Raw genomic sequence first — 50,419 nt, 5'->3', positions numbered from 1 at the left:
CCGCCCTCGCGCCACGGGCGGTGGGGACGACGGCGTCGTCGTCGCCGCATCGGGGTGACGTCGCCGGGTGGGGCATCGCGGACGCTCATGAGCGTCACCGTAGAGGTGTGATCCCACGGCATCCCGGGGGCGTCCGACGGTGACGGGGCGTCACGCGTGGCGCCCGTCTATCGCTTCACCCGACCGAACCGCGGGACTCACCCGCGCGGCCGGGCTCGCACCCGGCCGCGCGAGGATCAGCGCTGCAGAAAGTCCAGGAGAACCCGGTTGAACTCTTCGACGTGGCTGACATTGACGCCGTGCGGAGCGCCGGCCACGACGTGGAGCTCACTACCCGGGATGGCCGCGTGCGTACGCGCACCCGAGCCCTCGAAGGGCACGGTGGCATCGCTGTCGCCATGGATGACGAGCGTGGGCACGGTGACGTTGGGCAGGTCATCGCGGAAGTCCGTGGTGGCGAACGCCTCCATCGCCTTGAGCGCTGCGTGGTGGTCGGCCTGATTCGCGAGCCGCTCCGCCTCGGCGCGGTCCGCCTCGGACACGGCGAGCGTGCCGTCGACAGAGAAGAAGTCGGTGGTGAACTGGTGGTAGAACGCCTTCTCGTCGTCCTTCAGCCCCTGCTTCATGCCGTCGGCGGTCTCCTCGTCGAGCGGGCCCTCCGGGTTGTCGTCGGTCTTCGCGAGATACGGCGGTACCGCCGCGGCGAAGACGACGCTGTGCACGCGGTCGGAACCGTGCCGGGTGAGATAGCGGGCGACCTCGCCGCCTCCCATCGAGAACCCGACGAGAGTCGCGTCGCGGAGATCCAGCGCGGCCAGAACCGCCTCGAGGTCGTCCGAGAAGGTGTCGTAGTCGTACCCCGTGCGGGGCTTGTCGCTGCGGCCGAAGCCGCGACGGTCGTAGGACACGACGCGGTAGCCGGCCTCCTCGAGCGCCGGAACCTGGTGCGCCCAGGACTCCCCCGACAGGGGCCAGCCGTGGATGAGGACGACGGGGCGACCCGCGCCACCGGTGTCGTCGACGTGAAGGTCGATATCGGTCAAGAGTCCGTGGTGTGCAGTGATCTCGCTCATGACCACATCGTTCGATCCGAATCTGGACGGAAGGGGACGGTTGACGTGATGCCGACGAGTTGGTACCTCCGCACATGAACACGAAGCACACGAACACGAACTTGCCCGCGAGCGCAACGGCGAACGTGTGCGGAGAGTCCGTCACTAACCTCCCGGCATGGCATCTCTTCGTCTCCCGTTCGCGATCCTCGCGGCCGCGCCTCTCGCTCTCGGCCTGACGAGCTGCACCTCCCCCGCGACGAGCTCCGGCAGCTCGGAGACGGTCGTCTCGGCCGTCGTCCGCGCCGAATCCGACGCGGGCGGACGCGCCTTCGATCTCGACCGCGAGGACGACGGCACGTGGGAGGTCCAGGTCGTCACGAACGGTCGAGCCGCGGATCTGCGGATCAGCGCCGACGGAGGCGAGGTCCTTTCGCGGAGGGACGCGGACACCGTCGACACCGAGGATCGGGACGCGCTCGAGAACGCGGGGACGACGATGGCGGATGCCGTACGAACCGCCGTGGCGGCCCATCGCGGCGGCGGCATCGACGAGGTCGAGATCGACCGCACCAGCGGCGAGCCGGTGTGGAAGGTGTCCTTCGACGCGGGTGCGGACATCACCATCTCGCTCGCGGACGGGAGCGTCGTGCCTTCGACCGAGTGAGGGTCGAGGGGTTTGGTTGTGCACAACTCAATTGTGTGCAATCCTTTTCTCATGCCCGCTGTTGATGCCCTCGTCTGCTTCGCGCTGTACGCCGCGAACCGCACGACGACCCAGGCCTACCGGGCTTTGCTCGAGCCCTGGAACCTGACGTACCCGCAGTACATCGCGCTCGTAACGCTCTGGAACGACGGCGACCAGACCGTCGGCAGCCTGGGCGAGGCGCTTCAGCTCGACTCGGGAACGCTGTCGCCGATGCTCGCGCGCCTGCAGGCGGCCGGGTACGTGACAAGAACCCGTGACGGACGCGACGAGCGCGTGGTCACCGTCTCCCTCACGCCGAGAGGTCACGAGCTGCGCACCGAACTCGCGCACGTGCCGCGGTGCATCGCGCAGGGCTCGGGACTTCCCGACGCCGACAGCGCACGAGACCTCATCGATGCGCTCCACCAGCTGACGGCCGCGATGCGTGAGCTGCGCGACCACCCGGATGACGCTGTCGCCGCCGAACGCGCGACGCGCGCCGCCTCCTGATCCGCTCGACATCCCCCTCGTCCCCAGAAAGGAACACATTCATGGACGTTCTCTACACCGCGGAAGCGCTGTCCACCGGTCAGGGCCGCCTCGGCCACGTCTCGGCCGGCGAGTACATCGACCTCGAGGTCGCGCCACCCAAGGAGCTCGGCGGATCCGGCCAGGGCACCAACCCCGAGCAGCTCTTCGCCGCGGGATACGCGGCCTGCTTCCACAGCGCCCTGCACTCCGTCGCGCGCGCACAGAAGGTCAAGATCGAGGACTCCTCGGTCGGCGGCCGCGTGCAGATCGGACCCAACGGTCAGGGCGGCTACCAGCTCGCCGTCCTCCTCGAGGTCGTGCTCCCGGGCATCGAGCACGAGCTCGCCCAGCAGCTCGCCGACGCGGCACACCAGGTGTGCCCCTACTCCAACGCCACGCGCGGCAACATCGACGTCACCGTCACCGTCTCGGACGACTGATGACCAGGGGCGGGGGCGCGTCACCGCCACCCCCGCCCTTCCCGCGCCCTTCGCGTCGCCCTGCGGGCGTCGTAGGGTGTGAGTCGTGATCCGGGTCGTAGTCGTCGATGATGAAGCCCTCGTCCGCTCCGGTTTCGAGCTGATCCTGGGCGCCGCACCCGACATCCAGGTCGTCGCCGCCGTGGACGGAGGAGTCGCGGTCGACACCATCCGCCGCGAACGCCCGGACGTCGTCCTGCTGGACATCCGGATGCCGGAGCGCAGCGGCCTCGACATCCTCGGCGACCTGCGACACGACACCCACCGCCCGGTCATCGGCATCCTCACCACCTTCGACACGGACGAGTACATCGCTCGCGCGCTGCACGACGGCGCTGCGGGATTCCTCGTCAAAGACACCGCGCCGGAGAACCTCGCGGCCATGGTGCGCACGCTCGCCGCCGGCGGAGTGGTGCTGTCGCCGCAGGTCTCGCGCACCCTGGTCGACGGCTACACCGGCGCGCCCGACCACGACGCCGTGCGGCGGATCGCCCTCCTGACGGATCGCGAGCGCGACGTCCTGGCCTGCCTCCCCACGGGCGAATCCAACGCCGAGATCGGCCGAAGACTGCACCTCAGCGGCGCGACCGTGAAGGACCACGTCAGCGCGATCCTGTCGAAGTTGTCCGTGTCGACGCGGCTCGAAGCGGCTCTCATCTCGGAGCGGGCACGCCCCCGTCGGCGCCGCGCATGACGCGCCTCGTCCCGCGGGCCGTCGAACGACTCAGCGGAACGCGCGGCTTCGCCGTCGTCGTCGACCTCACGCTCGCTGCGGCGGCCTTCGTCGATGTCGCCGTCTCGATCCCCTCGTGGTCGACGATCGAGACCGCTCTCGCTCTCATCGCGGTGGCCGGGCTCCTCGTGCGCCGCCGCCTGCCCTGGGTGTCGTTCGCACTCGTGCTTCCGGGCCTCGTCGTGGATTCCATGACGATCGCCGCCCCGATCGCCCTGTACTCGGTCGCGGTGCGGACCCGTTGCATCCCTCTGCTGGTCGTTGCGGGAGCGGTGACCTTCGGCTGCTTCCTTCTGCCCGACTGGCAGCTGCCCGCGATGGACTTCCTCGCACCGGCGTTGCTCTACGCCCTGATGTATGCCGCGACGCCCATCGCCCTCGGCGCACTCGTCCGCACGCACCGCGAGCTCTCCGACCGCGTCGCGGAGTTGTCGCTCGCGCGCGAAACGGAGCGCGCGCGGGAGAGACAGGACGTCCTGCGGCGCGAGCGCGTCCGCATCTCACGCGAGATGCACGACGTCGTCTCTCATCAGGCCAGCCTCGTCGCCGTCCAGGCCGGAGCCCTTCAGGTCTCTTCTCCCGACCCCGAGTCACGACGGATCGCCGGGGTCATCCGCTCCCTCGCGGTGCGGACGCTCGATGAGCTCCGGCAGATGGTGGGAGTACTCCGCGCCGACGGGGCGCACACCGACTCCGCCGAACCGCAGCCCACGGTCGACGATCTCCCCCGACTCGTGCGCGAGAGCGGTCTCGAGGCGGAGCTGGACATCTCCCTCCCCACCGATCTCGCGCCTCCCCTCCAACGCGCGGTCTACCGCACTGTCCAGGAAGGCCTGACGAACGCCCGCAAGCACGCGCCCGGAGCGCGCGTCCAGGTCACGGCGACCGCCGACACCGCCGCGATCGACATCGTCATCGAGAACGACGCCGCGACCGAGCGCGGCATACACCTCCCCTCGAGCGGGACGGGCCTGCTCGGTCTCCGCGAGCGCGCCGAGCTGCTCGGCGGCCACCTCGACGCCGCGGCGCGCAGCGGCGGAGGCTACCGACTGCGCGTCACGATTCCGCGGCGCGACAGCGAGCACTGACGCCGCTGCCGCCGCCGACGGCCGTGCCCTCAGCTCAAGCGGAGCTCGGACTCGCCCTTCGGGTACGACCGGCGCAACCACGCCCCGAACCCCGGCTGAGAGAGGCACGCGGCAGCATCGGCGCAGGTCACGACAGGGTCGTCCGCGGCGTACGTCTCGTAGATCCGCACCTTCGTGTCGAGAACCGCGCCGTCGACGTTGGTGGGCTCGTTCTGCGAGGGGTACCCCACGTAGTACGACATCGCTTCCGGCCCGATGCCCGCTTCCGGAGCGAGGGCTCGCACGAGCGAGCCCACGGCCGAGTGGTCGGGGTGATCGCCGCGCGCGAACGCGCTCTCGTGCGGGATGTTCGTGGTCACGTGGCTCGGCTGGGCAGCCCCGAGGAGCTCGACGATCGTCGCCGACAGGCGCGCACGGTCGTAGACGGTCGAGCCGTCAACCGATGTCAGCGTCGCCGCCGACCCGTTGATGAGCCGCGTCAGGCACACGTTGCCCGTCGCGACGAAGCCCTCGGCATCCAGACCTCCATCCGGAAGCCGCATCATCGTGAGCGAAAGACGCGGCTCGTCCGAGGGGGTGAACCGCGTGACCTGTGCGCCCGAGAGGAGCGTCAGCTTCTCCTCCTGCCAGGGCGCTGTGCTGCCGCGCATCTCGTCGTATGCGGCACGGATGCCGGCTTCTCGCTGCTCCGCGTACTCGAGGCCCTTGCCCGCGTCGCCCGCCGTGACGAACACGGCACGAACCGTACGTCCCGCGGCGATCTCCTCCGACAGCGCCGGATTGGCGAAGATGATGTCGTCGTCGGCGTGGGCCCAGATCGCCATCGCGGTGTCGGTGCCGGCAGCCTGCACAGCCGGAGAGGGCGGCAACGGGGAGGGAAGGGATGCCGGCAGGATCGGCGCGAGCGAGACCCAGGTGCCGACGGGGCCGGAGCTCCGGCGGACGTTGCGGTAGACCAGCGCACCCGCCCCGAGTCCGACGACGGCCAGCCCGCCGATGAGCAGTCCGCGCCGGGTCAGTCGAGCGCGGCGCGCGCGATCGACAGCGGGGGCGTCGGGTGCCGTGTCGGGCGAGGGATCGTCGTCAGTGCGCACGGCGGTTCCATCCTCTTCTGCTGCACCGCGCCGGTCGGGTCGTGAGACCTCCGGTTCGGTTCTTCGTCTTCCGTCTCGACGCTATCGCGGCGACCCCGGGTATCCCTGTCACTGCCCGAGAGTCCCCCCGGTCGGCGGGGTCCGGCATCCACGGCGACTCATCCGGTCCATCGACAACGCTCAGCGCACACCGAGGGAGCGCGGCCACACTCGCCTCCATGCAGACGTCCTCACCGCCGCGGTCGCTGTCGCCCGCTGCTCTGCGCGTACGCGCCGTCCTCTGGGAGTGGGATCCGATCGGAGTCCGCGATATCGGCGACGGGTGGCCCGACGACGAATACGACGACCTCATCGTGCCGATCCTCGAGGCCCTGGCATCCGACCCCGCTGCCGACGAGCTCGCGGCCGATCTGCGTTCGGTGATCGAGATCGACTACGGCCTGCCCACGCCGGACGGATGCCACGAGGTCGCGGTGTCTCTGCTCCGCCTCCGGGACTGAGCCGTACCCACGGGCTCAGGGCATCTGCAGTTCAGCCTCGGTCTTGGGGTAGGACCGCCGGAGCCACTCGCCGAACTTGCGCGTCTTGAGACACCCATCGCGGTCGGCGCAACGGATGACGTCGTCCTGTTGGGTGTAGACCCGGTAGATCTCCACCTTGGTGTCGAGGGCCGCCCCCTCGATGTTGCGGGGCAGATTCTCGGACGGATAACCCACGAAGTAGCGCAGCCCCGGGCCGGCGTCCGCGGTCGGTCCGATCGCGTCACGCACGAGGGTGCCGACGACCGAGTGGTCAGGATGATCGCCGGGCGCGAACGCGCTCCCCCGCGGAATGTGGGTCAGCGTCTGGGAGGGGTGGAACGCCTCGGCGAGCTCCGCGAGACTCGCGGTGAGCTGAGCGCTGCTCAGCGCGGGGCCGCCGTCGATGGGAGCGAGCGAGGCGATCGACCCGTCGAGCAGTTTGCTCAGCGTCGCGTACCCGGTCGCCGCGAAGCCTCCGTCGGTGATGTTGCCGTCGGGGAGACGGACGAAGAGGACGGACACCCGGGGGTCTCCCTGCGGCGTCAGACGATCGACGCGCATCCCCGCGTCCAACGTGATCTCGGTCTCGTCCCAGAGCCCCTCTTCTCCTCGCATGACGTTGTAGGCGCGCAGGATGCCGAGCTCTCGCGCTCGGGTGTAATCCATGCCGCGGCCGGCGTCGCCCGCGGTGACGAAGACGGTGCGGACGCAGTCACCCGCCGCGATCGCCTCCGAGATCGTCGGGTTGGCGAAGATGATGTCGTCATCCGGGTGCGCCCAGATCGTGAGAAGGGTGTCACCACCGGCACAGGGCTGAGCGACCGGCGACGTCGGAGTCGGTGTCGGAGTCGCAGTCGGTGTCGGTGTCGGGGAATCAGCCGGGCCCGGCGACTCGGCCCGCGAGGACGGCGTCGAGACCGCGGTGGGGGCGGAAGCGGCGAGGCGATCGAGCACGATCGGCACGGCGATGGCGGCGGCCGCGACGGCGACGACCGCGGCGACCGCGACGAGAAGGGCGGCGCGGCGGCGTTTTCTCGCGCGTGCGGAGCGCGTTCGCGTACGCGTCATCGATGGTCCTTTCGGCCGCGGCGCATCGGTCGAGGGCCTGCGATCATCCGTTGCCCGAGTGTAACGACACCGCTTTCCGGTACCCCGAGACGCCTTCCGGACGGGAGCAAGGTGACCGGATCGCGCGTGTTCCCGAAACATCGCATTCACCCGAGGGTGATTCACTGGGTGAGATCCGCCTGTTATCGTTCAGCGGGGAGAAAGTGAATTTTCAGGCACCCTGGGGGAAAGGCCTAAGCACTGTGACGTCTGACCTGAGAGTCGACGCGACATCGGCGTCGCAGGACAGCTACGGCGGCATCGCCGACGCCGATGAGCAGATCCCTGTTACCCCGGCGCCGACGACCGTGGCCGCACACCCGCGAGATCGCTGGCGCCTGCGCTATCGCCGCAATCTCTTCCTCACCGACCTCGCCGCGCTGGTCTGGGTCGTCTACGGCACCCAGCTGATCTGGTTCGGTACCGGCAACGTCGCCGTCGCCGCCAACAAGGACGGTCGCATCACCGACCTGTCGTACTGGATCTTCTCCGCGATCCTGATCGTCGCCTGGATGTGGGCGTTGTCGTTCGTCGACTCGCGCAGCGACCGCGTCATCGGCACCGGCTCCCAGGAATACGTGCGGATCATCGACTCGAGCTTCCGTGTGTTCGGCGCCGTCGCGATCCTCGCCTTCCTGACGCAGATCGACGTCGCTCGCGGTTACCTGCTCATCTCGCTCCCCGCAGGGATCGCCGTCCTCATCTTCACGCGGTGGCTCTGGCGCCAGTGGCTCATCGTCCAGCGGTCGCAGGGCAAGTACTCCGCCAACGTGCTCCTGGTCGGATCGTTGACGTCCGTCACCCAGCTGGCGCGCGAGTTCGCGCGCACCCCGAGTGCCGGTTACCGCGTCGTCGGGGCGTGCGTGCCCAACGGGAAGATCGCCGACGTGATCCCCGGGACGACCATCCCCGTCATGGGTCACGTCGGTGACATCGGACGGGCTCTGTCCGTCACGGGCGCCGATACCGTCGCCGTCACGAGCGCCGACGAGCTCCCCGCCGACAAGGTGAAGCAGATCTCGTGGAGTCTGGAAGCCGGGCGTCAGCACCTCGTGCTGGCCCCCAGCATCATCGACATCGCCGGTCCGCGCCTGCACACCCGACCGGTCGCGGGTCTCCCCCTCATCCACGTGGAGACCCCGCGCTTCTCGCGGGGGCAGGTGTTCCTCAAGCGGACCGTCGACCTCGTCGCGAGCGTGACGGGCGTCATCCTGCTCAGCCCGGTCCTCGCCTTCCTCGCCATCGCCGTGCGCCTCTCCAGCACAGGGCCGGTGTTCTTCCGCCAGACGCGCGTCGGGTATCACGGCAACGAGTTCACGATGATCAAGTTCCGCTCGATGGTCGTCAACGCCGAGGACCTTCTGCACGATCTCGCCGCGCAACAACGCGACTCCGGCAACGAGGTCCTGTTCAAGATGAAGAACGACCCGCGCGTGACGCCGATCGGCCGGGTGATGCGCAAGTTCAGCCTCGACGAGCTGCCCCAGCTCTTCAACGTGATCGGCGGTTCGATGTCGTTGGTGGGTCCCCGACCTCCGCTGCCGTCCGAGGTGGCCCAGTACGCGGATCACGTCCACCGCCGGTTCCTCGCCAAGCCCGGAATCACCGGGCTCTGGCAGGTCAGCGGCCGCTCGTCGCTCTCGTGGGAGGAATCCGTCCGACTCGACCTGTCCTACGTTGAGAACTGGACGCTCCTCGGCGACTTCGTCATTCTCGGCAAAACCGCTCGCGCCGCCCTGGCGCCGGGCGACACCGCCGCGTGAAATCCCCGCGTGTCCGCGGGTCCGCGACAGGATGCATCCGCGTCGCGTCGACAAGAATCTGAAAGGCTTTCATCGTGCGTTTGTCTGTAGTGGGGTGCGGTTACCTGGGTGCGGTGCACGCGGCGGCGATGGCATCCATCGGCCATGAGGTCGTGGGCATCGACGTCGACGAGCGCAAGATCACCGCGCTGAGCAAGGGCGAGGCGCCCTTCTTCGAGCCCGGGCTGCAGGAGATCCTGACCGAAGGCATCGCTTCCGGCCGGCTCTCCTTCACGACCGACATGTCCGCCGCGCAGGGGGCCAAGGTCCACTTCATCGGCGTGGGTACCCCGCAGCAGGCGGGTGGGTACGCGGCCGACCTCACCTACGTGAACGCCGCCGTCGACGGACTGCTCCCGTACCTGTCCGAGGGCGATCTCGTGGCCGGGAAGTCGACCGTTCCGGTCGGCACCGCCGCGACGCTCGCCCCGCGGGTGAGTGAGACGGGGGCGACCCTGGTGTGGAACCCGGAGTTCCTCCGGGAGGGATGGGCCGTCCAGGACACGATCGACCCCGACCGACTGGTGGCCGGCGTCCCGTTCTCGGAGGGCGTCGCGACCGCCGAGGGTGAGCGTGCCGCTCAGATCCTCCGCGAGGTCTACCACCCCTCGATCGCGAAGGGTACGCCGTTCATCGTCACGGACTACGCCACCGCCGAGCTCGTGAAAGTCTCGGCCAACGCCTTCCTGGCGACGAAGATCAGCTTCATCAACGCGATCGCCGAGATCGCCGAGGTCACCGGGGCCGACGTGACGACCCTGGCCGACGCGATCGGGCACGACGCCCGTATCGGTCGTCGCTTCCTCGGGGCCGGTATCGGTTTCGGTGGCGGGTGCCTGCCGAAGGACATCCGCGCCTTCTCGGCGCGCGCCGAAGAACTCGGGCGCGGCGAATCCGTCGCCTTCCTCCGCGAGATCGACGCAATCAACCTCCGTCGACGCGACCGTGCGGTCGACCTGACGAGCGAGGCCTTGGGCGGCTCGGTCTACCAGAAGAAGGTCACCGTGCTCGGCGCCGCGTTCAAGCCGCACAGCGACGACATCCGCGACTCCCCCGCCCTCGACGTCGCGGTTCGCCTGCACGGTCTGGGCGCCGATGTCACTCTGACGGACCCCGCGGCGATCGAGAACGCGCAGCGCATCCACCCGCAGCTGACCTACGTGCACGACCGCGACGAGGCGCTCCAGGACGCGGATGCCGTCATCGTCGTCACCGAATGGGACGAGTACCGTCATCAGCTCGATCCGGCGCACGCGGCCACGCTCACCCGAGGACACATCGTGATCGACGGCCGCAACTGCCTCGACGCGTCCGCGTGGCGCGCCGCCGGCTGGACATACCACGGCATGGGTCGCCCCTGATCTCAGCGCTCCCGTCGGACGCCTCGGCATGGGCCGAGGCGTCCGGCGTTTCACCGCGTGTCCTGTGGCGCGGCACGGATGGCCCGTGTGGACAACACCGCCTCCTTCGCATGCGCATGTAAGAATGCATACCCACCCGAAGGACACGCATGCTCTCGACACTTCACCTCTCCGTACCGCAGACATCGTCAGACGACGACAGTGACCGGGGATTCGCTCCTCGATGCCCGTCGTGCCTCACCATGCTGGTCGAGAACTCTTCCCGCAGCTTCGCCCACTGGTCCTGCGCAAGCTGCGGGCATATCCGCATCTCCTGACGCTGCCGCTACGCTGACCCCGTGGTCGTCAGCCTCCTCATCTCCGTCGCCGCCATCGTTTCGGCGGTGCTCGTGGGGTTCGTCGCCCGCCGCATCCTCGGGACCGCAGTCGGCTGGCCGCGCAGCATCGTCGTCGGGCTGCTGGTCTTCTTCGTCGGCGTGCCCGTCGCGGAGTGGACCCTCCGACAGACGGGCACCTCCCCCGACGCCGCGGGAAACGTGGGACTCTGGCTCGCCCTGATCGCCCTCGCCATCGCATGGGCCTTCGCGATCGGCGTGGCAGCGCTGGTGGCGAGCGAGGCGATCTTCCCCACACGCCCCCTTCCCAACCCCGTCGACCTCGTTCGGGCCGCACTGCGGCAACGCAAGCGCACCCGCCGCTACCTCGAGATCCTCGCGATCGCCTCCCGACACGGCGTGGGGTGGCTGTTCCACGGCGGTCACGCACGGGTCGAACAAGAGCTGAGCACCGCGGAGGAGCGCGCCAACGCGATCGTCGCGACAATCAACGACGCCGGCGTCAGCTTCGTCAAGCTCGGCCAGGTGCTCTCGACCCGTCGCGACCTGATCCCCGAGCCATACCTCAGCGCTCTGTCGACCCTGCAGACCAAGGCGACGACCCTGCCCTGGGAGACGGTGCGCGAGGTGATCGAGACTGACCTCGGCGCCTCGATCGACGAGGTCTACGCCGAAGTCGATCGTGCGCCGCTCGCGGCCGCCTCCGTGGCTCAGGTCCACCGAGCACGGCTGCTCGACGGGACCGAAGTGGTGGTGAAAGTCCAACGTCCCGCCGCCCGTGCGCAGGTGGAAGCGGATGCCGACATCATCGGGAGACTCGCTCATCGCGCCGAGGCCCGCACGCGGGTGGGGAAAGACCTTCACATCGCGTCGGTCGCGCGGGGCTTCACCGCGACGCTCCTGGAGGAGCTCGACTATCGCATCGAGGCCCGCAACACCGACATGATCCGCTCCACCCTCGAGCGGATCGACAGGGCGGAGCCCGATCGCCGAGGCCTCGTCTCCGTTCCACGGGTCTTTCCCGACGCGAGCGGACCGCGGGTTCTGACGATGGACCTGGTCGACGGCGCCGCACTGAGCGATTCCGCCGAGCTCCTCGCGGCGCTCGGACCCGAGCAACGGGATCGGCTCGCTCAGGTGCTCATGTCCACGGTCATCGAGCAGATCCTCGTGTACGGCGTCTTCCACGCCGACCTCCACCCGGGCAACGTCCTTCTGAAGGGCGACGGCACCCTGGGACTCATCGACTTCGGAGCGGTGGGGATCATCGAGCGCAGCCGACGCGAGCACATGACGGCCCTGCTGCTGGCCGCCCTGAGCGAGAACGACGTGGCGGCCACCGACGCGCTTCTCCTCATCGTCGACGCCCCCGACGACGTCGATCTGGAAGCATTCCGGCACGATGTCGGAATCGTCCTCACGACCGAGCACTTGCGGACCGGCGGCCAGGGGTCGATCTTCACACGCATGGTCGACGTCATCCGTCAGCACCGCATCGCCCTTCCCGGTGAGCTCGCGTCTGCATTCCGCAGCTTCGCGACCCTCGAGGGGTGCCTGCGCGTGATCGTCGATGACTTCGACATGGTGGGGCGCGCACTGCCGTTGATGCCGACACTGCTGCGGCGAGCCCTGTCCGTGACGCGTCTGGCGACGGACCTCCAAGCTGCGACCGTGATCTCAATGGCGCGCATCCAGCGGATGCCGCGGCGCCTCGAGGCTCTTCTGACGGGAATCGAGAAGGGCTCGATCGGTGTCACCCTTCGCTCCGAGGACGGGAAGGATGCCGGCGGCATCCTCAACCGGGTCACGGCCGAGGCTGCATCGACTCTCGTCTCCATCGCGGCGGTGGTGATCGCCGTCGTCCTCATCATCTCCGGCGGGGGTCCCGTCCTCGGCGGATCCGTCACCCTCTTCGCGGTACTCGGTGCGGTGATCGGGTTGTTCGGCTTCCTCGGACTGCTTCGCATCGTGCGACGGACATTCGGCGGTCGCGGCTGAAGAATCGTCGATCTTTCGTCGCGCCGATGCGCCTGCTCGACGCCCGGCGCCACTACTGTGAGCAGCAGTAGTCACCTCGTCGTTGCACCACCCGGACTCCAAAGGAGAAGTCCCATGGTCGTCATTTTCCTGGTCGCCCTGCTCGCGTGGATCGTCATCTCGCTCGGCGCCGGCATCGGCCTCGGCCGCATGATGGCGCGCGCCGAGACGGAGGATGGCCGCGTGCCGTCCCTGGCCGGCGGACCGACCCGAACCCCCGCCGCGCGACTCTGACTTCACCCGCCTCTCCGCGAGGGAGAAGCTCGGGCGTCGGGCCCGACGTGGGGCATGCCCGTTGGCCGTGCGGCCACTCGTTGCCGGCGGACAGCCATGACGACCTCCGCCGGCTGGCTCGTCGCCGCCGATGACACCGGAGCAGCGAGCACAAGCCCTGCAGCGTGAAGGTCTCTCAGATCCGCGGGCGTTCAGCGTGGGGTTCGGGTCGACTCACGGTACTCTCTGCGCGTCATCGGTCCAACGGGAACGTGGCCGGTCCCGCTCGGGATGAACAGGTCGGACGTGGCCTCGACGATCGCATCAACGGCACTCGTGGCGCTTCTCTCGAAGTCGGCCCACACCGCATGCCCCTGTCCGATCGGGTCGACGATATCGTCTTCGCTTCGATCGACGTGACGATCCAGAACACGAGCGCGGGAGACGGCGGAGAGCAGAGCCGGCCACGTAGCCACCGCGCTCGTCGAGCGTGCGGCGCCGGCGAGTCGCGCGAACTCGCGAACGGTGAAGACCGTCGCCACGAGGTCGGGGCGCATCCCCAGAACCACCCGTCGGTGCACCCGCTCAGCACACAGCACGACGGTCCCCGAGCGGAGCATCCGGTCGCCCAAGGGCCGCGTCCGATGCTCCTCAAGCGAGAAACCCATCGCGAGCGCGAGGCTGCGTGCACCCGGCTCAGCGCGGAGCCCCGTTCGGGCCGCGGTTCCCGCGCTCTCGAGCTCGACCCTCTCGACCCCCTTCTCCGCGAGCCGCTGGCGTAGGAGGTTCTCGACGAACGGCGAGCGGATCGCGTTCGCCGTGCAGACGACGATCACGTGGGCCGCGGGCAAGGAACGGGGCGGGGACATCGAGGGGCTCCTTCCGCGTGGCAGCTCCACGCTCCCCCAGTCAAACGCAGGTCGCTTGCGACGCGCGGCCGCCGTCGCCCTCCTGAGGAAGGACGAATTCTCGGGTGAAATCAGCACGCAGCAGTGCACGGCCATCCCGACGTCGAACGATCTGCGCGCGCGTCGCGGAAGAGCGACGCCGCGCGCTTCCAGGCGTTACGCAACCGCCCCGTGCCCCGCTCACCCAGCCTCGTTCCGAAGCGCCGCGGCGATATCAGGATCTTCACACAGAAGCCTGCCGAGAACGCGCGCGGCCTCGGTGTCGATCGCGACCATGCGTCCAGCACCGAACTCGAGGGCGACCCAGGTTTCACGGTCGTCGGGGCCACGGACCAGACCCACTTCGACGTCTGTCGCCATGCCACCGCCGGCGATGACCCCCTCCCGAACCCGTGCCGGAAAGCCCGCACCGGCACTTCGATGTGTCTCATCGTCCGGGTGGACGGTCCGACCGTGCTCCGTCGTGCACCACACGAAAGCACACCTCTCCGGTTTCGGAGAGTGCTCCGCGGGGATTGAGTTCATGCCTGACACCTCTCTCGCTGAGTCGTCGCCGCGCGACGACCCGATCATCGGTGGGCACACGGAGAGTGAACCACGACCCTCCGACATCGAGGTCAACGCCCGGGCGCCACCCCTCCTGGCCTCTCGGGAATCAACTCGTCCAGGGACAGGTCGAGCACTTCCGCCAGCACGACGAGCGTCTTCAGACGTGGGTTGGCGGGCGTCCCCGGGTTGGACTCGCCTTTCTCGAGCTTTCGATAGGTGAAGGTCGCAAGACCTGCCGCGTGGGCGACGTGCTCTTGGGAGAGTCCGCGCGTCGCGCGGGCGCGAAGAAGTCGCTTTCCCAGCTCCTGGGCGAAGTCGTTCCACGGGTCCGGCGCATCGTTCATCTCCCCAGCTTGATCTGCGGTTTACGCGAACATGAACATGTTTACATGCCGGGGCGCATCATCGACCTTCGCAGGTCTGCCGACGAGGCGCTGGTGAAGGATCCCCAGAACCGGGTGAGTGTTCAGGGGATCAGCGTCGACATCCTCCGCGGTGCCGCCAGGCCGCGAGGGTTCGCACGGCCGGTCATGCTCGTTCCTCGACACCAGCGACTTCACCCGGCCTCGAGTTCGATCGGCCGGGTCGAGAGCGCCCCCGGCGAATGGCACAGTTCCGAGGCCCGCCGCATTCCTCCCGACCCCGCGGCGGTCGCCTTCCCGGCCGTCGCCACCGTCAGTGGAGCATTCATGAACTTCGCCGCCTCAACCTTGACTTCACCTTCTTCCGCGCCACTCACGCTCCCCCGGAGTGCTCCGGGAACGCCGTGGGAGCGCCGTTACGCTCGGCTCCTCGTCCTCGTCGACACGGTCGTCGTGCTGGCCGCGGTCTTCGGGGCACAGCTGCTCTGGTTGGGACCTCATCCGATCGAGGTCAGCGCACTGCCCGTGAGCTACACGGCTGTCTCCGTTCTGCTCTCCGCAGCGTGGCTCGTGGCTCTCGCACTGAGCGGGAGCAGGCATCGTCGAGTCATCGGACACGGTATCGCCGAGCATCGACTGATCATCGGGGCATCGCTACAGCTGTTCGGCCTCATCGCGATCGGGGTCTACTTGGGAGGCGTCGACCTGTCGCGCGGCTATTTCCTCCTGAGCCTGCCGGTCGGCACCGCCGTCCTGCTCGGCATGCGGACGGCGTGCCGATCATGGCTCGTGCGCCGACGGCGACATGGCGCGATGACAACACGCGTGGTCCTGGTGGGCGGGCAACAGGAGAACTCCCGCGTCGCCGCCGAACTCCGACGTCGACCAGAGGTCGGCTTCGTCGTCGTCGGCGTACACGCCCTCAGCGACGACGCCCTCCGCAGCGGGTGGGACGGGCATCAGGCGCGCCTCCTCCGCGAGCGGCTCGAGGACCTCGACGCCGACAGCGTCCTGATCACCGGCAGCGCACATCTCGAACCGCAGGACATCCGGCGCATCGGATGGGGCCTGGAGCCGGGACGCGAGCACCTCATCGTCGCCCTCAATCTGGTCGACGTGGCGGGACCGCGCATCCACACGCGACCGGTCGCCGGTCTTCCTCTCGTGCACATCGAGACACCGCAGTACTCCGCCGCGCAACGAGTCCTGAAACGTGCGTTCGACATCGTCGGCTCGGCGACGCTGATCCTGCTCCTCTCGCCCGTCCTGCTCACCGTCGCCGCCCTCGTGCGGATGTCCGGCCCCGGGCGCATCCTCTTCCATCAACAGCGGGTCGGCCAAGGCGGAGCGCACTTCGGAATGCTCAAGTTCCGCTCGATGGTCGACGGTGCCGACGCGCGCCTACGTGAGCTGCTGGTCGAACAGGGAAGAGATGGGACGCCCCTGTTCAAGGTCGAGAACGACCCGCGTGTGACACCGATCGGAAGGTGGCTGCGCAAGTACTCCCTCGACGAACTGCCGCAGCTGTTCAACGTCCTTCGCGGCCACATGAGCCTGGTCGGGCCCCGCCCACAGCGTGATGCGGAAGTCGCGTTCTACGACGACGATGCGCGCCGGCGCCTCATCGTCCGACCGGGAATGAGCGGACTGTGGCAAGTCAGCGGTCGATCGGCACTCGCGTGGGACGACGCCATCCGACTCGATCTGTTCTACGTCGAGAACTGGTCGCTGGTGGGCGACATCGTCATCCTGGCGCGAACTCTCAAGGCAGTGGTCGCTCCCGGGGCGACGGCGCACTGACGACGGCATGAAGGAGGGCGCCGATCCGATACGGGATCGGCGCCCTCCTTCATGCCGGTGAGGAGATCACGAGCGACGACGGCGACGATTGTCAGCCGCGCCCTCCGGTGTGGCTCCGGACGCCGCGGCGACAGCCGCGCCCTGTTCACCCGCCAGTTCACCTGACTGCGCGGGAGCGGTCCTCTTCTGCGACAGAGTCCGCAGACCGCTGACGTTGTCGGGCGGGAGGTCCGAGCGGCGCCGCGGGCCGGGATCGCCCTCGATCTCGATGTCGCCATCGCGCGCTCGCCGCGAGCCGCTGAACCCTCCCCGCCGCCACCACGCGCGTTGCGGATCCGCGGGCACGTCATAGCCGTAGTACCCCCCGTATTGCGCTCCGTAATAGCTCGAATCCGCGCCTCGGAGTGGCATGCGGTTCAAGACGACGCCGAGCAGTCGACCCCGCGTCTTCTCGATGTTCTCCGAAGCGCGAACGAGCATGTCGTCCGTGGTGCGTCCGGCGGTGACGACGAGAACGGCACCGTCCGCCCAGCTCGCGATCACCGCGGCATCCGCGACGGCGAGCGTGGGAGGAGAGTCGATGACGACGATCATGTCGTCCGCGAGCCTCCGGGTGAGCTGCTGCATGCGCTGAGAGCCGACCATCTCCGTGGGGTTGGGAGGCGTACGACCGGCCGCGACGACGAAGAGGCGACCATGCTCATCGACCTGATGAGCCACCTGCTCGATGCGTGCGCGTCCGGCCAGCACATCCGAGAGGCCGACGTCATCCGAGAAGCCGAAGATCCCGCCCAGCACGGGGCGGCGCATGTCCGCGTCGATGAGGATCACGGACTGGCCGGTCGCCGCGATGCTCACCGCGAGATTCGCCGCGGTGGTCGACTTCCCATCGCCCGGGAGCGGGCTCGTGATCACGATGACCCGCGCGGGGTGGTCGACGTCGACGTACTGGAGGTTGGTGCGGAGCTCGCGCATCGCCTCCTTGTGTGCGAAGGAGCCCCGCCCGTCCCGGATGTCGTCGAACGAGAACACGGCGCGTCCGGATGCCAGTTCCTTCTCGACCGGCAGCACGCCGATCACGGAGGCGTCGACCGCCTCCGTGATATCGCGGACCGAGCGCAGGCGCCGGTCGAACGCGCGCCGCACGAGCGCGAAGACGATGCCCAGAACCGCTCCGCCGATGGCTCCGAGAGCCACGGCGAGTCGAACGTTCGGAGACGACGGCGACGTCGGGAGACGGGCGGAATCCCCCGCGATCAACTGGACCGCCCCCTCACCCGAGCCAGGGGATTGCAGGCCACTCACCTCCTTGGTCATGCCGCGGATCCACGCCTCCGCCAGGTCCCGCGCAGACTCCGGTGTCGGCCCGCTGGCCTGGACCTTCACGTTGACCGTGTCGACCGGGTTGGACACCTGGATGCGCTGCACCAGCGATTCCGGACTGTCCGTCAGGCCCAGATCCTCCCGGGCGGACTCTGCGACACTGCGCCAGTACCCCATGTCGATGAACGACTTGACCTTCGACAGCGCCAACTGGTCGCCGGCGAGAGCCGCCCCGGTGGAATTGTCGGAGGTCACCGCGGCCACGTAGCCGCTGGCATCCGCCGTATACACACGGGGCTGCAGCGCGCTCCAGCCCAGACCGACCAGGCCGCCGGCGACGGTCAGGGCGACGATCGCCTTCCAGTAGGCCCGCAGAACGCGAACCACCCGCTGCATATCCACTCGATCCCGCCTTTCGCACGCCCGGCGACGGGCCGCCGAGCCGGACGCAGCATAGGCAGACGCGAGGTCCACCCCTCGACGCCCCTCACCGGAAGCGCCCCGGGCGAGGAACCGACAAACACCGCCGCGCCACGCCCGACGGGGCGGAGAGTGTGATGCGGAGAGGGTGACGAGGGGATGACGCGGGGGATGAAAGACCCCCTCGCGTGAGGGGAGTCGAACGGATCACCCCCAATGATCAGCAGTGCGCGCCATCACGCGAAACACCGGACCGCCACTCCCTCAAGGCCGGAGGGAAGAGGGCGACGGTCACTGAGTTGGAGATACCCGATGCTGATCGACCTGGACACCTCACCCTCTCTCACGCGCGCCTCCCGCCGCGCGAGCCGATTCTGGACTCCTCGTTGCGACACGGTGACGACGTTGAAGGACGCCGTGACCAGCGATGTGGTGCTTCTTCGCGGCCCCGCCAGGGTCGGAAAGACATCGCTGCTCCGGCAGTTCGCCACCGCTCTCGTCGACGACCCCGAAATCGGAGTCCAGCTGATCGACGCCGCACAGATCACACCCGACAGGTTCGAAAGGGTCTCGGTGGCGTTCCAGGAGGGGCCTGCGCAGCACGTCCTCCTGGTCGACAACCTCACAGACAAGGACGGGGTGACGTCTGAACAGATCCTCGATCTCCTCCGCGCCGACGGTGATCTCCGCGTCGTCGCCGCCACCCGGCACGTCACCCGTCTCGAGAGCCCCCTGGTCACCCTCGAGTTCGATGTCCACGTGCTCCCGCCCGCTGATCTCTTGATGTCGCGCACCGAGCTCGGGCTTGTCTTCGAGCTCAACGGCGTCGAGATCTCGGATGCGGCTCTCGACGTCGTCATGACACGCACACACGGGTGGCCGGCCCTCGCTCAGCTCGTGAGCTCGCGGCTCCGCCTGGAGGGGCTTTCGCTCCGTAGCCGGGACGAGGCAGAAGCCGTCGCGGAGTATGCGAGTCGATCGCTGACCGGTGACATGGAACAGCATCTGACGACGCCGATCACCGACGACCTGCGCCTGCTCGCCGTCGCACCGTTCATCAACGTCGAGCTCGCGGAGGCGATCGGGATCGACTCCACCACCGCGACGACCCAGCAGCTGCTGTCGGAGTTGCAGGACGCGGGCTTCGTCTGGCCGAGTTCGACCCGCCTCGTCCTCGCGGAGCCCGTGAGAGCGCAGTGGCTGCGCGAGATCGAGGCCCGGCGCCCCGCCGAGGTCGAACAAGCGCGCGTGCGACTGCTGGAGCATCTCGTCGCGACGGGTGAGCCCCTGCGGGCGGCCCAGCTGGCCGCCGACGCCGGTCAATGGTCGACCCTCGCCTCCGTGCTGCGCTCATCCGGGCCCGAGGTGTGGGCTCGCGATGCCGAGAGCTTCCGGACACTGATCTCTGCCCTGCGCTCGCATGGCGGCTCCGACCCGATCGTCGTCGACACCCTTCTGACGCTCGACCCCGAGACTGTGACGTCATCCGAGACGCCGGTCGCCGTGATCAGCGCCCTCAGCAAGCTCCCCGAAGCCAAGGCTGCGGCGCACGGGCGGATCGAGGCACTCCTTCTCCGGGTGAGCCTGCTGCGGGCCGCCGGCCGCTTCGCGCTCGCCACCGAATCGGCCGCCCTGCTCGTCGACGCGCTTCGTCGTCGCCAGGACCTCGGAGCGGACATCGTGACGGAGGGCTGGTACCAGGTCGGCATGACGCACTTCGCGATGGGCAAGCTTCGCGATGCTTCCTTGGCGATCGGTCAGGTCGAGCGAACGGCACCGCCTGCCCAGAGGGCGCGCGCGCGTGGGGTCCTCGCGGTCATCGCGCTGCTGGAAGGCGATGTGCGTGCGGCGGAGTCCCGCATCGAGACCGCTCGAGCGGACGGATGGTTCGACACGCCGTGGGGGGAGACCCTTCGCTTGGCCTCCGCCTGGTTGTCGCTGGAACGCGGCGACGCACTCGGCGCTCGGACCATTCTCGAGTCCGTTCCGGCCACCGCATCGGCGCGCGAGCTGTGGCCCTACGCCGCCGCCACTCAAGCCCTCGCGTTGCTGCTCTCCGGGGCGGCGCCCGACGCGCTCGGGATGCTGCGGTCATGGGGCGTCCGTGCCCGCAGCACCCCGCCCTCGCACTTCCAATCCACGCAGATGCTCACGGCTCGCGCGAAGGTGCTCATCGCTCTCCGCCAGGCGCGGAAAGCGCTCGCGCTGTTCGAGGGTCCGTTCGGCCTGTCTTCGGCGACGGCTCCGGCCATCGCCCTGTCGCAGCTGTACGCGGGTCGCGCCCACGAGGCGTATGTCATGAGCGTGAAGTGGGGCATCCATCAGGAGTCCTCGCCGCGGGCTTCGCTCGAGAGCCTGGTGGTCAGCATCGTGGCCGACATCCGGTTGAACGGGTCTGCCGCGCAACGGAGCACGGTGCAACGCGCGGAGGCGATCAGCATCAGGAACGACCTCTGGACACCGTGGAGTGCGGTCGCTCCGGAAGACCGCGCGATGGTTCTCAGCGCTCTGTCCAGCGGCGCTCGCGAGAAGGTCCTGACTCGCGATTCATTCTTTGCATCCTCCGTCAGCGTCCCTCATCTCACCAAGAGAGAGCAGGTAGTCCTGGCCCAGTTGACGCCCGAGGCGACCATCGTCGACATCGCGCGCATCCTCGTCGTGTCGCCGAACACCGTGAAGACGCAGCTGCAGAGCCTTTACCGCAAGCTGGGAGTCTCCGACCGGGCCAGCGCCATCCGGGCCGCCCATGCCTGGGGCCTCATCGAGAGCGAGAACGAGGGGTGACGGCGTTCGCTGATCGCCGCCGACGCCCGTGCGTCAGCGGCGATCAGTGCGACGGCGATCAGCGCGACGACGGGCGCGTACGACGACGACGCGAACGAGCACGAGAAACAGGAGCGTGAGGACGACACCGGGAAAGGTGAGCGGCACACCCGCGCCGCGGAGCACGGCGAGCACGACGAGGAGTGCAGCGGCGGGGGCGACCCATCCGAGGATTCGCCAAGCCAGTCGTCGATTCACACGTCAACGCTAACGGTCCGCCGGTAGCGGCTCGCGTCCCGCCGTCGCGCCCCGTCACTCTCGAGGATGACGTTCCGACCACGAACTCCTCCGTCGAGCCGACGCGCTCCGACACGGGGATTTCTAGCGTGGGAGCCATGAACATTTCCCCGAGCGACGCCGGCTTCGCCGCCCGCGTCGAAAACCTCACGAAAACCTTCGGAGACGGCGCCAACACCGTTCGCGCGCTCGACGGAGTCTCGCTCACCGTTCGCCGCGGCGAGTTCGTCGCCGTCATGGGACCGTCCGGTTCGGGCAAGTCCACCCTCATGCACGTGATGGCGGGCCTCGATGCGCCCTCGAGCGGTCGGGCGTGGCTCGGCGAGCAGGAGATCACGGGCCTGTCCGACGCTGAGCTGACGGTCCTGCGGCGACGGCGCGTCGGCTTCGTGTTCCAGGCCTTCAATCTCGTTCCCACACTGACCGCGGCCGAGAACATCCGGCTGCCCTTCGACCTCGACGCTCGGCGCCCCTCGGCGACCGAGGAGGCACGGATCGCGAGTCTCGTCGACTCGCTCGGACTGTCGGCGCGGATGAACCATCGCCCGCACCAGTTGAGCGGCGGGCAGCAGCAGCGCGTGGCCATCGCCCGCGCTCTCGCCACGGCCCCCGATCTCGTCTTCGCAGACGAGCCGACCGGCAACCTCGACAGCAGGTCCGGGCGCGAAGTGCTGCAGCTGCTTCGGACAGCGGCGCGGGAGTTCGGTCAGTCGATCGCCATGGTCACGCACGACGCCGTAGCCGCGAGCCGCGCCGACCGAGTCGTCTTCGTGGCCGACGGTCGCGTCGTCGCCGACAAGCCCGGCCAGACCGCCGAGGAGATCTCGTCGTTCATGCTCCGCGCGGAAGGGGCTGCAGCATGACCGCCCCCGTCGCCACTCCCCCCGCCCGCCGGAGCGCTGCGGCCTGGTTGCGCGAGCCCGGCATGGGCGCCACCGTGCTGGTCGGCGCGATCTCGACGGCATTCGGTGTCGTCCTCCTCTCGGTCACGGAGTACGTCTCCACCCTCATCCGGACACAGCCCGGACTGGAAGGGGTCGAGGGGGTGCAGAGCGTGCTCACCATCGCGACGACCGTCCTGGTGGGCCTGTCGATCTACGTCGGCGCGGTGGTCACCGCGAACACCTTCGCCACCGTGGTGGCGGGGCGGACGCGCCGCATCGCGCTTCTGCGACTGCTCGGCTCCTCCGCTCGACGTGAGCGGACGGTCCTTGCTCGCCAAGGTCTCGTTCTGGGGTGCCTCGGTGCGGCGGCGGGGTTGACCGGCGGTCTCGTCGTCTCTCTCGTCGGACTGCGGCTCGCCTCGAATGCCTGGGGGCTGGACGTTCCGTGGACCGTTCTCCGTGCCGATCTCGCGGCTCCCTCGATCGCCGTCATCCTCGTCACCTGGGCAGCCGCATGGGTCGGTTCGCGGCGGGTTGGCGTCGTCACCCCCATCCAGGCGCTCTCGAACGCGGTGGAAGCGCCGCGTGAGCGGGTCGTCGCGCGACGCGGCCGTCATGTCACGGCGGCCGCGCTGGCCATCGTCGGGACGGGGCTGCTGGCGGTCGGTATCGCCGTGGGGGGAGTGTCGTCTTCGGGCATCCTGTTCAGCTTCGTCGGAGGGGCGCTCTCGTTCACCGGGATCATCCTGGGCGCCACTCTCTTCCTCCCGCCTGCGCTGCGTGGGGTGGGAGCGCTGTTCGGGCGGAGCGTGGTCGCTCGGATGGCAGCGGGCAACGCCCTGCGGCATTCGGAGAGGTCCGCGCGCATGGCAGTCGGCGTCGTCATGGGTGTGACCCTGGTGACCATGTTCGCCGTCGCGTCAGCCACCTCGACGCGTTTCTTCCACGTCGTCCTCGGCGAGGAGATCCCCGCCGAGCTCTCCCTCTCCGTCGACGTCTTCACCGGAGTGATGATGGGGCTGGTCGGGGTGTCCGCGGTCATCGCCGCGGTGGGAGTCGTGAACCTGCTGATCCTCGGCATCCTTCAGCGCCAGCGTGAGCTCGGCCTCCTTCGCGCTCTCGGGCTGTCCGTCCGGCAGGTCCGAACGATGGTGGTCTGGGAAGCCGCGCACGTCGTCGTCACCTCGGTCGTGATCGGCCTCGTCTTGGGAACGGTCTACGGCTGGGCGGGCGCGCAGTCCCTTTTCGGATGGATGCCGCACGCCGCCGGTTTCGCCGATGGCCCCGTGTTCGTCGCGCCGTCGATCCCGGCATCCACCATCGTCGTCATCGTGGCAGCGACGGCGGCTCTCACGATCAGCGCCTCGATCGTGCCTGCGCGCCTCGCGACCCGGCTGAGTCCGGTGAGATCCCTCGCGGCCCAGGTCTGAGGTCAGGACGCCGAGATGCGCTCGTCGGACGCCACCTGCAGGCCGAAGACCCCGAACCACGCGATCGCGAGCGTGGCAGCGGTGAACTCGAGGTTGCCGCCGAGGACCGTGTCGCCGCGGAAGAGGGAGATCATGGCGCCGGTGAACGACGTGGCTCCCACCACGACGAGCGTGGCCACGCTCGCGGCTCTCATCCACGGCCGACGCCGCAGCGCGGCCACCTGCGCCATCGCGATGATCGCGAGCACGAACCCCGTGACCGCGGAGGTGATGTGCACGAGGTCCTGCGGCAACGCGCCGGGGGTGAAGGGCACGGGGCAGCCCGGCGAACACGTCACGACGGAAGCGAGCGCGAAGCAGAGGCCGCACGCGACCAGGGTCGCGGCGACGGGCCACCCCGCCCGGTACGGCCGCGCACTGCCCACCACCGCGCGGTCGACGAGCACCGTGGCGACCGCCAGCAACAGAAGCGCCAGGTTGAAGACGGGGGCGGTCGACATCCCGGTCGCCCCCAGCTGGCTGACGTAGTGGACACTCGGATCCCACGAACGACACAGCCAGATCAGACCGGCGCTCGCGAAGGCAGCGATCGCACCCGCCGTGGCGACGAGGGCGGGGCGCCGGAGTCGGCCGCCGCCGGCGGTCGCCGCGGACAGCTCCGTCGTTCGGGTCATTCGGCTCTCCGCGCGTGGTCAGTGGCCCCGCAACATTACCGTGCACTCAGCCGCACCACCGATGCGCGGATGACTCATCCGTGGATCGCGGGTGATTTCCGCTCTGCCCCACCGAGGGATGCGTGCGGAGGCCGGATGCTGGTCAGGCGGGCAGAGCCTGCCGAACGCCTGCGTGCCGGGGGGCCGCATCGCGGTTGCGGCTCTGCCCGTCTCTCGCTCCGAGGACGCGGCGATGACGGTGAGGCTCTGCACTCTTCCAACGGGCGATTCACCGGGTGAGGAATGCCTCTTCCCGCGACGGACGAGCACCTCGACGTGCGATTCTCTTCGGGAGCGATCAGGAATGGTTCTCCCCCAAGCACCCTTTCTCATTCGGTCGCTCTCCTCGGATGCGCGGTCTCCGCACCACGGCACCCGGTCGCCGAGGCCGCGCATCCCCTTGGAACCTGCTCCGAGCTCTCCTGGGCGATCGCCCGCGTGGGGTTGAATCGAAGCGACGTCCGCGACGGGACGCCATACCGCGAGAGGACAGCCCGTGACCGACGACCGCGAGATCGCGAACGACCACCGAGACGACCGACGTGACGACACGGAGGTCGCCGGGACCGATGCCCTCCTCGACGAGCTGCTGTCCACCAGCGGCGAGGTCCAGGGCAACCCGGTCTTCCCCGTCGGCTTCCGGGGATACGACCGCGAGGCCGTTGACGAGGCGATCCGGCAGCTGGCCGAACGAGTCCGCCGAGCCGCGGAGGACACGCAGGATGCCAAGCGCCGCGCCGAAACGATGTTCGCTCAGCAGCGTGCCGAGCACGATGCCGAACTCGAGGAATCTGCCCGGAGGTACTCGGAAGAGGTTGCCAGCCTGCAGGAGCAGCTTCGCGCGGCTTCCGCGCGGGCCGCCGACGCCGAGTCTCAGGTGCATGCGCTGTCGGACGAGTTCGCGTCCCGAGACGATGACGATCCGCAACGGGGCCGTGAGCACTTCGACGCGATCCTCCGTGTCGCAGAGGAGCAAGCCGGTGTCCTCGTCCAGAACGCCGTCGCTCAGGCCGAGCGGCTCTTGGCGAGCGCCCACGACGAAGCCGCCTCGATTCGCGATGAGGCACTCGCCGAACAGGACCGTCTCCGGGCCGAGGCGCAACACGACGCTGATCAGGTGCGTCTGCGTATCGAGACCGAATCGACCGCCCACACCGCCCGTCTCGAGCGTGAGGGCGCACACGCCGCCGAGAAGGTCGCCCAGGCCGAGCGCGAGGCCGTCGCGATCCGCACCGAAGCGGAGAAGGGAGCGGCCGCTCTGCGCTCGATGGTGTCTCGAGAGACCGGGGAGCTCCGGGCGAAAGCGGAACGCGATGTGCGCGAGATGACCGCGCGGGTCCTCGAGTTCGAGGAGTCGCTGACCCGCCGCCAAGATGAGGCGCAACAGGAGTTCCTCGTCCTGCACAACCAGGCCGTCGCACACGCGGAGCGCATCACCGGCGATGCGAGCGAGCAGGTGGCCGCCGCTCTCGAGCACGCCCGTCGGATTTCCGCCCGTGCGGACGATTACGAACGCCTCGCCCGCGCTCAGGCGCAGCAGGTCGAGGCCGATGCCCAGGTGAAGGCCCGAGAGATTCTCGACACCTCCCGCGAACGCGCCCAACGCATCGCCGACAAGATCACCGAGCACGCGGCATCGGTCCTCCGGGACGCCGAAGACCGCACCCGCGACCTTCGGTGGCAGCAGCAGCAGCTCGGTAGCTTCATGTCCGAGATGAACGAACTACTCCGCGCCGCGCCGCGCGGCGGGTCCGCGGGGGCCGACTTCGGAGACGAAGAGTCCATCGGCGAGACCGCCGACGATGCGGCCGTTCCGTCGGGCAGGGAAGAGACAACCGCCGATGCGGAGAACGAGCGCAGCTGAGGCGAGCACCGCATGATCCGCCGATTGGATGGTCCCGCTACGCGGATGCGATCACGCCCGCTCTAGGCTGGGGGCAATCGAAGGGACCGGGATGGACAGTCGTCGATCGCGCCCGCTGGGCGCTGCCCTCAGTGCGCTCGCCGCCCTCGTCTTCGCGACGCCGACGCTGTTCCTTCCCGCTGACGCGCACGCCTCGGTGAAGCTGGTGTTCATCGTGGGCGGGTCCGCGCTTTTCGCGTTCGGTGTAATCCGCGTGCGCGCGGAGGGAGCAGAAACGCGAGAGCCGAAGGATGACCGCCCGCTCGACGGAGCCCCACCGCCGCCCGCGTAGGGCCAGAGGGCCTCAGGCGGCGCGAACCAGGGACCGCTGAGCCGACGAACGAGCCGGAGCTTTCGCGGGAGTGGTGGCCGGCTTGGCGTCGACCGTGACATCGAGGCTGAGGCCACGAGAGGAGTTCGCGTCGTTCGCGAGGCGCTTGAGCAACTCCTGGTCGAGGGACTCCGGCTGCTCGGAGTCGAAGACGAAACGCAGCGGAATCGCGGGCTGGAGCCAGATGGTGGATCGCCCGGCGGGCTCGTCGGCGCGGTGCGTCCAGGAGAGGGTGAAGCTCTCGCCGCGGCGAAGCTTGGTCGCGGCGACGACCTTGACGTGGGCGAGCATCCGGTCGTCGACCAGGATCGGCTCGGGGGTGGTTCCGTAGAACAGCTTCGCCATGATGTTTCCTCTCCTCGTTGCTTGGTTAGGAACTTACTAGGTAGACTAGCGAATAGGCAAGCGAGATATCAGGCAGATTTTCGGAGGACGTCAATGACCGGCATCGATGCGAGTCCCCCTTCCTACTGGTACAGCGACAGCACCGATGACGAGCGCGGAGCGCGTGTGATGGAGGCCCTGCGCGCCTATCGCGCCGCAGAGATGTCCATGCGGAGGCGAACCCAGGCGTCGATGTCGATGGGTGAGAACGAGATGCTCGTCCTCCGCTTCCTCACCCGACGGGGCCGCCAGCACCACGACGTCACGCCGATCGATCTCGCTCGCTATCTCGGGATCTCGACGGCGTCGATGACCGCTCTCCTGGATCGTCTCGAGAACTCCGGTCATCTCGAACGAAAGCCGCACCCGAGCGACCGACGGAAAGTCCTCATCGCCGTGACAGCGCACACCGAGAGCGACATGCGTCACGTGCTGGGAAACATGCACGCGCAGATGATGCTCGCGACCCATGGCATGAGCGAGACCGAGGCTGCGGCGGTCATCCAGTTCCTCGAGCGCATGCGTGGCGCCGTCGACGGCGTCGGAACGGCAACGGCTCCGATGGCTCACACGTCGGGAACCCCGGACGTGGCGGCATGACGACTCACGTCGAGTCCCACCTCGACCTGCGCGTCGACCACGCCACGGACGCGGTCTTCTCGCTCGCGGTCGCGCGAGGCTGGGCGCGGAGCGAAGAACTCACGTTCACCGTGGACGGCCGTCCACTCGCCGCGGAAGAGATCGCGGACGAGCACGGAACCCGCCTCCATCGAGCGACGCTCCCCGAGGGAGAGGTCGTCGTGCGGTATCGCGCCGAGGTCGAGCGGCCGACCGAGCCCGTGGCATCCGATGTCGTCGACCCGCTCCGATACCTCCGGCCGAGCCGGTTCATCCCGTCGGACGAGCTCGCCGCCACCGCCCTGTCGTGGTTCGGGGGCGCCACCCCCGCCGAGAGCGTGCGGAACATCCCCGACTGGGTCGCCGCGCACCTGTCCTACGTCCCCGGCTCGAGCGGCCCGACCGATACGGCGATTCACACGCTGCTTCTCCGGCAGGGCGTCTGCCGGGACTACGCGCACCTCACGGCGGGACTGCTGAGAGCGGTCGGCGTTCCCGCGCGACTCGTGTCGGTCTACGCTCCCGGCCTGAGCCCGATGGACTTCCACGCCGTCGTCGAGGCCTTCGTCGACGGCCGATGGGAGGTCGTGGATGCCACACGCCTCGCGCCCCGTCCCGAGTACGTCCGAATCGCCACCGGCCGCGACGCCGCCGACACCGCTTTCCTCACGACCCTCTCGGGCGCGGCCACGCTCGAGAACGTCGAGGTCCTGGCCGTGGCGGGCGGGGATCTGTCACCCGACGATCCGGCCGAGAGCGTGCTGCTGCCCTGAATCCTCCTCGCGGTGGAGTTCCCGCCGGCTCGGCCTCGCTACCGTCGAAGAATGGATGCCGCTCCGAGCCCCCGACTCCGCCACGCCGCGCTCTCGGCGCTGTTCGTCCTCGCGCTCCTCGCCCTGACGTTCGCGGGTGCGCCGCTCGCTCGCGCCGATGTCGACGACTTCACCTTCGACTCGTTCGACGCCGACATGGTCCTCAGCCGTAGTCCGGACGGACACGCGGCGCTGGAGGTGACGGAGACGATCGTCGCGCGCTTCCCCGACGAGGACCAGAACAAGGGGATCATCCGCGTCATCCCCGACGACTACGACGGGGTCCCTCTGCACACCGAGGTCGTCTCCGTGACCGACGGCAGCGGATCGGCGGTCCCGTACGAGGTCGAGCAGAGCCGACGGGAGGTGCGAGTCCTCACCGGGGACGACACCTACGTGAGGGGAGTGCAGTCCTACGTCATCTCGTACACGCAGCGAGACACCATCCGCGCGTTCGCCGACACCGACGCCGACGAGTTCTACCGCGGGATCAACGGCACGGACGCCGCCCAGCCGTTCGGCGAGGTCACCGCACGGCTGACGGTGGACGCCGAACTGGCGGATGCCGCCCTCGACGGCGCCGCGTCCTGCTACGAGGGCCCGCGGGGCTCCACGACGCGCTGCGACATCGCCGCCTCGGGAGGGGCCGGCGCACCCCTGACCTGGTCCGCTCGCGCGACCGCTCTCGGACCCGGCGAGAACATGACCATCGCCGTCGGGTTCGTCCGGGGCACGTTCGTCCCCGGCGAGGTGTACCGCACTCCGCTCGAGCAGTTCTCGGTCGACAACGCTCCGCTCCTCGGCGGCGTCTCGCTCGGTGCCGTCGGTCTGGGTGCCGCGGGCGTCGCTGCGGCTCTCGTGGCGCGACGGCGGGGACGGGATGCGGCTGGACGAGGGGTGATCGTCCCCGAGTACGGCCCTCCGGACGATGTCGACGTCCTCGAGGGCGCCGAACTCGTCCAGCGGGGACGGGCCGGGGTGCCCGCTGCGATCCTCGACACCGCGATCGCCGGCCATCTCCGCATCATCGACGACCCCGTCGACTCGAAGAAGCTGATCCTCGAACTCGTCGACGCGGAGGATCCCACCCCGCTTCGGCGTGGCATCCTGAACGCGGTCTTCGGCGCCGACGCGCAGCCGGGAGCGCGCGTGACACTCGGCCCTCAGAGCCAGGACGTTGCGATCGCCCTTCAGGCGCTCCCGAAGGCCGCAGCCGCCGAACTGCGGCGGCGAGGGTGGACGGAACCACCCCGGCACGGCCGCTCGGCGCTGGCCGTGGGCCTCTCGATCGGGGCCTTCATCGTCGCGATCGCGACTCTCATCGTCGCCGCCGCGGGCACCTCTACGGCCTGGTGGCAGGTCGCCGCCGTCCCGGCGACGGTGGTGGCCGGCATCCTGACCTTCGTGTTCCTCCGCTACCGGGATCGGGTGACGGATGCCGGAGCCCCGGCCCGTGATCACCTCCGGGGATTGCGCGACTATCTGGCCCTCGCCGAAGCCGACCGCCTGCGCGTCCTGCAGAGCCCGGAGGGCGCGGAACGTCGACCGGTCGACGCGGGCGATCCGACCCAGGTGCTGCACCTCTACGAGCGTCTCCTGCCGTGGGCCGTGGTCTGGGGCGTGGAGAAGGAGTGGGCGGAGGCGCTGGACACGCACGTGCGCGAGACCGGCGACGATCTGCGCTGGTACGGCGGGTCGCACGGCTTCTCGACCGCGGCCTTCGCTTCGACGTTCAGCTCCCTGCAGTCGGCGAGCGCTCCCGCCGCCTCGAGCGGCAGCTCCGGGAGCTTCTCGGGCGGATCTTTCGGGGGCGGCTTCTCCGGGGGCGGGATGAGTGGAGGCAGTGTCGGGGGCCGGTGAGCTCACTCGGCGACGCGGATGACCTCGGCGACCACTCGGGGGTCCGCGAGAACGCGGAAGTGACCTCCCGTGGAAAGACGCACGTTCTTCGCCCCGGCCAGTTCGCTCCCCTCGGGGATGTGCGGATCGAAAGTGCCGTAGATCGAGGTGATGCGGGTGTTCGTGTCCGCCGATGCGGCGAGCGCGCGCATGGTCGCGTCGCCGGATCGGAAGGCGCGCAGCGACGGCGTCGGCATCAGTCGGCTGTAGCGCGAGCCGCCGAAGGGGGTCGCCACGGCCACCATCGCGCGGATGCGCTCTCCCGCGGGGTCGAACGCCATGACGTGCTTGCCGATGAGACCGCCTTTGCTGTGGGCGACGATGACCACGTCCCGGAGATCGCGGGCGATCAGGAGACGGGCGACGCGCTCGGCCGCCTCTGCGACAGGTCGACGATTGCCGCCGAGTTCGGTGACGACGTGGACAGGGTGGCCGCGGTCGTGGAGGGCGCGAGCGAGGGGCTCCAGGAACCTCCATGTCTCGTAGATGCCCGGGAGGAGGAGGATCGGCACGCCCTCGCCCTCGGTGAGCGTTTCCGGGAGACCCCTCCTCCGCACGGCGCGCGCCTGCGCGGAGATGGCGTAGACGTAGTCCCGCACCCACCACAGACCGTTGCGCAGCATCGACATGCGCCCATCCTGCGTCACCGGCGCTGCCCCGGACGGCGGGTTGCGAATCGGCCGCGGACGAGCCTCGGCGGCGCGCGGAGCCGCGAGGTCAGCACGTAGAGTCGCGGGCATGGAGACCCCCGACATCCAGGCCGACGACGCATGACCGCACTCCCCACCGGACGGCAGTTCGTGCTCACATGGGGGATCCCCCGCGACTTCGGAGGGCTGACGGCCGCCCTCCTGCAGCGGTCGCGCCTGTTCGACCGACGAGGCGATGTCCCCGTCCACGTCCTCACCTGCGATGATCGCGAGGATGCCGCCGAGGTCGCGGCAGAGCTGACCCGTCGCGGTGCGCTGTCCGGACGCGTTCGTGTTACGAATCTTTGGGACTGGTTGCGCGAGAACGATCTCCCCGGCCGCCGCGTTCGTGCGGCGGACGGTTTCGATCCCCTGCCGGAGTCGGCCGTCGAGGAGCCGACGGGCGGACTCACCCGGCGTCGCATCCGAGTCGACGCGAACGGAACCGTGCAGCAGATCGACCACCTGCGCGCCGACGGCACGCTGGCCGTGAGCGACCGGCGAGACGTCCCCCGCGCTTCGGGCCGGAGGCGACGCGTCGTGATCGCCTGCGACCCGGACGGCACGCCGCGAGCCGCGTGGAACGGGGTTCGCGAGGTCTACCGTTCATGGTTGGACCACCTGACCGCCGGCGAGCGCTCTTTCCTCCTCGTCGACAGCAAGGCGATGGCGCGCTTCGCCGCGGACTACCGGCGCCCGCACGTCGTCGTGCTGCACATCGTGCACGGCTCTCACCTGACGGACGACGGGACGGCCATCCGCGCGTCCCGCGCCGAGGTGTTCGGCCGGCTCGGTGCGTTCGACGCGGTGGTGTTCTGCACCGAGCGACAGGCGCGGGATGCGCGGCGGCATGCGGGACCCCTCCCCCTCCTGTCCGCGGTGGCGCATCCCGTCACGATCCCGCCGGACGTCGACGTCGCCTCTCCGCGCCGCGGAGCCGTGGTCGTGTCGCGCCTGGCACCCATCAAGCGGGTCGAAGACGCGGTCGACGCGGTGGGTGTGGCGCGGCGCGACCACCCGGGTCTCACGCTCGACGTCTACGGTGACGGTCCGAGCCGCGCGCTCCTCGAGGCGCGCGCCGCCGCGGACTCCGCCATCCACTTCCGAGGCTTTCAGCCCGCGGCCGTCTCCGCCCTGGCCACTGCCTCGGTGCTGCTGATGACGAGCAGGTCGGAGGCGTTCTCGATGGTGGTGGCCGAGGCGATGGCATCCGGCTGTCTGCCCATCGCGTACGACGTGCCCTACGGCCCCCGCGAGCTGATCGACGACGGACGCACCGGCTGGCTCGTGCCGGCTGGGGACGTGGCCGCACTGGCCGACGCCGTGCGACATGCGGCGGACCTCGACGACGCGACGCTGAGCCGGATGCGTCGAGAAGCGATCGCCCGCGCGCGCCTCTACGACGAGAGGGCGATCCTCGACAGGTGGGCGCGCACCCTGCGACGGGCGGCTCGTCGGCATGCGCTCCGCCGCCGCACGTGGCGATTCCGTGAGGTGCTGCGGCGCCGCCTTCGAGTTCGCTGAATCCGGTCCCAAACGCTCCGGATCGGCGTACCGTTCTTCTCACCCAGCCCCGGCATCGCCGGCGCGGATGACGCCCCTTCACCGGCGCGTGCGACGACCCTCGTCCGTCGAGCCTCTCCCCCACCTGGCTCCGGACGAGGGCCGCCGCTCTTCACGCGGGTCGTCAGCGGTCTTCGCCGTAAGCGCGAATGCTCCGCAGGTCGTCCTGCAGGTCCTCACTCGGGAGATCGTCGTCCTCCACGGCGGCATCCGCGGAACGCTGCTCTTGTGCGCCGGCCTTCTTCTCCTCGGGCGCCGCGTCCGTAGCGCCGTCCATGACGGGGGCGTCCTGCGTCTCTTCGCGATCGGTCATCGTCGTCCTCCTCGGAATCGGTGGTCACCGGCATCCTGACGCCCGTCGTCCCCGGTCGTCGGGGGCTTGCGCCGATGACGACGGACTGCTCAGCCGTGATGGGCGGGGTGACGACGCTCAAGCGCGGACCCCTCCACGTCGACGTTGGGGATCACACGGTCGAGCCGCCGCGGCAACCACCACGCGGCTCCACCGAGCACGTGCATGATCGCCGGGACGAGCAGCATGCGCACCAGGAAGGCGTCGAGCAGGACCCCGAGCGCGAGGCCGAGACCGAACGATTTGATGATGACCGCCTCGGAGGTGATGAACCCCGAGAACACGGCGATCATGATGATCGCCGCCGCGGTCACGACCGTGCGGCCCGCGCGGAAACCCTGCGCCACCGCGAGGCGCGGCTTGGCTCCGTGTGCCCATGCCTCGCGCATGCCGGTCGTGAGGAACAGCTGGTAGTCCATCGCGAGACCGAACAGGATGCCGACGAGGATCACGGGCAGGAAGCTCAGGATCGGGCCGGGATTGTGCACCCCGAAGAGGTCGCCCAGCCATCCCCACTGGAACACCGCGGTGACGGCGCCGAAGGTCGCGAACAGCGAGAGCACGAAGCCGCCGGTGGCGATGAGAGGCACGAGCAACGAGCGGAACACCATGACCATGATGAGGAACGACAGGCCCACGACGACGATCAAGTAGACCGGCAGGACGTCGGCCAGGCCTTCGGAGATGTCGATGTTGATGGCGGCGGCGCCCGCGACGCCGAGCTCGATGTCGCCGTTCACCGGCGGCAGCGCGCGCAGGTCGCGGACGAGCTGCTCGGTCGAGACCGCGTTCGGCCCCTCCGTCGGGATGACCTGGAACGCCGCGAGCCTGCGATCGTCCGAGACGGCGACCGGCGCGACCGCGGCGACGTCGTCCTGCGCGAACAGCTCCCGGGCGACCTGGAGCTGCAGGCTTTGCACGTCGGCTTCGGCGGTGCCGTCCGGGAGGGCGGCCGTGATGAGAAGGGGCGCGTTCGATCCCGCGCCGAAGGCCTGCTCGGTCCAGGTGAACGCCTTGTAGCCGGAGGAGTCCTCCGCCTCGGACCCGCCGTCGGGGAGACCGAGACGCATCGACAGCGCGGGAAGGCCGATGACGAGGAGCGCGGCGATCGCGACCACCATGGTCACCACGGCGCGCACGGTCGACATCGGCCGCACCTCGCGGCGGGCCGTCGCCACGGGCGCGGTGTCGACGCGGGCGGCGCGCCCCTCGACATCGAGAGGCGCCACTCGACGGGGCTGACCGTTCTCCCGCGCGGCGACTGCTTTCGCGCGCGCCCTTCTGCTGAGAATCCGCGTGCCGGCGAGCCCGAGCAGCGCCGGGGTCAGCGAGACCGCGATCAGGACGGCCACGAGCACGCTGACGGCACCGGCGGTACCCATCAGTCCGAGGAAGGGGATGCCGGTGATGTTGAGAGCCAGGAGGGCGACGATGACCGTCGATCCGGCGAACACGACGGCATTGCCCGCCGTACCGTTGGCCAGTCCGATCGACTCGATGACGTCAGCACCCTGGAGGAGCTGACGACGGTGGCGGTAGAGGATGAAGAGCGCGTAGTCGATGCCGACGGCGAGCCCCAGCATCACGCCGAGGAAAGGCGTGACGGATGCCATCTGCACGACACCCGAGAACGACAGGGTGGCCATGGCTCCGATCGCGACCCCCACGATCGCCGTCACGATCGGGAACGAGGCGGCGAGGAGGGAACCGAGGACGACGAGCAGGACGACACCGGCGACCGCGATGCCGATGACCTCGCCGACACCGAAGATCTCGGGGATGCCCTGCGAGATCTCGGTGTTGAAGGCGACGTCGACCCCGGAGACACTCGTCGAGAAGTGCTCGACGACCGCTTCCTTCGATGCTTCCGGGAGCTCGAGCCGGGGCTTGTCGAACGACACATTGACGATCGCGGTCGAACCGTCGTCGGAAACGAGGCGGATGGCATCCGCGAAAGACAGGAGTTCGGCACCATCGGCGAGCTGCGTCTCCTGCGCCGCGATCTGCGTGAGCCCGTCGGTCATCTGCGTCTGCTGCTGTTCGAGGGCAGCGCGCTGCTGGTCCAGCTGTGCCTGCTGCTCGTTCAGAGCGTCGAGCTGGGCCTGCTTCTGCACGGCAGGCAGGGGCGCAGCCTCGACCTCTGCGCGCCCGGCGTCGAGCTGCTCCTGTCCGGCGTCGAGCTGCGCCTTCCCCGCGTCGAGCTGCTGCTGTCCCGATTCCGCCTGCGCGCGAGCGTCGGCGAGCTGCTGGCGACCGTCGACGACCTGCTGCCGCTGATCGTCGAGCTGCTGCTGCGTCGAGAAGGGGTCGGTCACCCGCGCGACGTCGGGAAGGTCACCCGCCGACGACACGAGCGCGCTGATCTCGCCCTTCTGCGCGTCGGTGAGAGCCGCTCCGTCGTCGGTGCGGAACACGACCGTGCCGGAGGCCCCGCTGAAGTCCGGCAGCTCGTCCTGGAGGTGGGCGACGACGTCTCCGGATGCCGTCCCGGGAATGTCGAAGCTCGAGCTGAGGCCCCTGAAGCCGATGAGGAAGCCGCCGACCACCAGACCGAGGATGACGGCCCACGCGGCGATCATCGTCCATGCGCGGCGGGCCGCGAAGGTCCCGAGACGATGCAGCAGTTCAGCCATGAAGGGGTTCCTCTCGTGCGGTGCACGAGAGAGCACCGTCGGCTCCGACCAGTCGACGCAAAGATAACACGGACCGTCTCGTCTTTTCTGTTGAGTCTCGTCCAGAATGTGTGTCATGGCTCTTCCGCGCAGTGGCCCCGTCCGAAGCGAGGCCGCCCGTCTGGCGATCCTCGAGGCGGCGGCGGAACTCTTCGCCGAGGGCGGATACGAACACCTCGCGATCGAGGGGATCGCTCGGCGGGCGGGGGTCGGCAAACAGACGATCTACCGCTGGTGGTCGAGCAAGGGCGACGTCATCGCCGAGGCGATCCTCGAGGGCCACCTGCTGGACGGCCGGCGTCATCTCCCCGACACGGGCGATGCCCGCGGCGATCTCGCGGCGTGGCTGGCCGACCTGTTCGCCCTCCGCGCGAGTCCCGACGGCGAGGGGCTCCTCCGATCGTTCGTCGCCGCGGCCGCGGAGAACGCCGAGATCGGGCGACGCCTGCGCGAGGCCATCCTCGCCGCGCCCCTCATGGAGCGCCTGTCGCAGGCGATGGGCGGAACGAGCGGAGCACGCCTCGAGGCGGCCGCAGAGGCCCTGCTCGGCGCGGTGATCCTCCGAGCGCTCAGTCGCGAAGACTTCGACGCCGACGACATGCGCGCCCTCGTCGACGTCGTCACGGGCGGGTCTCACCCACCGCTCTGACGCGAGGACGGTGACGCCGCATGACGTCGCGGATGCGCGAGCGGTGGGAGAGCGGCAGAGTCGAAGAAGCGACCGATCGGAGCACCTCATGTCGACCGACCTCGACCATCTCGTCTTCGCGGGCCCCTCACTCGCTGACGCCATCGACGAGATCGAACGCCTCACCGGAGTTCGCGGCGCCCCCGGCGGCCGCCACACGACGACCGGCACCGCGAACGCGCTCATCGCGCTCACCGTCGACGGCCAGCCCGGTCGCCGCTACCTCGAGATCATCGGACCCGACCCCGACGGTGTCCGCACGGCATCCGAGATTCCCACGTTCGGGATCAGCAGCCTCAGCGCCCCGCGCCTCGCAGGCTTCGCCCTTCGTCCAGACGACCTGGATGCCACCGTCGAACGCCTGCGCAGCCTCGGCGCCGATCCGGGCGACGTGGAGCCGCTCGGGCGCGTGCGCCCGGACGGCGTTCAGCTGTCGTGGCGCTTGACCCGACGCGCCGGCAACGCGTGGGACGGACTCCCTTTCCTCATCGACTGGCAGGACAGCCCTCATCCGGGCCTGGGGGACCTTCCCCGGCTGGAGCTCACCGGCCTCCGCGTCACTGCACCCGCGGGTGACGCGCGCTTCGACGCGTTGACCGCCCTCGGTCTCGACCCGACGGCCGGCTCCGCCGCGCTGCATGTCGACCTGCGCGGCACCCGCGCGGCGACCCTCTCCACCGACTAGCACAGCGCACGGATCGGGGTCCAGCCCCCGCGCGGTCATGTGCGTCCGCTAGAATCGTGCTCAGCAAGGGGAGTACTCCCACCGCGACGTTCTCGTCAATACGGCCACACCATCGTGGACCCGGGACGTCGGCCCATCTCGCCGGGTGGAGGAGACCTTGGTGTCTTGTCGTACACCTATTTCCCTTGGAGGCCTCCATGGGCGTCACCCCGCTCATCTGGATCATCACGATCGCCGTGACGATCGCGTTCTTCGTGTTCGAGTTCTTCGTTCACGTCCGTAAGCCGCACGAGCCGACGATCGGCGAATCCGCCCGGTGGTCCGCGTTCTACATCGGCCTCGCCCTGCTCTTCGGCGTCGGCATCGGCGTGTTCTCGGGCTGGACGTACGGCGGCGAGTACTTTGCCGGGTATCTGACCGAGAAGGCGCTGTCGATCGACAACCTCTTCGTGTTCCTGATCATCATGACCGGGTTCGCGGTGCCCAAGAAGTACCAGCAGAAGGTGCTGATGATCGGCATCGTCATCGCGCTCATCATGCGCGGAGGATTCATCGCCGTCGGCGCGGCTCTCATCGAGAACTTCTCGTGGATCTTCTACCTCTTCGGCGCCCTCCTGCTCTTCCTCGCTTACAAGCAGGCGTTCTCCCACGGCGACAGCGACCCCGCCAACGGCAAGTTCATGCAGTTCGTGCGGCGCATCCTCCCCGTCAGCGAGGAGTACAACGGCGACAAGATGACGGTGCGCAAGGACGGCAAGCGGTTCGTCACGCCCATGCTGCTGGTGATCATCGCCATCGGCTTCATCGACCTCGTCTTCGCCGTCGACTCGATTCCGGCGATCTACGGTCTGACGAAGGAGGCGTACATCGTCTTCACCGCCAACGCCTTCGCCTTGATGGGCCTGCGTCAGCTCTACTTCCTGATCGGCGGTCTGCTGGAGCGTCTGGTCTACCTGGCACAGGGCCTGGCCGTCATCCTCGCGTTCATCGGCGTCAAGCTCGTCTTCCACGCCCTCCACGTCAACGAGGTGCCCTTCATCAACGGCGGTGAGCCGCTGCTGTGGGTGCCGGAGATTCCGATCTGGTTCTCGCTGCTGTTCATCGCCGCGACGGTGGCGGTGGCAACCTGGCTGAGCCTGCGCAAGACGCGCAACGACGCCCAGAAGGCGGATCGAACGACATTCGACGACGAGAAGGTGATCCACGCGCCGGAGGATTGACGCTACGGCAACGGGCCCGCGGCTTACGCCGCGGGCCCGTTGCCGTATCCGATGCCGACGCGCAACCCCGGCGAGCGCGATACGCGTGCGGCCTACCGTGGCCCGCATGACGCGATTCGGGTACACCCTCATGACCGAGCAGAGCGGCCCCCGGGCCCTCATCGATTACGCCGTCGGCGCCGAGCGCGCGGGCTACGACTTCCTGGTCTCCAGCGACCATTACTCCCCCTGGCTCACCAGCCAGGGTCACGCGCCCTACGCCTGGACGGTGCTCGGGGCGGTCGCGCATGCCACCTCGGACGTCGAACTGATGACATACGTGACGTGCCCGACGGTGCGATACCACCCCGCGGTCGTGGCACAGAAGGCGGCGACGCTGCAGCTGCTCTCGGAGGGGCGGTTCACTCTCGGGTTGGGCTCCGGCGAGAACCTCAACGAGCACGTCGTGGGCGAAGGCTGGCCCGCGGTGCACGCCCGCCAGGACATGCTCGTCGAAGCGATCGAGATCATCCGCGCCCTCCACACCGGCGACCTCGTGACCTACGACGGCGAGTACTTCCGCGTCGATTCGGCCCGCGTGTGGGACGCCCCCGAGGGCGGAGTCCCGATCGGGGTCGCGGTCTCGGGCGAGCACTCGATCGAGCGCTTCGCGCCGCTGGGCGATCACCTCATCACGACCGAGCCCGACGGGGACATCGTCAAGGGGTGGGACCAGCACCACGAGGGCGAGTCCCGCAAGATCGGGCAGATCCCGATCAGCTGGGATCCTGACCGGGATGCCGCTGTCGCCCGCGCTCACGACCAGTTCCGCTGGTTCGCCGGAGGGTGGGCTGTCAACGCCGACCTCCCGACACCCGCCGGCTTCGCGGGGGCCTCGCAGTTCGTGCGTCCCGAGGATGTCGCCGACTCGATCGCGTGCGGTCCCGACCTCGACGAGCTCGCGGAGAGCGTGCGCCCGTTCATCGATGCGGGGTTCACCGATATCGCGATCGTGCAGGTCGGAGACGAACAGCAGCAGCGGTTCGTCGACGAGATCGCCGCCCCTCTTCTCGAGAAGCTGCGCGCGCTCTAGGCCCGGCGGCGCCGGGCGCATCCGTCAGCGCGGGGTGTGCCCGGTCTCCCGCACCCACTGGTCCAGTCGCCACGACGGGATGCGGAAGACCCGCGCGACGTCGGCGAGCGCGTACCCGCCCTCGACGACGGAGGCCACAGCGAACTCCTGGAGCGAGCGGAAATCCCGTCCGGCCAATGCGCCGGTCCGCAGATCCGAGAAGGTCCGCGGGGCCGCGTTCGTCGCGGAGCCGGGAGCCGCGAAGACGTAGGCGGAGTTCTCCCGCATGCCGTGGGCGAGCGCGTAGTCGTGGGCACGGGTGGCAGCGGACGTGGCCGCTCGGTGCGCAAGCACGGCCGGCGCGGGAACGGGCTCCGGGGGAAGCGGCTCGGATGCCGGCTCGACGACCGGAGGGACAACGACGTCGGCCTGCACGGATGCCTGGGTCATCCACGGCGCCGGCGGAAGCGGACCGCCCCAGACTTTCTCGGTCGGCGCGAACGGCGGAGCGGTCGGAGCGGCCGTCGGCGCGGGAGAGCGGTGCTCCACGTCCGGCACGGTGGCGTCGTCGGCCGTGCCACCCGAGGCGCTCACCCAGGGGGCCGGAGGAAGCTCCCCTCCCCAGACGACCTCGCTCGGCACGACGTAGGGGCTGAGCGGCTCGGCATCCGCTCCGTCATCCCGCACCTCTGTCGCGTGTGCGAAGAGGTCGGCGAGGGCGATCTCGAAGGTCTCGGCGAGCGCCAGGAGAGTCGCCAACGACGGGGCCGTCCGACCGGACTCCACTCCGCGAAGACGCGACTCCGACAGGCCCGACTCGAACGCCAGGTCGCTCAGCGAGATCCCTCGACCGCGCCGAAGCATCCTGACTCGATCGGCGAGCGCGCGGAGCACGTCGTCGAGCCGGTCATCCGCTTCGAGGTGATCGCTCATCGTTGCTCCTTCACCGGGGGTGCGTGCATCAGAAGGGCATCGTCCACCCATTGCTGCAGACGCCACTGCTGGATCCGGAACAGCCGCGAGATGGTGGGCACCGAGTACCCTCCCTCGATCACGGCAGCGATGGCGAACTCGCGGAGCGAGGCGAAGGTCCGTCCCTCGAGGGCCCCCGTGCGGAGGTCCGCAAACGACCGCGGTCGCGCCGTCGCGGGAGCGCGTGGCGCCCGCGGACGCGGGGGAACGCCGTGCGGGGCATCGCGCATCGGGCCGCCGCTCTCGCCGCCCGATTCCGCGGAGGCCGCGGCGGGGGCCATCGCGGCCACGGGTACAGGCACACCGGCGGGCGCGGTGACGGTCTCCGCCGCCGGGAGCGCGCGATACGCGGCGACCTGCTCCTCGCCGTGCCGGAGCAGCGCTTCGCGGAGCAACTCGCGCAGCCGCTGGTGCTCCCGACGCCGCCTCCACAGCACCGGCAGCCCGATCGCGGGGATGAGGAGGACGAGCGCCCACATCCACATCATCGGGTGCTCGTTCATCCAGCCGACCCACGCCCATTGGAACGTCCAGCCGCTCTCGTCGTTGTCGGCCTGCATCGTGCGCGAGTCGGACCACATCGCGACGGCGTCCTGACCGACGCCGTGGAACGTGTTACCCGTGATGTCCGCACGGGCTCCGTCTGCCAGCTCGATCGCGGAGCCGGTGGTCACGCTCAGATCGTTACCGCTCATCACGACCGAGGCGCCCGTGAGTTCGGTGGCGATCCGTCGTCCGACGATGCGCGAGTCCGAGACCTTGGCATCCGTGATCCGACCGTTGATGTCGAGACCACGCAGCTCGCTCGACGAGAGGTCGGCGTTCGTCACCGACAGCCCGGTGGAGGGTCCTTCGACGAGGACGGCGGTCCGGGTCTCGTCGACGGTGGACTGGTGGATCTCGGTGTCATCCGTCGAGATCACGCGCACGCCGCCGTCGCGGTTGTCCTGGACGCGCGAGTCGGTCAGCGTGAATCCGGTCGACGGCGTCAGCCCGTAGCCACCCGTCGTCGGCCCGTCCGCGAGGGCGGACCCATCGACTCGAACACCCCAGCCGGCTGCGCCTTCGACGGTCACGTCGCTCAGAGTGAGCGCGCGCGACTGGCGCGAGAGCGAGATGCCGTCCGAACCGGAATCGCGGACCGTGGTGCGGTCCACCCGGAAGTCGTGACCGCCGTTGGTGAATTCCAAGCCCGTCAGCGTCGAGTCGGTGATCGTGGAGTCGAACACGCCGACCCCGGTGCTCTCCGATGCGAACAGACCGTAATGGAGTCCGGTCATCGTCGAGTTCTCGAGCCGGGCACCGGCGTCCACCGTCCCGCTGCCCGTGATGGCGAGCCCCCCGGTGCGCCCGCTCCAATACCCGAGGTCCGAGAAGTCGGTGTACGACGAGGCCAGGATGCCGTCTCGAACGCGCACGTACGCTCGGCCGTCCGACTCGTCGGTGTCGGGGGCGGCGTTCGAGTCGTCCCACGACGTGATGCGCAACGGCGATCCTTCGAGACCGCCGAACAGCAGATGCCCGCCCCAGCCGACGATGCTCGTACTGCCCGCCGGGGAGCTCGTCATCCGCAGCGTCGAGCCCGGGGCGACGAGGTCGAGCTCGGCTCCGGAACGGACGACGACGTTGCGTAGCAGGGTGAAGGTCGTCGCGTCGTCCTGGCGTGCCGCGCCGAGGGCGACGAGGTCGGCGAGCGAGTATCCCGTCGGCTGACCGTTCTTCGCGCCCAGCACGACGGTGTTCCAGGTGTCGATCAGAGCCGGATCGGTACTCCCGAGCGCGGCGACGGCGGACAGACGCGTGTCCTCGGCTGCCACGCGATCAGCCGGTGTCTGGGGCGCCGCAGCGTCGGGGGCACCTTCCGCGGCGCTCTCGGTGGGGTCGGGCACCGGTCCCACCACGGCGGTGCTCGACCGCGCATCATTGCTCAGCCAGGGCAGGAACGTTCCCGTGTGGATGAAGTTGCCCGCGAGAATGACCCCCGCCACGAGGACGACCACGGCGACCACCATGACGACCCGCGCGACGCCGCGGAACGCGAAGTGGCTGTCCCCGCGTTCGTGGGCGGTGATCCCTCCCTCATCGGTCACGGGTCACCTCCGTCGTCTGCGGCACGAGCCCGAGGCTCTCGGCGGACTGCCCCTCGCCACCGAGGCTCGCCTCCGTCTGCCCCTCGCCACCCTGGGTGTCGGCCGATCGTGTCAGCCACCCCTGCTTGTTCATGGTGAACAAGGCGTAGACCTTGATCGGGAGCGAGATGAAGATGATGACGAGCGTGACGAGCGGCAGCAGGACGATGTCCTCGGGACGCCGCCACAGGTGCGACATCCCGCGGATGCCGCGACCGACGAACAGCCAGACGACCGCGAGGCCGAGCCCCAGCAGGGGATGCTCCGCGCGCGCGGCCAGAGCCACGTACGCCAGAGCGACGAACATCGTGAACGGCGTCAGCAGGATCTGCATCATCGTGATCTGCGAGATCAGCGGCACCTTGAAGACCCAGCCGTGGCGGATGGCCGTGAGATAGCAGCGGAAGGAGTTGCGACTCCACCGGACGCGTTGCTTGACGAACGCGCGGAACGTCCCGGGGAACATCGAAAGGGCGCGTGCGCTGTCCTGGTGGGCGACGCGGAAGCCCTGCGAGAGCACCAGCCAGGTCATACGACCGTCGTCGCCCGCGACGCACTCCTTGCCGAGGAAGATCTCGTGCTCGAGGTCCTCCACCCGAGGCTGGATCACCGAGGTGCGATAGGCGGCGGTCCGACCGGACGCGCAGATGATGCCGCCGAAGCGGCCCATCGCGGGGGCGTAGTCGGTGTAGCGCAGGTCGATGATCCAGTCCGCCACGCGCCGCCATACGCTGGACTTCGGCAGGTAGACGTTCTGGCGCGTGCTCACCGCTCCGACCGCGGGGTCGATGAACGGCATCTGGACGGCATCCAGCATCCCGTCCTCCCACGCGGTGTCGGAGTCGACGAAGAGGGTGAGTTCGGTGTCGACCATGCGGATGCCGACCCCCAGCGCCGAACGCTTCCCCCGGTGATGGAACATCACGACATCGACCGTCGGCAGAGCGAGTGCCTCGATTCGGGTCTGCGCCTCCACGTCGGCCACGTCGAGAACGATGATGATGCGGGAGGGACCCTGCCGGACCCACGTCTGCAGGCACCGCAGAAGCACATCGGGATCCTCGTGGAACGAGGGGACCACAACGGTGGTCGTCGTCCGGTAGAGGTTCTTCACGGGACGCGCGGTCGCGGCGAGGATCTTCCGGACGAGCCAGAAACCCCACGAGACGATGCCGAGGTAGCCGAATGGCAGCACCCACATCAGCTGCTCGCCGAAGGACGCGTTGGCCATCACTCTCCCCCTCGCGCGTCGGGTAACGCGACTGGATGTCCGGGGGAAGACACTGAAGGGTACCGCGAGAAGCTCACCGGCAGGGAATGTTGGCCAGGGACGCGCCCGCCGTGACGCTGTTGTCGCAGGAGACGATGTTGCCCGCCGACCGGGCGTCGCCGACGACATGCACGCCGAATCCGCCCGCTCCCGACTGCAGGCTGCTCGCCGTCACCGTGTTCTCCGCGCCCCACGGCGGAAGGATGACGTGCACGGAGACCGCGTCCACCGGCCCCGTGACGGTGGTGTCGTCGATCGTCCAGCCGTTGCCCTTCAGGTCGACCGCGCTGTCGACCACGGCATCCGGACCCACCGTCAGGACGGAGGCGCGGACGACTCCCCCGGTCGTACCCTCCTTGACGTCGAGCGCCTCCGCGGTGGTGCCGCGCACCTCGATCCGCTCGAACACGTTGCGGTCACTGCGGTCAGGCTCGCACGAGGTGTAGCGGCACCAGTTCGACTGCGCCGAGCCGACGTACACGCCCTCTCCGTACTTCGGGTCGGTGAGCCCGGTGCGCTCGACCACGATGTCGTGCACGAGGTTGTCGCTGCTCGCGGACCGCAGGTGCAGCCCCTCCTGTCCGACGCCGGAGATGTTCAGTCCAGACAGTTCGGTGTGGGAGGCGGCATCCAGGACCACTCCCTTCTGCCCGCCGCGCACGCTCAGATCCTGCACGTGCCAGAACGACGCGCCGTCGAGGTGGAGCGCGTACCCGTCCTCCGTGCCACCCGCGTCGATGACCGAGCCGGATGAGCCGCACAGGACGATCGGCCTCTCCGTCGTCCCCGCCTTCGATACGACGAACCGCCCGGAGTATGTTGTGGGCGACAGCTGGAGCACATCGCCCGGGACGGCGGCATCCAGCGCGCTCTGCAGGGCGTCTGCCCCCGGAGGCACCTCGACGGCCCCGGCCTGGCAGGGGGCGGTTGCCGGAGGGAGGGATGCCGTCGATGCGGGCGCGCACGCCGTCACCGCTGCGCCCGCCACGGCGATCGCGACGAGGAGCGCGATCGGGCGGGGGACGGCGCGAGACATCGCGTCGAGTATCGCAGTCCGCGGGTCGATGCGCCCGCACCCCCGCCGCCGAGCTTGTGCGGCGGCAGGGGCATCGGTGTCCTCAGGCTCCGTCGCGCAGGTCGCGGAAGAAGCTGTCGACGTGCGCGCGCAGACCCTCGATGCGGCGGTCCCGTGCGGCCGCGGCATCGTGCCCGAGGTACGCCGGAGGATCGAGACGCCGGACGTTCCGCGAGCACTCGAAGTTCGCGCAGAGCAGGGTGCCCACGGTGTTTCCCGCGCGGCCCGCCTTGCCCGCGCGCCGAGCGGCGAAGAAGACGACGTCGTTGGGCAGCGTCACGTCGGCGCACCAGGAGCACTGCGGACGTGACCGCGTGGGCTGCTCGGCCTGGCGCAGCTGCAGACCGACCGGCTTTCCGTCGATCTCGGCGACGACGAACCCGAGGAGGGGCGTCTTGGGGTCGCGCCAACCGAAATAGTCCAAGCGGTCCCAGTCGTTCCCGTCGAGATCGGTGGGGATGACCAGGGCGCTGCGTTCGCGCGTCGAGACATTGACGAACGAAGAGCGTACGGAGGCAGGGGTGAGAGCGTGCATGAAGGAATCCCGTCGATGGGCTGCGCGACCATCGGCCGTGCAGCAGAATGCCGCGCGCAGCAGTGCTGCGCGCGAGCGGAGCCCGGCCGCCCGAGGGGGGCGGTGGGCGGAAGGGCGCGACCCGAGATGTCGGGCCCGCGCCGGCGCCGGTCAGCCGGCGAGAGAAACGGCGCGGTCGGCGCCTCTGCCGCCGGCGTTTCGCACGCCGACGACCCCCTCACGCCCGGTGGGCATCGACGAGGAGACGGGGGACATGTCTCCAGGGTACGCCGCTCAGGCGCGGAACGGCTGAGAGCCGAGGACGCGCTCGACGGTCATCTCGAGCACGACGCGCTCGGGATTGACGCGCGGCTGGCGGTAACGCGCCGCGTACAGCTCGACGGCGTGTGCGACCGCCTCGGGGTCGTCGGTGACGCGTGCCGGACCCTCGAAGCTGATCCATCGAGCCCCGTCGACGGAGCACACCGCCGCGCGGCCGCTGCGCTCGGCGTTGACGAACTTCTGCGTCCCACGGGATCCGATGATCCGCACCACGCCGTCCTCGTAGGTGAACCCGACGGGCACGGCGTGGATCCTCCCCCGTCGCCCCACGGTCGACAGCGTCGCGAGGTGGTACTCGCGGAGGAAGGAGAGCGCATCGTCGGTCAGCACGGTTCCAGGGTGCCACGTCCGGCTATGTGCGTGATGGTGCGATCAGCGGCATCCCAGCGCCGCAGGCACGTCGCCCGCACGGACAGCTCGCCGCCACCGGCTGCGGCCACGACGGTCAACGCCTCGGAGAGATGCTCGAGAGGAACGCGGCGCGCGAGAGTGACGTGGGGCGTCCATGCGCCCGGAGCGGTGTGATCGTCCTCCTCGATCGCTCCCGCTTCGGCGTGGACGGCGGCATGCAGGCGCAGCAGGGCCGCCGACGGAACGACCGAACGGGCGAGCACTCGGCTCCGTCCCCGGCCGAAAAGCACGGGAGCCCCGAGCGTCAGGCCCAGGGGCAGCCCGTCCTCGAACGTCGAACCGTCGATCTCGTTCAGGGAGGAGCGCACCAGCATCGTCACGTGCGGGCGATTGCTCGCGCCGGTGTGCTGCGCCTGACTGGGCAAGCCGGCCGCGAGCAGGGCGTCCCACTCGCGTCGCACCGCGGCATCCGATGATTGGTCGAAGGTGAGCTCGAGGCTCACGACGGACTTCATACGTATGTCAGCGCGTAGACCACCACGCCGCGGCCACGAGCGCGGGCTGGAAGAACAGACGCGTGAAGCGCTTGCGGTCCGTGTCGAGCCCGAAGGCCGAGCGCCGCTTTCGCCACTGATCGACGTTCCCGGGGAAGATCGCGATGAAGAAGGCCGCAAGAGCCGCGCCGATCCGCCGACGTTCCCGCGGAAGAGCGATCAGGGCGAGACCGAAGCCCGCTTCGACGACTCCGGATGCCACGACCACCAGGTCGCGATCGAGGGGAAGCCGTTCCACGAGAGCGTCGGGCACCTGGGCCTGGAAGTCGCGACGCGCAAACGTCAGGTGCGAGGCGCCGGCGAAGATCATGGCCGCTGCGAGCGTCCACCGTACGAGCGATTTCATGACCTCACCGTAGGCTCCGCCGCTCACGTCGAACGCGGGCTTGACGGGCGGGCGCGCGGCGGGGTGAACCGTCACCGGCGCCTACGCGAGGAGGTCGGTTCGCGCAACCCCCGGCCTCCGCCCGCAGGACGGCGTTTGACTGTGACCACCAGCGGGAGGAGGAGCGCATGACCATCACGGAGATGCCGCCGGCGGCGACCGATGACGCGGATGCCGACACCCTCCTCACGCGCGCCTCAGCGGGAGACCGTGACGCCTTCGGCGCGTTCTACGACCTCACTGCTCCCCGCATCCATGCCGTGCTTCTGGTCCTGACGCGGAATGCGACACGGTCCGCGCTGCTTCTCGAAGAGGTGTACGTCGAGGCGTGGGAGCACGTCGTGGCGCGGGGCGTCCCGCGGTGCCCGGCGTGGGAGTGGGTGTCGCTGATCGCGCGCCGTCGCGCCGTCGCTTCGATCTGACCAGGACCTACGCGGGCAGTGGGGCGGACCGTTCCGTCGCACCGATGTCGACGGTCAGTCCGCCGGACGAGTTCGCCGAGTTGGCGTACAACTGGAGCAGAGACGGATCGAGCATCTCGGGCTCACTATCGCCGAAGACGAAACGCAGCGGGATCGAGGGCTGGAGCCAGATCGTGCTCCGTCCCACGGTCTCGCCTTCGGGATGCCGCCACGAGAGGGTGAAGCTCTCCCCCCGTCGGAGCTTCGTCGCGATCACGACTTTGACGTGCGCCAACACGCGGTCCGGCATCTGGATGGGGTCCGCGGAGGACCCGTAGAACAAGGAGCCCATCGCGGGCCTCCTTCCAGAGTTCGTCGTAACAAAAATTTTACTAGATTCCCTAACTATCTCCTAGCACGAAGAGTGACTTTTCCACGTCCCGAAATGAACTATCCGCTATCCCGCGAGATCCATAGGCATGCGTGATTCTCGTTTGCCTAACTAGACTGTGCGATCGGGCGGTCTGGGCGACAGGAGAACGATGACAATCGTGGAGAACGACGACCCTTCGACGGTTGCCGCCCGCGCCGTCGAGCGTCTGCGCCTGGCCGAGGCACGCCTCGCCCGTCGACGCCAGACCGATTGCGGCCCGAGCGAGAACGCCCGGGCAGCGATGAGGTTGATCCTCGAGCGCGCCGATGACGGACAGACGGTGACGCCGACGGAGATCGCTCAGGCGCTCGGGGTGTCGACCGCATCGGTGACAGGGATGCTCGACCGGCTCCACGCCGGCGGTCTGATCGGGTTCATCGCGAACCCGGACGACCGGCGCAGCAAGTTCGTCGTGCCCTTCGATCGATCCGTCGACGCCGACGCCATCGATCCCGTCACCGCGCGAATCCGAGAGTTCGCTCTCACTCTCCCGGCGGACGCGGCCGACCACATCGCGACATTCCTCGACCAGGTGCGCGAGGTCGTCGACGCCGAATGCAGCTGAAGCGTTAGGCCGAGCGAGCCTCGGGCGAATCCGGCTCCGGTTCGGCTATCACCGTCAATCCGTTCGCCGAGCTCGCTTCATGCATGAGCTCGTCGATCCAGCGGCGGTTCAGCTGCGGCGCTCGACTGCCGTAGAAGTGGAAGACGAGCGGAATCGACGGGTGAATCCAGAGCGTCCGCGTCCCGCTTCCGTCCCCGACCGGGAAATGGAACATGAAAGGCTCTCCGCGGCGCAGCTTGTTCATGAACACCATGCGCAAGTGGGAAAGCGTTCGGTCCTCGATGTCGAAGGAATGACCCAACGCGTTGTAAACCAGTTTTCCCACGAATAAAGAGTACATGTCGACCATTGATTAATTACCCGCGAAGGAACGCCGCCCTCGACGAACCCATGCTCGGATAGAGTCCACTGCGTGGGGAGAGCGCATCGTCCGAGCCGGCAGCGCCGTCGCATTCCTCGGGTCGTTTTCCTGGTGGGTGCCGTGGTGGTCGTCGTCGCGCTCATCGCCGCGATAGCCGTGGTGGGGAACCTCGTGTCCTCGCTCTTCCAGACCCTCGCCGCCCGTCCACCCGCCGTCGACACGCGCATCGTCGCCCCGGATGAGTCGAAGGCCGCGAAAGCCGCCGGCGATGCCTCGGCCACGCCCGAGGAATCCGCCGCCGCCACGTGGCTCGCCGCTCAGCCCACGACGTACTGGCTGACCCCCGAGATCGACCCCGTCGACGAGGTCTGGGACCGCGTCGCACATCTCGCCTCCGAGGCGCGGGATCAGGATGCCGCGCTCTCTGTCGCCGTATACGGACTGCCGGACCGTGACTGCGGCAATCACTCGGCCGGCGGACTCGACCCCGACGCCTACCGCGACTGGACCTCGCGGATCGGCGATGCGCTTCGCAACGCACCCGACGTACAGAAGATCGTGATCCTCGAGCCCGACAGCATCGCACTGTCGTCCTCGTGCGGTTCCCAAGGAGACCGCGCGAGCTACCTCAGGACCGCCGTGGAGAACATCCGCGGAACGAACACCTGGATCTACCTCGACGGCGGGCACTCCGCGTGGCATCCGGTCGACGAGATGGCCTCGTTGATCTCGGCCACGGGACTCATCGGCGACGTGCGCGGGGTGGCGCTGAACGTGTCGAACTATCAGGACACCGCCGCGGAGTTCGCTTACGCGCATGCCCTCTCCGAGCGCCTCGGGGGAACCCACGCGGTCATCGACACCTCCCGCAACGGCGCCGGCCCGGCCGGTTCCGAGTGGTGCAACCCTGCGGGACGGCTCGTCGGGCCGGCGGGCGGCTCCTTCGGCGACGGAGTCGTCGACACGACCCTGTGGATCAAGCCCCCCGGCGAGAGCGATGGCGAATGCAACGGAGGACCTCCCGCGGGCACCTGGTGGCCCGCCGCCGCTGTCGAACTCACGCGTGAGAGCCGCTGACACCACCCATCGAACGGCCCCCGGGCCACCCAGGGGCCCGCGAAAGTGTGTAAAGATGTGGCTCGGTCCGTGTGGCCGCCGCGTCTCGGGGGAGAACGTGGGCACGTTTTCGTGCGAACCAGAAGAGTGGGTGCGATGAGCGACAGCACGGAGATGCTGAAGACGGCCGTGATCGTGGAAGACGATCCGGATATCCGTCATCTCCTCGTCGAGGTCTTGGAAGCGGCCGGTTTCTCGACGGTCTCCGTCGGCAACGGCATCGACGGGGTTCGCGCCGTCATCGCCTATCAGCCCCTCATCACCACTCTCGACGTCAACATGCCGGGCATCGACGGCTTCGAAGCCGCGCGACGGATCCGGGCGCAGAGCGACACGTACATCATCATGCTGACCGGGCTCGAGGAGGAGGCCGACGTCGTCCTCGGACTCGGCGCCGGTGCCGACGAGTACGTCGTGAAACCGTTCCGACCGCGCGAGCTGCGCGCGCGCATCGAGGCGCTTCTGCGCCGGCCCCGCGCCGCCGGGACCGCTGGTGCCGCCCCGCGACAGGACAGCGTGGGCCCGTCCTTCCCGGCAGCACGCCCGGCCGAACAGCAGGCACCCGCGGCCGTCCCGCCGACGGCTCCCCCACCC

51 protein-coding genes are annotated in these 50,419 nt (G+C 69.2%); 28 read left to right on the top strand and 23 right to left on the bottom strand.

Features of this window, described 5'->3' with window-relative positions:
- Nucleotides 1-236 precede the first annotated feature (236 nt).
- Nucleotides 237-1,073: an alpha/beta fold hydrolase gene (locus tag NS283_RS01830; protein WP_058595176.1), complete on the bottom strand. Its 837-nt coding sequence runs from the start codon at nt 1,071-1,073 to the stop codon at nt 237-239.
- Between the two features lie 157 nt (nt 1,074-1,230).
- Here NS283_RS01830 and NS283_RS01825 point away from each other — a divergent pair, with 157 nt between their 5' ends.
- The 5 genes from NS283_RS01825 to NS283_RS01805 all read left to right on the top strand — a co-directional run bounded on the left by NS283_RS01825 (nt 1,231) and on the right by NS283_RS01805 (nt 4,571).
- A complete protein-coding gene (locus NS283_RS01825; protein ID WP_058595175.1) occupies nt 1,231-1,719 on the top strand; it encodes a hypothetical protein in 489 nt (162 codons plus the stop codon).
- A 51-nt stretch (nt 1,720-1,770) separates the two neighbouring features.
- Nucleotides 1,771-2,250, top strand: a complete 480-nt coding sequence (locus tag NS283_RS01820) for a MarR family winged helix-turn-helix transcriptional regulator (protein WP_058595174.1) — start codon at nt 1,771-1,773, stop codon at nt 2,248-2,250.
- A 41-nt stretch (nt 2,251-2,291) separates the two neighbouring features.
- Nucleotides 2,292-2,711, top strand: a complete 420-nt coding sequence (locus tag NS283_RS01815; RefSeq protein ID WP_058595173.1) for an organic hydroperoxide resistance protein — start codon at nt 2,292-2,294, stop codon at nt 2,709-2,711.
- Nucleotides 2,712-2,796: 85 nt separating this feature from the next.
- Nucleotides 2,797-3,444: a response regulator gene (locus NS283_RS01810; protein ID WP_058595172.1), complete on the top strand. Its 648-nt coding sequence runs from the start codon at nt 2,797-2,799 to the stop codon at nt 3,442-3,444.
- Nucleotides 3,441-4,571: a sensor histidine kinase gene (locus NS283_RS01805; protein WP_058595171.1), complete on the top strand. Its 1,131-nt coding sequence runs from the start codon at nt 3,441-3,443 to the stop codon at nt 4,569-4,571. The genes NS283_RS01810 and NS283_RS01805 overlap by 4 nt, the downstream gene beginning before the upstream one ends.
- Nucleotides 4,572-4,600: 29 nt before the next feature.
- On the opposite strand, the gene NS283_RS01800 is transcribed toward NS283_RS01805, so the two are convergent.
- Nucleotides 4,601-5,665 (bottom strand): PIG-L family deacetylase, encoded by a 1,065-nt coding sequence (locus NS283_RS01800; protein WP_058595170.1) that lies wholly within the window; start codon nt 5,663-5,665, stop codon nt 4,601-4,603.
- A 218-nt stretch (nt 5,666-5,883) separates the two neighbouring features.
- Here NS283_RS01800 and NS283_RS01795 point away from each other — a divergent pair, with 218 nt between their 5' ends.
- On the top strand, nt 5,884-6,165 hold the full coding sequence (locus NS283_RS01795; protein ID WP_058595169.1) for a hypothetical protein: 282 nt from the start codon (nt 5,884-5,886) through the stop codon (nt 6,163-6,165).
- A 15-nt stretch (nt 6,166-6,180) separates the two neighbouring features.
- Here NS283_RS01795 and NS283_RS01790 read toward each other — a convergent pair whose 3' ends face one another.
- Complete coding sequence (locus tag NS283_RS01790; protein WP_058595168.1) at nt 6,181-7,254, bottom strand: PIG-L family deacetylase; 1,074 nt, start codon at nt 7,252-7,254, stop codon at nt 6,181-6,183.
- Nucleotides 7,255-7,496: 242 nt separating this feature from the next.
- On the opposite strand from NS283_RS01790, the gene NS283_RS01785 reads away from it, so the two are divergent.
- The 4 genes from NS283_RS01785 (at nt 7,497) to NS283_RS18810 (ending at nt 13,062) form a co-directional block, all read left to right on the top strand.
- Nucleotides 7,497-9,056: a sugar transferase gene (locus tag NS283_RS01785; RefSeq protein WP_153003255.1), complete on the top strand. Its 1,560-nt coding sequence runs from the start codon at nt 7,497-7,499 to the stop codon at nt 9,054-9,056.
- Nucleotides 9,057-9,130: 74 nt separating this feature from the next.
- Entirely contained in the window at nt 9,131-10,456 is a 1,326-nt protein-coding gene (locus tag NS283_RS01780) for a UDP-glucose dehydrogenase family protein (protein ID WP_058595167.1), read from the top strand.
- A gap of 338 nt (nt 10,457-10,794) precedes the next feature.
- Nucleotides 10,795-12,789: an ABC1 kinase family protein gene (locus tag NS283_RS01775; RefSeq protein WP_058595166.1), complete on the top strand. Its 1,995-nt coding sequence runs from the start codon at nt 10,795-10,797 to the stop codon at nt 12,787-12,789.
- A 114-nt stretch (nt 12,790-12,903) separates the two neighbouring features.
- Nucleotides 12,904-13,062: a hypothetical protein gene (locus NS283_RS18810; RefSeq protein WP_193752611.1), complete on the top strand. Its 159-nt coding sequence runs from the start codon at nt 12,904-12,906 to the stop codon at nt 13,060-13,062.
- Between the two features lie 191 nt (nt 13,063-13,253).
- Here NS283_RS18810 and NS283_RS01770 read toward each other — a convergent pair whose 3' ends face one another.
- The 3 genes from NS283_RS01770 to NS283_RS01760 form a co-directional block, all read right to left on the bottom strand.
- Nucleotides 13,254-13,910 carry an arsenate reductase/protein-tyrosine-phosphatase family protein gene (locus NS283_RS01770; protein WP_193751334.1) on the bottom strand — a complete coding sequence of 219 codons (657 nt, stop codon included), beginning with the start codon at nt 13,908-13,910 and terminating at the stop codon, nt 13,254-13,256.
- A gap of 219 nt (nt 13,911-14,129) precedes the next feature.
- On the bottom strand, nt 14,130-14,309 hold the full coding sequence (locus NS283_RS01765) for a hypothetical protein (protein ID WP_058595164.1): 180 nt from the start codon (nt 14,307-14,309) through the stop codon (nt 14,130-14,132).
- 257 nt (nt 14,310-14,566) lie between these two features.
- Nucleotides 14,567-14,842 carry a helix-turn-helix domain-containing protein gene (locus NS283_RS01760; RefSeq protein ID WP_058595163.1) on the bottom strand — a complete coding sequence of 92 codons (276 nt, stop codon included), beginning with the start codon at nt 14,840-14,842 and terminating at the stop codon, nt 14,567-14,569.
- Between the two features lie 45 nt (nt 14,843-14,887).
- Here NS283_RS01760 and NS283_RS01755 point away from each other — a divergent pair, with 45 nt between their 5' ends.
- Nucleotides 14,888-16,660 (top strand): sugar transferase, encoded by a 1,773-nt coding sequence (locus NS283_RS01755; RefSeq protein ID WP_241492167.1) that lies wholly within the window; start codon nt 14,888-14,890, stop codon nt 16,658-16,660.
- 66 nt (nt 16,661-16,726) lie between these two features.
- On the opposite strand, the gene NS283_RS01750 is transcribed toward NS283_RS01755, so the two are convergent.
- Nucleotides 16,727-18,379, bottom strand: coding sequence for a polysaccharide biosynthesis tyrosine autokinase (locus NS283_RS01750; RefSeq protein ID WP_081317198.1), 1,653 nt, complete (start codon nt 18,377-18,379; stop codon nt 16,727-16,729).
- Nucleotides 18,380-18,715: 336 nt separating this feature from the next.
- Between NS283_RS01750 and NS283_RS19135 the strand changes: the two genes are divergently transcribed.
- Nucleotides 18,716-21,187 carry a LuxR family transcriptional regulator gene (locus NS283_RS19135; protein ID WP_058595161.1) on the top strand — a complete coding sequence of 824 codons (2,472 nt, stop codon included), beginning with the start codon at nt 18,716-18,718 and terminating at the stop codon, nt 21,185-21,187.
- Nucleotides 21,188-21,220: 33 nt separating this feature from the next.
- Here NS283_RS19135 and NS283_RS01740 read toward each other — a convergent pair whose 3' ends face one another.
- Nucleotides 21,221-21,424: a hypothetical protein gene (locus NS283_RS01740; protein ID WP_058595160.1), complete on the bottom strand. Its 204-nt coding sequence runs from the start codon at nt 21,422-21,424 to the stop codon at nt 21,221-21,223.
- A gap of 137 nt (nt 21,425-21,561) precedes the next feature.
- Between NS283_RS01740 and NS283_RS01735 the strand changes: the two genes are divergently transcribed.
- Both NS283_RS01735 and NS283_RS01730 read left to right on the top strand, forming a co-directional pair.
- Nucleotides 21,562-22,326, top strand: coding sequence for an ABC transporter ATP-binding protein (locus NS283_RS01735; protein WP_058595159.1), 765 nt, complete (start codon nt 21,562-21,564; stop codon nt 22,324-22,326).
- Nucleotides 22,323-23,777, top strand: coding sequence for an ABC transporter permease (locus NS283_RS01730; protein ID WP_058595158.1), 1,455 nt, complete (start codon nt 22,323-22,325; stop codon nt 23,775-23,777). The genes NS283_RS01735 and NS283_RS01730 overlap by 4 nt, the downstream gene beginning before the upstream one ends.
- A 2-nt stretch (nt 23,778-23,779) precedes the next feature.
- On the opposite strand, the gene NS283_RS01725 is transcribed toward NS283_RS01730, so the two are convergent.
- Nucleotides 23,780-24,451 (bottom strand): DUF998 domain-containing protein, encoded by a 672-nt coding sequence (locus NS283_RS01725; protein WP_058595157.1) that lies wholly within the window; start codon nt 24,449-24,451, stop codon nt 23,780-23,782.
- Nucleotides 24,452-24,986: 535 nt separating this feature from the next.
- Here NS283_RS01725 and NS283_RS01720 point away from each other — a divergent pair.
- Together NS283_RS01720 and NS283_RS01715 are read left to right on the top strand one after the other, a co-directional pair.
- On the top strand, nt 24,987-26,354 hold the full coding sequence (locus NS283_RS01720; protein ID WP_058595156.1) for a hypothetical protein: 1,368 nt from the start codon (nt 24,987-24,989) through the stop codon (nt 26,352-26,354).
- 91 nt (nt 26,355-26,445) lie between these two features.
- Nucleotides 26,446-26,685, top strand: coding sequence for a hypothetical protein (locus NS283_RS01715; protein ID WP_058595155.1), 240 nt, complete (start codon nt 26,446-26,448; stop codon nt 26,683-26,685).
- Nucleotides 26,686-26,697: 12 nt separating this feature from the next.
- On the opposite strand, the gene NS283_RS01710 is transcribed toward NS283_RS01715, so the two are convergent.
- Nucleotides 26,698-27,069 (bottom strand): DUF7882 family protein, encoded by a 372-nt coding sequence (locus tag NS283_RS01710; RefSeq protein ID WP_058595154.1) that lies wholly within the window; start codon nt 27,067-27,069, stop codon nt 26,698-26,700.
- 93 nt (nt 27,070-27,162) lie between these two features.
- On the opposite strand from NS283_RS01710, the gene NS283_RS01705 reads away from it, so the two are divergent.
- From NS283_RS01705 to NS283_RS01695, 3 genes are read left to right on the top strand one after another with little or no spacing between them, the layout of a single operon-like run.
- Entirely contained in the window at nt 27,163-27,708 is a 546-nt protein-coding gene (locus NS283_RS01705; RefSeq protein ID WP_058595153.1) for a MarR family winged helix-turn-helix transcriptional regulator, read from the top strand.
- Nucleotides 27,705-28,499: a transglutaminase-like domain-containing protein gene (locus NS283_RS01700; RefSeq protein ID WP_058595152.1), complete on the top strand. Its 795-nt coding sequence runs from the start codon at nt 27,705-27,707 to the stop codon at nt 28,497-28,499. Before NS283_RS01705 ends, NS283_RS01700 begins: the two co-directional genes overlap by 4 nt.
- A gap of 51 nt (nt 28,500-28,550) precedes the next feature.
- Nucleotides 28,551-30,398: a DUF2207 family protein gene (locus NS283_RS01695; RefSeq protein ID WP_058595151.1), complete on the top strand. Its 1,848-nt coding sequence runs from the start codon at nt 28,551-28,553 to the stop codon at nt 30,396-30,398.
- A 2-nt stretch (nt 30,399-30,400) separates the two neighbouring features.
- Here NS283_RS01695 and NS283_RS01690 read toward each other — a convergent pair whose 3' ends face one another.
- A complete protein-coding gene (locus NS283_RS01690) occupies nt 30,401-31,066 on the bottom strand; it encodes an esterase/lipase family protein (RefSeq protein WP_058595150.1) in 666 nt (221 codons plus the stop codon).
- A 141-nt stretch (nt 31,067-31,207) separates the two neighbouring features.
- Here NS283_RS01690 and NS283_RS01685 point away from each other — a divergent pair, with 141 nt between their 5' ends.
- Complete coding sequence (locus tag NS283_RS01685) at nt 31,208-32,650, top strand: glycosyltransferase (RefSeq protein ID WP_058595149.1); 1,443 nt, start codon at nt 31,208-31,210, stop codon at nt 32,648-32,650.
- A gap of 163 nt (nt 32,651-32,813) precedes the next feature.
- On the opposite strand, the gene NS283_RS01680 is transcribed toward NS283_RS01685, so the two are convergent.
- Entirely contained in the window at nt 32,814-33,002 is a 189-nt protein-coding gene (locus tag NS283_RS01680) for a hypothetical protein (protein WP_058595148.1), read from the bottom strand.
- A gap of 89 nt (nt 33,003-33,091) precedes the next feature.
- Nucleotides 33,092-35,674, bottom strand: a complete 2,583-nt coding sequence (locus tag NS283_RS01675) for an MMPL family transporter (protein ID WP_058595147.1) — start codon at nt 35,672-35,674, stop codon at nt 33,092-33,094.
- A 115-nt stretch (nt 35,675-35,789) separates the two neighbouring features.
- On the opposite strand from NS283_RS01675, the gene NS283_RS01670 reads away from it, so the two are divergent.
- The 4 genes from NS283_RS01670 (at nt 35,790) to NS283_RS01655 (ending at nt 39,378) form a co-directional block, all read left to right on the top strand.
- Complete coding sequence (locus NS283_RS01670; protein WP_058595146.1) at nt 35,790-36,362, top strand: TetR/AcrR family transcriptional regulator; 573 nt, start codon at nt 35,790-35,792, stop codon at nt 36,360-36,362.
- Between the two features lie 88 nt (nt 36,363-36,450).
- Complete coding sequence (locus NS283_RS01665; protein WP_058595145.1) at nt 36,451-37,086, top strand: VOC family protein; 636 nt, start codon at nt 36,451-36,453, stop codon at nt 37,084-37,086.
- 197 nt (nt 37,087-37,283) lie between these two features.
- On the top strand, nt 37,284-38,306 hold the full coding sequence (locus NS283_RS01660) for a TerC family protein (protein ID WP_058595144.1): 1,023 nt from the start codon (nt 37,284-37,286) through the stop codon (nt 38,304-38,306).
- A gap of 106 nt (nt 38,307-38,412) precedes the next feature.
- Nucleotides 38,413-39,378 (top strand): LLM class F420-dependent oxidoreductase, encoded by a 966-nt coding sequence (locus tag NS283_RS01655; RefSeq protein WP_058595143.1) that lies wholly within the window; start codon nt 38,413-38,415, stop codon nt 39,376-39,378.
- A gap of 24 nt (nt 39,379-39,402) precedes the next feature.
- Here NS283_RS01655 and NS283_RS18540 read toward each other — a convergent pair whose 3' ends face one another.
- The 8 genes from NS283_RS18540 to NS283_RS01615 all read right to left on the bottom strand — a co-directional run bounded on the left by NS283_RS18540 (nt 39,403) and on the right by NS283_RS01615 (nt 46,910).
- Entirely contained in the window at nt 39,403-40,290 is an 888-nt protein-coding gene (locus tag NS283_RS18540) for a helix-turn-helix domain-containing protein (protein ID WP_058595142.1), read from the bottom strand.
- Nucleotides 40,287-42,419 (bottom strand): right-handed parallel beta-helix repeat-containing protein, encoded by a 2,133-nt coding sequence (locus tag NS283_RS01645; RefSeq protein ID WP_058595141.1) that lies wholly within the window; start codon nt 42,417-42,419, stop codon nt 40,287-40,289. Before NS283_RS01645 ends, NS283_RS18540 begins: the two co-directional genes overlap by 4 nt.
- On the bottom strand, nt 42,409-43,689 hold the full coding sequence (locus tag NS283_RS01640; RefSeq protein ID WP_058595140.1) for a glycosyltransferase: 1,281 nt from the start codon (nt 43,687-43,689) through the stop codon (nt 42,409-42,411). The genes NS283_RS01645 and NS283_RS01640 overlap by 11 nt, the downstream gene beginning before the upstream one ends.
- 73 nt (nt 43,690-43,762) lie before the next feature.
- Nucleotides 43,763-44,764: a hypothetical protein gene (locus NS283_RS01635; RefSeq protein ID WP_058595139.1), complete on the bottom strand. Its 1,002-nt coding sequence runs from the start codon at nt 44,762-44,764 to the stop codon at nt 43,763-43,765.
- An 82-nt stretch (nt 44,765-44,846) separates the two neighbouring features.
- Entirely contained in the window at nt 44,847-45,338 is a 492-nt protein-coding gene (locus tag NS283_RS01630; protein WP_058595138.1) for an FBP domain-containing protein, read from the bottom strand.
- A gap of 273 nt (nt 45,339-45,611) precedes the next feature.
- Nucleotides 45,612-45,989 carry a PPOX class F420-dependent oxidoreductase gene (locus tag NS283_RS01625; protein ID WP_058595137.1) on the bottom strand — a complete coding sequence of 126 codons (378 nt, stop codon included), beginning with the start codon at nt 45,987-45,989 and terminating at the stop codon, nt 45,612-45,614.
- Entirely contained in the window at nt 45,983-46,513 is a 531-nt protein-coding gene (locus NS283_RS01620; RefSeq protein ID WP_241492166.1) for a 2'-5' RNA ligase family protein, read from the bottom strand. Before NS283_RS01620 ends, NS283_RS01625 begins: the two co-directional genes overlap by 7 nt.
- Before the next feature lie 19 nt (nt 46,514-46,532).
- Nucleotides 46,533-46,910 carry a DoxX family protein gene (locus tag NS283_RS01615; protein ID WP_058595179.1) on the bottom strand — a complete coding sequence of 126 codons (378 nt, stop codon included), beginning with the start codon at nt 46,908-46,910 and terminating at the stop codon, nt 46,533-46,535.
- A gap of 167 nt (nt 46,911-47,077) precedes the next feature.
- Here NS283_RS01615 and NS283_RS01610 point away from each other — a divergent pair, with 167 nt between their 5' ends.
- Nucleotides 47,078-47,371 (top strand): hypothetical protein, encoded by a 294-nt coding sequence (locus NS283_RS01610; protein WP_058595135.1) that lies wholly within the window; start codon nt 47,078-47,080, stop codon nt 47,369-47,371.
- Between the two features lie 7 nt (nt 47,372-47,378).
- On the opposite strand, the gene NS283_RS01605 is transcribed toward NS283_RS01610, so the two are convergent.
- Complete coding sequence (locus NS283_RS01605; RefSeq protein WP_058595134.1) at nt 47,379-47,702, bottom strand: DUF7882 family protein; 324 nt, start codon at nt 47,700-47,702, stop codon at nt 47,379-47,381.
- A 190-nt stretch (nt 47,703-47,892) separates the two neighbouring features.
- Here NS283_RS01605 and NS283_RS01600 point away from each other — a divergent pair, with 190 nt between their 5' ends.
- Nucleotides 47,893-48,348 (top strand): MarR family winged helix-turn-helix transcriptional regulator, encoded by a 456-nt coding sequence (locus NS283_RS01600; RefSeq protein WP_081317196.1) that lies wholly within the window; start codon nt 47,893-47,895, stop codon nt 48,346-48,348.
- Nucleotides 48,349-48,352: 4 nt separating this feature from the next.
- Here NS283_RS01600 and NS283_RS01595 read toward each other — a convergent pair whose 3' ends face one another.
- Entirely contained in the window at nt 48,353-48,673 is a 321-nt protein-coding gene (locus tag NS283_RS01595; protein WP_058595178.1) for a DUF7882 family protein, read from the bottom strand.
- A 156-nt stretch (nt 48,674-48,829) separates the two neighbouring features.
- Here NS283_RS01595 and NS283_RS01590 point away from each other — a divergent pair, with 156 nt between their 5' ends.
- Nucleotides 48,830-49,786 carry a glycoside hydrolase family 6 protein gene (locus tag NS283_RS01590; protein ID WP_241490357.1) on the top strand — a complete coding sequence of 319 codons (957 nt, stop codon included), beginning with the start codon at nt 48,830-48,832 and terminating at the stop codon, nt 49,784-49,786.
- Nucleotides 49,787-49,921: 135 nt separating this feature from the next.
- On the top strand, nt 49,922-50,419 hold a 498-nt coding region (locus NS283_RS01585), incomplete at its 3' end, for a response regulator transcription factor (RefSeq protein WP_193752610.1).

Source organism: Microbacterium testaceum (assembly GCF_001476285.1).
GTDB lineage: Bacteria > Actinomycetota > Actinomycetes > Actinomycetales > Microbacteriaceae > Microbacterium > Microbacterium testaceum_B.
The sequence above is the reverse complement of the archived record's forward strand: the minus strand, read 5'-3'. Positions and strand labels throughout refer to the sequence as shown.

Bases quoted from the DNA above. Each gene is read 5' to 3' on its own strand.
- NS283_RS01830 (WP_058595176.1), bottom strand. From the start codon at position 1,073: ATGAGCGAGATCACTGCACACCACGGACTCTTGACCGATATCGACCTT.
- NS283_RS01825 (WP_058595175.1), top strand. From the start codon at position 1,231: ATGGCATCTCTTCGTCTCCCGTTCGCGATCCTCGCGGCCGCGCCTCTC.
- NS283_RS01820 (WP_058595174.1), top strand. From the start codon at position 1,771: ATGCCCGCTGTTGATGCCCTCGTCTGCTTCGCGCTGTACGCCGCGAAC.
- NS283_RS01815 (WP_058595173.1), top strand. From the start codon at position 2,292: ATGGACGTTCTCTACACCGCGGAAGCGCTGTCCACCGGTCAGGGCCGC.
- NS283_RS01805 (WP_058595171.1), top strand. From the start codon at position 3,441: ATGACGCGCCTCGTCCCGCGGGCCGTCGAACGACTCAGCGGAACGCGC.
- NS283_RS01795 (WP_058595169.1), top strand. From the start codon at position 5,884: ATGCAGACGTCCTCACCGCCGCGGTCGCTGTCGCCCGCTGCTCTGCGC.
- NS283_RS01790 (WP_058595168.1), bottom strand. From the start codon at position 7,254: ATGACGCGTACGCGAACGCGCTCCGCACGCGCGAGAAAACGCCGCCGC.
- NS283_RS18810 (WP_193752611.1), top strand. From the start codon at position 12,904: ATGGTCGTCATTTTCCTGGTCGCCCTGCTCGCGTGGATCGTCATCTCG.
- NS283_RS01770 (WP_193751334.1), bottom strand. From the start codon at position 13,910: ATGTCCCCGCCCCGTTCCTTGCCCGCGGCCCACGTGATCGTCGTCTGC.
- NS283_RS01765 (WP_058595164.1), bottom strand. From the start codon at position 14,309: ATGGCGACAGACGTCGAAGTGGGTCTGGTCCGTGGCCCCGACGACCGT.
- NS283_RS01760 (WP_058595163.1), bottom strand. From the start codon at position 14,842: ATGAACGATGCGCCGGACCCGTGGAACGACTTCGCCCAGGAGCTGGGA.
- NS283_RS01755 (WP_241492167.1), top strand. From the start codon at position 14,888: ATGCCGGGGCGCATCATCGACCTTCGCAGGTCTGCCGACGAGGCGCTG.
- NS283_RS01750 (WP_081317198.1), bottom strand. From the start codon at position 18,379: ATGCAGCGGGTGGTTCGCGTTCTGCGGGCCTACTGGAAGGCGATCGTC.
- NS283_RS19135 (WP_058595161.1), top strand. From the start codon at position 18,716: ATGCTGATCGACCTGGACACCTCACCCTCTCTCACGCGCGCCTCCCGC.
- NS283_RS01735 (WP_058595159.1), top strand. From the start codon at position 21,562: ATGAACATTTCCCCGAGCGACGCCGGCTTCGCCGCCCGCGTCGAAAAC.
- NS283_RS01730 (WP_058595158.1), top strand. From the start codon at position 22,323: ATGACCGCCCCCGTCGCCACTCCCCCCGCCCGCCGGAGCGCTGCGGCC.
- NS283_RS01725 (WP_058595157.1), bottom strand. From the start codon at position 24,451: ATGACCCGAACGACGGAGCTGTCCGCGGCGACCGCCGGCGGCGGCCGA.
- NS283_RS01715 (WP_058595155.1), top strand. From the start codon at position 26,446: ATGGACAGTCGTCGATCGCGCCCGCTGGGCGCTGCCCTCAGTGCGCTC.
- NS283_RS01710 (WP_058595154.1), bottom strand. From the start codon at position 27,069: ATGGCGAAGCTGTTCTACGGAACCACCCCCGAGCCGATCCTGGTCGAC.
- NS283_RS01705 (WP_058595153.1), top strand. From the start codon at position 27,163: ATGACCGGCATCGATGCGAGTCCCCCTTCCTACTGGTACAGCGACAGC.
- NS283_RS01700 (WP_058595152.1), top strand. From the start codon at position 27,705: ATGACGACTCACGTCGAGTCCCACCTCGACCTGCGCGTCGACCACGCC.
- NS283_RS01695 (WP_058595151.1), top strand. From the start codon at position 28,551: ATGGATGCCGCTCCGAGCCCCCGACTCCGCCACGCCGCGCTCTCGGCG.
- NS283_RS01690 (WP_058595150.1), bottom strand. From the start codon at position 31,066: ATGTCGATGCTGCGCAACGGTCTGTGGTGGGTGCGGGACTACGTCTAC.
- NS283_RS01685 (WP_058595149.1), top strand. From the start codon at position 31,208: ATGACCGCACTCCCCACCGGACGGCAGTTCGTGCTCACATGGGGGATC.
- NS283_RS01680 (WP_058595148.1), bottom strand. From the start codon at position 33,002: ATGACCGATCGCGAAGAGACGCAGGACGCCCCCGTCATGGACGGCGCT.
- NS283_RS01675 (WP_058595147.1), bottom strand. From the start codon at position 35,674: ATGGCTGAACTGCTGCATCGTCTCGGGACCTTCGCGGCCCGCCGCGCA.
- NS283_RS01670 (WP_058595146.1), top strand. From the start codon at position 35,790: ATGGCTCTTCCGCGCAGTGGCCCCGTCCGAAGCGAGGCCGCCCGTCTG.
- NS283_RS01665 (WP_058595145.1), top strand. From the start codon at position 36,451: ATGTCGACCGACCTCGACCATCTCGTCTTCGCGGGCCCCTCACTCGCT.
- NS283_RS01660 (WP_058595144.1), top strand. From the start codon at position 37,284: ATGGGCGTCACCCCGCTCATCTGGATCATCACGATCGCCGTGACGATC.
- NS283_RS01655 (WP_058595143.1), top strand. From the start codon at position 38,413: ATGACGCGATTCGGGTACACCCTCATGACCGAGCAGAGCGGCCCCCGG.
- NS283_RS18540 (WP_058595142.1), bottom strand. From the start codon at position 40,290: ATGAGCGATCACCTCGAAGCGGATGACCGGCTCGACGACGTGCTCCGC.
- NS283_RS01640 (WP_058595140.1), bottom strand. From the start codon at position 43,689: ATGGCCAACGCGTCCTTCGGCGAGCAGCTGATGTGGGTGCTGCCATTC.
- NS283_RS01635 (WP_058595139.1), bottom strand. From the start codon at position 44,764: ATGTCTCGCGCCGTCCCCCGCCCGATCGCGCTCCTCGTCGCGATCGCC.
- NS283_RS01630 (WP_058595138.1), bottom strand. From the start codon at position 45,338: ATGCACGCTCTCACCCCTGCCTCCGTACGCTCTTCGTTCGTCAATGTC.
- NS283_RS01615 (WP_058595179.1), bottom strand. From the start codon at position 46,910: ATGAAATCGCTCGTACGGTGGACGCTCGCAGCGGCCATGATCTTCGCC.
- NS283_RS01610 (WP_058595135.1), top strand. From the start codon at position 47,078: ATGACCATCACGGAGATGCCGCCGGCGGCGACCGATGACGCGGATGCC.
- NS283_RS01605 (WP_058595134.1), bottom strand. From the start codon at position 47,702: ATGGGCTCCTTGTTCTACGGGTCCTCCGCGGACCCCATCCAGATGCCG.
- NS283_RS01600 (WP_081317196.1), top strand. From the start codon at position 47,893: ATGACAATCGTGGAGAACGACGACCCTTCGACGGTTGCCGCCCGCGCC.